General features: G+C 72.4%; 54 protein-coding genes (2 of these 54 running past the window's edge). 42 read left to right on the top strand and 12 right to left on the bottom strand.

The genetic code is table 11. The features are described from left to right. Positions 1-342 carry the 3' portion of an HU family DNA-binding protein gene (locus ACSLTV_RS20555; protein ID WP_432138928.1) on the top strand. The gene continues 312 nt to the left of window position 1, outside the view, so 342 of the gene's 654 nt are visible here — the last part of the coding sequence; its start codon lies off the left edge, out of view; the stop codon is at positions 340-342. A 97-nt stretch (positions 343-439) separates the two neighbouring features. On the opposite strand, the gene ACSLTV_RS20550 is transcribed toward ACSLTV_RS20555, so the two are convergent. After that, a complete protein-coding gene (locus ACSLTV_RS20550; protein WP_432138927.1) occupies positions 440-643 on the bottom strand; it encodes a hypothetical protein in 204 nt (67 codons plus the stop codon). A 10-nt stretch (positions 644-653) separates the two neighbouring features. After that, entirely contained in the window at positions 654-1,292 is a 639-nt protein-coding gene (cofC, locus tag ACSLTV_RS20545; protein WP_432138926.1) for a 2-phospho-L-lactate guanylyltransferase, read from the bottom strand. A gap of 218 nt (positions 1,293-1,510) precedes the next feature. Between cofC and ACSLTV_RS20540 the strand changes: the two genes are divergently transcribed. The 3 genes from ACSLTV_RS20540 to ACSLTV_RS20530 all read left to right on the top strand — a co-directional run bounded on the left by ACSLTV_RS20540 (position 1,511) and on the right by ACSLTV_RS20530 (position 4,520). Then, on the top strand, positions 1,511-2,275 hold the full coding sequence (locus tag ACSLTV_RS20540) for a lysophospholipid acyltransferase family protein (RefSeq protein WP_432138925.1): 765 nt from the start codon (positions 1,511-1,513) through the stop codon (positions 2,273-2,275). Continuing rightward, on the top strand, positions 2,272-3,282 hold the full coding sequence (locus ACSLTV_RS20535) for an NAD(P)H-dependent glycerol-3-phosphate dehydrogenase (protein WP_432138924.1): 1,011 nt from the start codon (positions 2,272-2,274) through the stop codon (positions 3,280-3,282). Before ACSLTV_RS20540 ends, ACSLTV_RS20535 begins: the two co-directional genes overlap by 4 nt. Before the next feature lie 80 nt (positions 3,283-3,362). Further along, the gene (locus tag ACSLTV_RS20530; protein WP_432138923.1) at positions 3,363-4,520 is read left to right on the top strand and encodes a D-alanine--D-alanine ligase family protein; all 1,158 of its coding nucleotides are present in this window, start codon (positions 3,363-3,365) and stop codon (positions 4,518-4,520) included. 39 nt (positions 4,521-4,559) lie between these two features. Here ACSLTV_RS20530 and ACSLTV_RS20525 read toward each other — a convergent pair whose 3' ends face one another. Both ACSLTV_RS20525 and ACSLTV_RS20520 read right to left on the bottom strand, forming a co-directional pair. Then, on the bottom strand, positions 4,560-5,051 hold the full coding sequence (locus ACSLTV_RS20525; protein WP_432138922.1) for a DUF3515 domain-containing protein: 492 nt from the start codon (positions 5,049-5,051) through the stop codon (positions 4,560-4,562). Positions 5,052-5,071: 20 nt separating this feature from the next. Beyond that, a complete protein-coding gene (locus ACSLTV_RS20520) occupies positions 5,072-5,305 on the bottom strand; it encodes an Lrp/AsnC family transcriptional regulator (protein WP_037677600.1) in 234 nt (77 codons plus the stop codon). Between the two features lie 200 nt (positions 5,306-5,505). Here ACSLTV_RS20520 and ACSLTV_RS20515 point away from each other — a divergent pair, with 200 nt between their 5' ends. Together ACSLTV_RS20515 and thiD are read left to right on the top strand one after the other, a co-directional pair. Beyond that, positions 5,506-6,471, top strand: a complete 966-nt coding sequence (locus tag ACSLTV_RS20515) for a thiamine-phosphate kinase (protein WP_432138921.1) — start codon at positions 5,506-5,508, stop codon at positions 6,469-6,471. Continuing rightward, positions 6,468-7,304: a bifunctional hydroxymethylpyrimidine kinase/phosphomethylpyrimidine kinase gene (gene thiD / locus ACSLTV_RS20510; protein ID WP_435612621.1), complete on the top strand. Its 837-nt coding sequence runs from the start codon at positions 6,468-6,470 to the stop codon at positions 7,302-7,304. The genes ACSLTV_RS20515 and thiD overlap by 4 nt, the downstream gene beginning before the upstream one ends. A 107-nt stretch (positions 7,305-7,411) precedes the next feature. On the opposite strand, the gene rpmB is transcribed toward thiD, so the two are convergent. Further along, the gene (gene rpmB, locus ACSLTV_RS20505; protein ID WP_003993230.1) at positions 7,412-7,597 is read right to left on the bottom strand and encodes a 50S ribosomal protein L28; all 186 of its coding nucleotides are present in this window, start codon (positions 7,595-7,597) and stop codon (positions 7,412-7,414) included. A gap of 279 nt (positions 7,598-7,876) precedes the next feature. On the opposite strand from rpmB, the gene ACSLTV_RS20500 reads away from it, so the two are divergent. After that, positions 7,877-9,823 (top strand): DAK2 domain-containing protein, encoded by a 1,947-nt coding sequence (locus tag ACSLTV_RS20500; RefSeq protein WP_435612620.1) that lies wholly within the window; start codon positions 7,877-7,879, stop codon positions 9,821-9,823. 33 nt (positions 9,824-9,856) lie between these two features. On the opposite strand, the gene ACSLTV_RS20495 is transcribed toward ACSLTV_RS20500, so the two are convergent. Both ACSLTV_RS20495 and ACSLTV_RS20490 read right to left on the bottom strand, forming a co-directional pair. Then, the gene (locus ACSLTV_RS20495) at positions 9,857-12,814 is read right to left on the bottom strand and encodes a tetratricopeptide repeat protein (RefSeq protein WP_432155503.1); all 2,958 of its coding nucleotides are present in this window, start codon (positions 12,812-12,814) and stop codon (positions 9,857-9,859) included. Then, a complete protein-coding gene (locus tag ACSLTV_RS20490) occupies positions 12,811-14,640 on the bottom strand; it encodes an HSP90 family protein (RefSeq protein ID WP_432155504.1) in 1,830 nt (609 codons plus the stop codon). The genes ACSLTV_RS20495 and ACSLTV_RS20490 overlap by 4 nt, the downstream gene beginning before the upstream one ends. Positions 14,641-14,803: 163 nt before the next feature. Here ACSLTV_RS20490 and recG point away from each other — a divergent pair, with 163 nt between their 5' ends. The 8 genes from recG (at position 14,804) to mutM (ending at position 22,246) form a co-directional block, all read left to right on the top strand. Next, complete coding sequence (gene recG / locus ACSLTV_RS20485; RefSeq protein ID WP_435612619.1) at positions 14,804-17,023, top strand: ATP-dependent DNA helicase RecG; 2,220 nt, start codon at positions 14,804-14,806, stop codon at positions 17,021-17,023. Between the two features lie 173 nt (positions 17,024-17,196). After that, a complete protein-coding gene (gene rsmD / locus ACSLTV_RS20480) occupies positions 17,197-17,781 on the top strand; it encodes a 16S rRNA (guanine(966)-N(2))-methyltransferase RsmD (RefSeq protein WP_432138915.1) in 585 nt (194 codons plus the stop codon). A 26-nt stretch (positions 17,782-17,807) separates the two neighbouring features. Continuing rightward, positions 17,808-18,287, top strand: a complete 480-nt coding sequence (gene coaD, locus ACSLTV_RS20475; RefSeq protein WP_432138944.1) for a pantetheine-phosphate adenylyltransferase — start codon at positions 17,808-17,810, stop codon at positions 18,285-18,287. A 57-nt stretch (positions 18,288-18,344) separates the two neighbouring features. Continuing rightward, positions 18,345-19,502: a cell division initiation protein gene (locus tag ACSLTV_RS20470; protein WP_432138914.1), complete on the top strand. Its 1,158-nt coding sequence runs from the start codon at positions 18,345-18,347 to the stop codon at positions 19,500-19,502. A 144-nt stretch (positions 19,503-19,646) separates the two neighbouring features. Further along, positions 19,647-20,294, top strand: coding sequence for a YceD family protein (locus ACSLTV_RS20465; RefSeq protein ID WP_432138913.1), 648 nt, complete (start codon positions 19,647-19,649; stop codon positions 20,292-20,294). Between the two features lie 2 nt (positions 20,295-20,296). Next, complete coding sequence (gene rpmF, locus ACSLTV_RS20460) at positions 20,297-20,470, top strand: 50S ribosomal protein L32 (RefSeq protein ID WP_003951102.1); 174 nt, start codon at positions 20,297-20,299, stop codon at positions 20,468-20,470. A gap of 7 nt (positions 20,471-20,477) precedes the next feature. Further along, positions 20,478-21,305 (top strand): ribonuclease III, encoded by an 828-nt coding sequence (gene rnc, locus ACSLTV_RS20455; protein ID WP_432138912.1) that lies wholly within the window; start codon positions 20,478-20,480, stop codon positions 21,303-21,305. Between the two features lie 80 nt (positions 21,306-21,385). Beyond that, on the top strand, positions 21,386-22,246 hold the full coding sequence (gene mutM, locus ACSLTV_RS20450; RefSeq protein WP_435612618.1) for a bifunctional DNA-formamidopyrimidine glycosylase/DNA-(apurinic or apyrimidinic site) lyase: 861 nt from the start codon (positions 21,386-21,388) through the stop codon (positions 22,244-22,246). On the opposite strand, the gene ACSLTV_RS20445 is transcribed toward mutM, so the two are convergent. After that, positions 22,219-22,656 (bottom strand): winged helix-turn-helix transcriptional regulator, encoded by a 438-nt coding sequence (locus tag ACSLTV_RS20445; RefSeq protein WP_432138910.1) that lies wholly within the window; start codon positions 22,654-22,656, stop codon positions 22,219-22,221. The two genes, mutM and ACSLTV_RS20445, sit on opposite strands and share 28 nt — an antisense overlap. 161 nt (positions 22,657-22,817) lie before the next feature. Between ACSLTV_RS20445 and ACSLTV_RS20440 the strand changes: the two genes are divergently transcribed. Continuing rightward, positions 22,818-23,408, top strand: a complete 591-nt coding sequence (locus tag ACSLTV_RS20440; RefSeq protein WP_435612617.1) for a flavodoxin family protein — start codon at positions 22,818-22,820, stop codon at positions 23,406-23,408. 69 nt (positions 23,409-23,477) lie between these two features. Here ACSLTV_RS20440 and ACSLTV_RS20435 read toward each other — a convergent pair whose 3' ends face one another. After that, positions 23,478-24,647 carry a CAP domain-containing protein gene (locus ACSLTV_RS20435; protein ID WP_435612626.1) on the bottom strand — a complete coding sequence of 390 codons (1,170 nt, stop codon included), beginning with the start codon at positions 24,645-24,647 and terminating at the stop codon, positions 23,478-23,480. Between the two features lie 166 nt (positions 24,648-24,813). Between ACSLTV_RS20435 and ACSLTV_RS20430 the strand changes: the two genes are divergently transcribed. The 4 genes from ACSLTV_RS20430 to ACSLTV_RS20415 all read left to right on the top strand — a co-directional run bounded on the left by ACSLTV_RS20430 (position 24,814) and on the right by ACSLTV_RS20415 (position 31,633). Beyond that, positions 24,814-25,095 carry an acylphosphatase gene (locus ACSLTV_RS20430; protein ID WP_432138908.1) on the top strand — a complete coding sequence of 94 codons (282 nt, stop codon included), beginning with the start codon at positions 24,814-24,816 and terminating at the stop codon, positions 25,093-25,095. A 379-nt stretch (positions 25,096-25,474) separates the two neighbouring features. Then, complete coding sequence (locus ACSLTV_RS20425; protein WP_031485142.1) at positions 25,475-25,678, top strand: hypothetical protein; 204 nt, start codon at positions 25,475-25,477, stop codon at positions 25,676-25,678. Positions 25,679-25,939: 261 nt separating this feature from the next. Further along, on the top strand, positions 25,940-29,986 hold the full coding sequence (locus ACSLTV_RS20420; protein ID WP_435612616.1) for an AAA family ATPase: 4,047 nt from the start codon (positions 25,940-25,942) through the stop codon (positions 29,984-29,986). Between the two features lie 228 nt (positions 29,987-30,214). After that, on the top strand, positions 30,215-31,633 hold the full coding sequence (locus ACSLTV_RS20415; protein WP_432138906.1) for a sugar porter family MFS transporter: 1,419 nt from the start codon (positions 30,215-30,217) through the stop codon (positions 31,631-31,633). An 81-nt stretch (positions 31,634-31,714) separates the two neighbouring features. On the opposite strand, the gene ACSLTV_RS20410 is transcribed toward ACSLTV_RS20415, so the two are convergent. Beyond that, on the bottom strand, positions 31,715-32,686 hold the full coding sequence (locus ACSLTV_RS20410) for an LLM class flavin-dependent oxidoreductase (RefSeq protein ID WP_435612615.1): 972 nt from the start codon (positions 32,684-32,686) through the stop codon (positions 31,715-31,717). Positions 32,687-32,974: 288 nt separating this feature from the next. Between ACSLTV_RS20410 and ftsY the strand changes: the two genes are divergently transcribed. Further along, positions 32,975-34,183: a signal recognition particle-docking protein FtsY gene (gene ftsY, locus ACSLTV_RS20405; protein WP_432138904.1), complete on the top strand. Its 1,209-nt coding sequence runs from the start codon at positions 32,975-32,977 to the stop codon at positions 34,181-34,183. A gap of 141 nt (positions 34,184-34,324) precedes the next feature. Here the strand turns inward: ftsY and ACSLTV_RS20400 are convergent, their stop codons facing one another. Next, entirely contained in the window at positions 34,325-34,981 is a 657-nt protein-coding gene (locus ACSLTV_RS20400; protein WP_435612614.1) for a bifunctional DNA primase/polymerase, read from the bottom strand. Positions 34,982-35,452: 471 nt separating this feature from the next. Between ACSLTV_RS20400 and nsdA the strand changes: the two genes are divergently transcribed. The 5 genes from nsdA to ffh all read left to right on the top strand — a co-directional run bounded on the left by nsdA (position 35,453) and on the right by ffh (position 43,071). After that, the gene (nsdA, locus tag ACSLTV_RS20395; protein WP_432138902.1) at positions 35,453-36,943 is read left to right on the top strand and encodes a transcriptional repressor NsdA; all 1,491 of its coding nucleotides are present in this window, start codon (positions 35,453-35,455) and stop codon (positions 36,941-36,943) included. Between the two features lie 351 nt (positions 36,944-37,294). After that, positions 37,295-38,593 (top strand): ammonium transporter, encoded by a 1,299-nt coding sequence (locus ACSLTV_RS20390; protein WP_432138901.1) that lies wholly within the window; start codon positions 37,295-37,297, stop codon positions 38,591-38,593. Further along, a complete protein-coding gene (locus ACSLTV_RS20385; RefSeq protein ID WP_003997576.1) occupies positions 38,590-38,928 on the top strand; it encodes a P-II family nitrogen regulator in 339 nt (112 codons plus the stop codon). Before ACSLTV_RS20390 ends, ACSLTV_RS20385 begins: the two co-directional genes overlap by 4 nt. A 26-nt stretch (positions 38,929-38,954) precedes the next feature. After that, on the top strand, positions 38,955-41,399 hold the full coding sequence (locus ACSLTV_RS20380; protein ID WP_435612613.1) for a [protein-PII] uridylyltransferase: 2,445 nt from the start codon (positions 38,955-38,957) through the stop codon (positions 41,397-41,399). A 121-nt stretch (positions 41,400-41,520) separates the two neighbouring features. Next, a complete protein-coding gene (gene ffh, locus ACSLTV_RS20375; RefSeq protein ID WP_435612612.1) occupies positions 41,521-43,071 on the top strand; it encodes a signal recognition particle protein in 1,551 nt (516 codons plus the stop codon). 97 nt (positions 43,072-43,168) lie between these two features. On the opposite strand, the gene ACSLTV_RS20370 is transcribed toward ffh, so the two are convergent. Next, complete coding sequence (locus tag ACSLTV_RS20370; protein ID WP_435612611.1) at positions 43,169-44,029, bottom strand: SAM-dependent methyltransferase; 861 nt, start codon at positions 44,027-44,029, stop codon at positions 43,169-43,171. A 601-nt stretch (positions 44,030-44,630) separates the two neighbouring features. Here ACSLTV_RS20370 and ACSLTV_RS20365 point away from each other — a divergent pair. The 16 genes from ACSLTV_RS20365 to whiG all read left to right on the top strand — a co-directional run. Next, entirely contained in the window at positions 44,631-45,227 is a 597-nt protein-coding gene (locus tag ACSLTV_RS20365; RefSeq protein ID WP_432138897.1) for a hypothetical protein, read from the top strand. Positions 45,228-45,588: 361 nt separating this feature from the next. Next, the gene (gene rpsP / locus ACSLTV_RS20360) at positions 45,589-46,008 is read left to right on the top strand and encodes a 30S ribosomal protein S16 (protein ID WP_432138896.1); all 420 of its coding nucleotides are present in this window, start codon (positions 45,589-45,591) and stop codon (positions 46,006-46,008) included. 2 nt (positions 46,009-46,010) lie between these two features. Beyond that, the gene (locus ACSLTV_RS20355) at positions 46,011-46,250 is read left to right on the top strand and encodes an RNA-binding protein (RefSeq protein WP_003973401.1); all 240 of its coding nucleotides are present in this window, start codon (positions 46,011-46,013) and stop codon (positions 46,248-46,250) included. Positions 46,251-46,338: 88 nt separating this feature from the next. Next, positions 46,339-46,884 carry a ribosome maturation factor RimM gene (gene rimM / locus ACSLTV_RS20350; RefSeq protein WP_432138895.1) on the top strand — a complete coding sequence of 182 codons (546 nt, stop codon included), beginning with the start codon at positions 46,339-46,341 and terminating at the stop codon, positions 46,882-46,884. Next, the gene (gene trmD, locus ACSLTV_RS20345) at positions 46,884-47,717 is read left to right on the top strand and encodes a tRNA (guanosine(37)-N1)-methyltransferase TrmD (protein WP_432138894.1); all 834 of its coding nucleotides are present in this window, start codon (positions 46,884-46,886) and stop codon (positions 47,715-47,717) included. The genes rimM and trmD overlap by 1 nt, the downstream gene beginning before the upstream one ends. A gap of 133 nt (positions 47,718-47,850) precedes the next feature. Then, on the top strand, positions 47,851-48,201 hold the full coding sequence (gene rplS / locus ACSLTV_RS20340) for a 50S ribosomal protein L19 (RefSeq protein ID WP_037886451.1): 351 nt from the start codon (positions 47,851-47,853) through the stop codon (positions 48,199-48,201). A gap of 45 nt (positions 48,202-48,246) precedes the next feature. Further along, entirely contained in the window at positions 48,247-48,939 is a 693-nt protein-coding gene (gene lepB, locus ACSLTV_RS20335) for a signal peptidase I (protein WP_432138893.1), read from the top strand. After that, complete coding sequence (gene lepB / locus ACSLTV_RS20330) at positions 48,932-50,023, top strand: signal peptidase I (RefSeq protein WP_432138892.1); 1,092 nt, start codon at positions 48,932-48,934, stop codon at positions 50,021-50,023. The genes lepB (ACSLTV_RS20335) and lepB (ACSLTV_RS20330) overlap by 8 nt, the downstream gene beginning before the upstream one ends. Then, positions 49,911-50,891, top strand: a complete 981-nt coding sequence (gene lepB, locus ACSLTV_RS20325) for a signal peptidase I (protein WP_432138891.1) — start codon at positions 49,911-49,913, stop codon at positions 50,889-50,891. The genes lepB (ACSLTV_RS20330) and lepB (ACSLTV_RS20325) overlap by 113 nt, the downstream gene beginning before the upstream one ends. 98 nt (positions 50,892-50,989) lie before the next feature. Next, the gene (gene lepB, locus ACSLTV_RS20320) at positions 50,990-51,754 is read left to right on the top strand and encodes a signal peptidase I (RefSeq protein WP_432138890.1); all 765 of its coding nucleotides are present in this window, start codon (positions 50,990-50,992) and stop codon (positions 51,752-51,754) included. 229 nt (positions 51,755-51,983) lie between these two features. Next, positions 51,984-52,502, top strand: coding sequence for an NUDIX hydrolase (locus ACSLTV_RS20315; protein ID WP_432138942.1), 519 nt, complete (start codon positions 51,984-51,986; stop codon positions 52,500-52,502). A 56-nt stretch (positions 52,503-52,558) separates the two neighbouring features. Further along, on the top strand, positions 52,559-52,867 hold the full coding sequence (locus ACSLTV_RS20310; protein ID WP_003965949.1) for a DUF2469 domain-containing protein: 309 nt from the start codon (positions 52,559-52,561) through the stop codon (positions 52,865-52,867). A gap of 88 nt (positions 52,868-52,955) precedes the next feature. Next, positions 52,956-53,357 carry a YraN family protein gene (locus ACSLTV_RS20305; protein WP_432138889.1) on the top strand — a complete coding sequence of 134 codons (402 nt, stop codon included), beginning with the start codon at positions 52,956-52,958 and terminating at the stop codon, positions 53,355-53,357. A gap of 1 nt (position 53,358) precedes the next feature. After that, positions 53,359-54,984, top strand: a complete 1,626-nt coding sequence (locus ACSLTV_RS20300; protein ID WP_435612610.1) for a YifB family Mg chelatase-like AAA ATPase — start codon at positions 53,359-53,361, stop codon at positions 54,982-54,984. After that, the gene (dprA, locus tag ACSLTV_RS20295) at positions 54,981-56,138 is read left to right on the top strand and encodes a DNA-processing protein DprA (RefSeq protein WP_435612609.1); all 1,158 of its coding nucleotides are present in this window, start codon (positions 54,981-54,983) and stop codon (positions 56,136-56,138) included. Before ACSLTV_RS20300 ends, dprA begins: the two co-directional genes overlap by 4 nt. A 254-nt stretch (positions 56,139-56,392) precedes the next feature. After that, positions 56,393-57,189 carry the 5' portion of an RNA polymerase sigma factor WhiG gene (whiG, locus tag ACSLTV_RS20290; RefSeq protein WP_432137922.1) on the top strand. Its footprint extends 46 nt past the window's final position, so only the first 797 of its 843 coding nucleotides appear in the window; it begins with the start codon at positions 56,393-56,395; its stop codon lies beyond the right edge, outside the window.

Here is a 57,189-nt window from a genome sequence, read left to right as displayed (position 1 = left end):
CCCAAGGGCAGCCTGACCGGTGGCGCCGCCGCGACGGTCAAGAAGGCCGCGGCGAAGAAGACCACCAAGGCGGCCGCGGCCAAGAAGGCGGCCCCCGCGAAGAAGGCCACCACCGCCGCGAAGAAGGCCACGGCCAAGAAGACGACGGCGAAGAAGACGACCGCCAAGAAGACCACGGCGGCCGCGAAGAAGGCCACGCCCGCGAAGAAGACCGCCACCACCGCCGCCGCGAAGAAGACCACGGCGAAGAAGGCGCCGGCGAAGAAGGCGACCGCCAAGAAGGCCCCCGCCAAGAAGTCGCCCGCCCGCAAGACCACCGCGAAGAAGGCCACCGCCCGCTAGCCGCAGGCAGCACCGAAGGGCATTCACGCGCCGGGCCGGACTCCCTCACGGAGCCCGGCCCGCGGCGTGTCCGGGTGTCGGACGAAACCCGCGGGACTCAGAACGTCTGGAGTGTCACCAGGGTGACGCGCCGGGCCGCGCCCTCGCCCGTCGTCTCGACGCGCACCCGCTGCCCCGGCCGCAGCAACCGCAGCCCGCCCGCGTCGAACGCCGGGGCGTCGAAGGGCACCGGCGTGCCGTCGTCGAGCAGCACCTGCCCGCTGCGGGTCTCGGGGTCGTACGTGTACGCGGTGGCCTGCATGTGCAGCAGCCTACTGCCCCGATATCAGCAACCGCGCGGCCGCCGCGGCCGTTCGGGGACCCACCCCCAGCGCCAGCGCCGCCCGCAGGTCGTCACCGGTGTCCACGTCCTGGCGCACCGAGTCCACCCCCGTGAGGCCGATTTCCCGGGCCCCGGAATCCCGGTGCCGGACACGGGAATCCCCGCCGAATGCGGGAAGTAATTCCCGTCCCGGAGACACCGCCAGAAATGTCGTTCCCACGCCGGCAGCATCGGCGAGAAAAGCGCGCGGGAATTCAGCGGCCGCACCGAGGACACGGGTCAATTCCGCGGACCGCAGCGCCGGAAGATCGGCGTTCAGGGCCGCGACCGGGCACCCGGGCCGCAGTGACCGCACCGCGGCGGCCCCGTGCGCCAGAGCGGCGTTCAGGCCGGCGCCCGGGGCGTCCGGCACGATCCGCGCGCCGAGCGCCGCGAGCTCCCGTCCGGCCAGCGGATCGTCCGTGACGACCGCCACATCCCGCACCGCCGGCGAGGCCAGCGCCGCGGCCACCGTGTCCAGGGCGAACGCCAGCGCCAGCCCCGGGCGCACCTGCTCGTCGGCCGTGTCCGCCAGCCTGCTCTTGGCCTGCGCCAAGGGCTTCAAAGGGATGACCAACGTCCAGTCCACCGGCGTACCGCCCCTCTCTCGTGGCGGCCATTGTCACTCGGCGCGGTCGTCCTCCCGGCGTCGGCGCGGGCGGTGAAGGGGCGCGCGAGGGCGGTACGGCGAGACCCGCGGGCGTACCGTGTTCTCGACAGACCGGCGGCCCGGGGCGACACTTGTGCGGCCCCCGGGCCGCGAGAAGTACCGGGTGGTCCTGGCAAGTCCTAGAGGAAGGTGTCCGCGTGCCCCGCCGAAAAATCGGCTTCTGGTACCGCTTCGCCGCGGTGATCTGCAAACCGCCGCTGGTGGTTCTGATCAAGCGGGACTGGCGTGGAATGGAGCACATTCCGGCCGAGGGCGGCTTCATCACCGCGGTGAACCACAATTCCCACGTCGACCCCTTCGCCTACGCGCACTACCAGTACAACACCGGTCGGGTGCCGCGCTTCCTGGCGAAGAGCGGGCTCTTCAAGAAGGGGTTCGTGGGCGCCGCCATGCGCGGCACCGGGCAGATCCCCGTCTACCGGGAGTCCACCGACGCGCTCAGCGCCTTCCGCGCCGCGATCGACGCCGTGGAACGCGGCGAGTGCGTCGCCTTCTACCCCGAGGGCACCCTCACCCGCGACCCGGACGGCTGGCCGATGACCGCCAAGACCGGCGCCGCACGCGTGGCGCTGCAGACCAAGTGCCCGGTCGTCCCGGTCGCCCAGTGGGGCTGCAACGAACTGCTGCCGCCCTACGCCAAGAAGCCCAGGCTGCTGCCGCGCAAGACCCACCGCGTCCTCGCCGGGCCGCCCGTGGACCTCTCGCGCTTCTACGACAAGGAGATGACCGCGGAACTCCTCAAGGAGGCCACCGAGGTCATCATGGCCGCCATCACCCGCCAGCTGGAGGAGATCCGCGGCGAGAAGGCGCCCGACACGCCCTACGACCCGCGCCGCGAGCGGATCGAGCAGCGTCGCCGGACCGCGGCGCAGACCGGACGCGAGGGGGAGAGCGGCACGTGAGCAAGACCGTCAGGGCGGCCGTCTTCGGCACCGGATCCTGGGGCACCGCCTTCGGCATGGTGCTCGCCGACGCGGGCTGCGAGGTCACGCTCTGGGCACGCCGCCCCGAGCTCGCCGACGCGGTCAACTCCACCCGGACCAACCCGGACTACCTGCCCGGTGTCGAACTCCCGGAGAACCTGCGGGCCACCGCCGACCCCGCCGAGGCCGCCCGCGACGCGGACTTCACCGTCCTCGCGATCCCCTCGCAGACCCTGCGCGCCAACCTCGCCGAGTGGACCCCGCTGCTCGCCCCGCACACCGTGCTGGTCTCCCTCATGAAGGGGGTCGAACTCGGCACCACCATGCGGATGAGCGAGGTCGTCGAGGACGTCGCCAAGGTCGGCCGGGACCGCGTCGCCGTGGTCACCGGGCCCAACCTCGCCCGCGAGATCGCCTCCCGGATGCCCGCGGCGTCGGTCGTCGCCTGCACCGACGAGGGCGTCGCCCAGCGCCTCCAGGCCGCCTGCCACACCCCGTACTTCCGCCCGTACACCAACACCGACGTGGTCGGCTGCGAACTGGGCGGAGCGGTCAAGAACGTCATCGGCCTGGCCGTGGGCATCGCCGACGGCATGGGGCTCGGCGACAACGCCAAGGGCTCGCTCATCACCCGCGGTCTCGCAGAGACCACCCGGCTCGGCCTCGCCATGGGCGCCGACCCGCTGACCTTCTCCGGCCTCGCGGGCCTGGGCGACCTGGTGGCCACCTGCTCCTCGCCGCTCTCGCGCAACCACACCTTCGGCACCAACCTCGGCAAGGGCATGACCCTGCAGGAGACCATCGCCGTCACCAAGCAGACCGCCGAGGGCGTCAAGTCCTGCGAGTCCGTGCTCGATCTGGCGCGCCGGCACGGCGTCGACATGCCCATCGCCGAGACGGTCGTCGGCATCGTCCACGAGGGCAAGCCGCCGGTGGTCGCGCTCAAGGAGCTGATGTCGCGCAGCGCCAAACCGGAACGACGCTGAGCGACGCCGTGGCGCGCCGGGCGACGCACCCCCCGGGGGCGCTGTATCGGCGCTCTACCACCGGGTACTCTCATCGCGATATGAGCACCGAGAACCTCCCCCAGAGCCCCGAGCAGCCGCCACGCAAGCCGCGCGTGGCCGTCGTGTCCGGCGGGCGCAGCTCCGAACACGGGATCTCCGTGGTCACCGCCGGCGCCGTCCTCAAGGCCATCGACCGGACCAAGTACGACGTCCTGCCGATCGGCATCACCCGGGACGGGCGCTGGGCCCTCATCGCCGACGAACCGGAGCGCATGGCGATCACCGACCGCCGTACGCCCGACATCGACCAGCTCGCCGACTCCCAGGAGGGCGGCGTGGTGCTCCCCGTCGACCCCGCCAACCGTGAAGTCGTCTACAGCGAGCCCGGATCGGTGCCCAAGGCGCTCGGTGAGGTCGACGTCGTCTTCCCGGTGCTGCACGGCCCCTACGGGGAGGACGGCACCCTGCAGGGCCTGCTGGAGCTCTCCGGCGTGCCGTACGTGGGCTCGGGCGTGCTCGCCTCGGCCGTCGGCCAGGACAAGGAGTACATGAAGCGGGTGTTCACCTCGTTCGGGCTCAAGGTCGGCCCGTACGTGGTGGTCCGTCCCCGCGAGTGGCGGCAGGACGAGTCCGCCGCCCGCAAGAAGATCGTCGACTTCGCCGGTGAGCACGGCTGGCCGCTGTTCGTGAAGCCCGCGCGCGCGGGCTCGTCGATCGGCATCACCAAGGTCGACGACCTGTCCGGCCTGGACGAGGCCATCGCCGAGGCCCAGCGCCACGACCCCAAGATCCTGGTCGAGGCGGCGCTGCGCGGCCGGGAGATCGAGTGCGGCGTCCTGGAGTTCGAGGACGGGCCGCGCGCCTCCCTGCCCGCGGAGATCCCGCCGCCGGACGCGCACGCGTACTACGACTTCGAGGCCAAGTACATCGACTCCACCCCCGGCATCGTCCCCGCCCCGCTCACCCCGGAGGAGACCGCCGAGGTCCAGCGGCTCGCCGTGGACGCCTTCGAGGCCGCCTCCTGCGAGGGCCTGGTCCGCGCGGACTTCTTCCTCACCGAGGACGGCGAGTTCGTGATCAACGAGATCAACACGATGCCCGGCTTCACGCCGATCTCCATGTACCCGCAGATGTGGCAGGCCAGCGGGATCTCCTACCCGGAACTGGTCGACCGGCTGATCGAGGCGGCGCTGCGCCGCTCCACGGGCCTGCGCTGACCCGGCCCGGGGGCGCGGGAGACCGCGCCCCCGCGGCGGTCAGTCGGCAACACCCTCCGGCACCGCCTTCCTGACGGCCGGTGCCAGATCCACCAGCGGCGCCATCCCCTGCGCCGTGCGCCCGGCAGGGATCGTCACCTCGACGTACGCCTTGCGCAACGCCGTCGTGAACCGGAACGACCCGTCGTCCCGCTCCTCCATGAGCCACCCCACCCCGTCCACCTCGACGGAGTCGGCCTCCGGGTCCGACATCTTCTCGGGTCGTTCGACACCGCAGCGCAGTATGATCGCCGGGTCCCCCCACCCCGCGGTCAGCGCGGAGGCGGGCTCGGGATCCCGGCGATCCTGGCCGTCCACCTTCGACGGCAGTTCCCCGTCCAGGTTCCGGCACAGCGCCGCGGCCCGGGCTCCCGGCGAGGGAACCGCCGGGGACGCGGTGCCGTCTGCTGAGGAGCAACCGGTCGCCGCGATCGACAGCGCGAGCACGAGCGGTCCGAGACGGAGGGCGTGCCGGTGACGGAAGGAGTTCACCGGCCAAGGGTAGACGGGGGCTACAGATGGACGACCGGGCAGGTCAGGGTTCGGGTGATCCCGTCCACCTGCTGGACCTTGGCGACCACCATCCGGCCGAGGTCGTCGACCGTGTCGGCCTGGGCCCGCACGATCACGTCGTAGGGCCCGGTCACGTCCTCGGCCTGGACGACACCGGGAATCTTGCTGATGGTCTCGGCGACGGTCGACGCCTTGCCGACCTCCGTCTGAATCAGGATGTACGCCTGTACCACGGAACCTCCAGGGCGGCCACGAGGATCATGTGGGGGAAAGGAACGCCACGGTATCGCGTCGCCGCTCGTCGCGGGGAGACCCGCGGGAGCCACGGCTCGCGCGCCGGGGTGCGGGCACGGCTGACGGTCACCTCGACCGTATCGAGGACACTGGTCCTGCGCGACCGGGCACGGACAGGGACAGAAGGGGCGTAAGGGCAATGAAGGGCACTGTTGGTGAGCTCGGGGAGTTCGGGCTCATCAGGGAGCTCACCTCCCGGCTCACCACCACCCCGGCGGTGCGGGTGGGCCCCGGCGACGACGCCGCCGTGGTGGCCGCGCCCGACCGCCGGGTCGTGGCCAGCACCGACATCCTCCTGGAGGGCCGGCACTTCCGGCGCGACTGGTCCACCGCCTACGACGTCGGCCGTAAGGCGGCCGCGCAGAACCTGGCCGACATCGCCGCCATGGGGGCCGTGCCGACCGCCCTGCTGCTCGGGCTGGTGGTCCCCGCCGAACTGCCGGTGACCTGGCCCAGCGAACTCATGGACGGACTGCGCGACGAGTGCCAGGTGGCCGGTGCCGCCGTGGTCGGCGGCGACGTCGTACGCGGGGACTCCATCATGGTGTCGATCACCGCGCTCGGTGATCTGCGCAACCAGGAGCCGGTCACCCGCGGCGGAGCCCAGCCCGGCGACCTGGTCGCCGTCACCGGCTGGCTGGGCTGGTCGGCGGCCGGGTACGCGGTGCTCTCCCGCGGCTTCCGCTCGCCGCGCGCCTTCGTCGAGGCCCACCGGCGCCCCGAACCGCCGTACCACGCGGGTCCGGCCGCCGCCGCGCTCGGCGCCACCGCCATGTGCGACGTCAGCGACGGGCTGATCGCCGACCTCGGGCACATCGCCGAGGCCAGCAAGGTGCGCATCGACATCCGGTCCGCCGCCGTCGACATCCCGACCCAGATGAACGACATCGGGCAGGCCGTCGGCGTCGACCCGATGCAGTGGGTGCTCAGCGGGGGAGAGGACCACGCCATCGTGGCGACCTTCCCGCCGGACGTGAAACTGCCCGCCCGGTGGAAGGTCATCGGCGAGGTCCTCAACCCGTCGGCGCTGCCCCAGGTGACCGTCGACGGCGCGCCCTGGACCAGCAAGGGCGGCTGGGACCACTTCGGGGACATCGAGTCGTGAACGCGCCGAGCGGGCCGACCGGTTCCGGCGCGCCGCCGAGGGCGCTGACGGTCGCGGGCTCCGACTCCGGCGGCGGGGCCGGGGTGCAGGCCGACCTGAAGACGATGCTGGCGCTCGGCGTGCACGGTATGAGTGTGATCACGGCGGTCACGGCGCAGAACTCGCTGGGAGTCCAGGGGGCTTGGGAACTGCCGGTGGCGGCCGTGCGGGCGCAGTACCGCAGCGTGGTGGACGACATCGGCGTCCAGGCGGTGAAGACCGGCATGCTGGCCTCCGCGGAACTCGTCGAAGCCGTGGCCGAGTTGCTGGTCGGCACCGACGCGCCCGCGGTGGTCGACCCGGTCGGCGTCTCCAAGCACGGCGATCCGCTGCTGGCCGCCTCCGCCCTGGACTCGGTCCGCACGAGGCTTCTGCCGGCCGCGACCGTGGCCACCCCCAACCTCGACGAGGTGGCCCAACTCACCGGGGTGCGGGTGGAGTCGGAAGGTGATCTGCGGCGGGCCGCCGCCGCCGTGCTGGCGTACGGACCCCGCTGGGTGGTGATCAAGGGCGGTCATCTTGCCGGAGAGGCCGTCGACCTGCTCACCGACGGCGACGAGGAGCACTGGCTGCGGGCGCCCCGGCACGACAACCGGCACACCCACGGCACGGGCTGCACCCTCGCCTCCGCCATCGCGTGCGGCCTTGCGCGGGGGTGGCCGGTGCCCGAGGCGGTGCGGACGGCCAAGGAGTACGTCACCGGAGCCATCGCCGCCGGGTTCGCGCTCGGCGGGGGCATCGGGCCGGTGGACCACGGGTGGCGGCTCGGGCGAGACGTGCGCCCGGTTCGCTGACCGCGCCGGGCTCCCGCTCCCGGACGAGGGCATGCGAAAAGCCGGTCCACACGAGGTGGACCGGCTCCGCGCAGCGAACCGGCTGTGGTTGCGCGCTTAGCTGAGCGTCAGCGCGAGACCTTGCCGGCCTTGATGCACGAGGTGCAGGCGTTCACGCGCTTCGGCGTCCCGCCGACCACGGTACGCACACGCTGGATGTTCGGGTTCCAGCGGCGGGACGTACGGCGGTGCGAGTGCGAGATGTTGTTGCCGAAGCCCGGCCCCTTGCCGCAGACGTCGCAGTTGGCAGCCACGGGTCACTCCAAAGACTTCAGATGCACTTACGGTTGATCCCGGCATGCCGGGATCGAGATCCTAGGATCCGAGATCTTGATTGGCGGTGCCAGGGGGAAAGCCCGATTTTGATCGGGCAACCGGAGCAGCATACAACGGCTGCTCCCGTAGAACGAAACTACCATGGCCGCCGCCGGGACCGCTCCCGGCCCCGGCCGCCCTCGCACGGCCCTCTTACCGGCGCACACCCGTTCACGGTCTACGCTGCGTCCCACGTCCAGCAGCTCAAGGAGGCGCAGGTGGCGCAGGTGCCGCAGACATTCTTCGATGCTCTCGCGGTACGCACCTGGTGCGGTCTCGCGCTCCGGGCGCTGGGACGCGCGCGTGAGGAGATCGACGCGATCAACGTGTACCCGGTGGCCGACGGGGACACCGGCACCAACCTCTACCTGACGGTCGAATCGGCGGCGGCCGCCGTCGAGGCGGTGTTCGCGGGGTACGCGGCCCGGGGCGTCCAGGCGGGCGGAGGGGCCGATGGGACTGACGGGGCCGATGAGGGTGACGGGGGCGACGGCGGCGGCGTTGCCGGGGCGACCGGTGGGCCCTCGCTCGCCGACGCCACGCACGCGATGGCGCACGGCGCGCTGATCGGGGCACGCGGGAACTCCGGCACGATCCTCGCCCAGCTGCTGAGGGGCATGGCCCAGGTGCTCGCCGGCGACGCCGACAGTCCGCACACGGACGGCCCGGGCCTGAGTCTCGCTCTGCGCCGCGCCGCCGACTCGGCCCGTCAGGCCGTGGCCCACCCCGTCGCCGGCACCGTCCTGTCGGTCGCCTCGGCGGCGGCCGAAGCCGCGGCCGAGGCAGTGGCCGAGGCAGTGGGCGGTTCGGGATCCGGAACGGTGTCGGGAGCGGAGCGCGACGCCGGCCGTGAGACGGCGGGCGAAGTGGCCGGGAAGTCGACGGGCCGCTCCGGGACGGCGGGGAGCGACTGCGGGGCCGTGGCCCGGGCCGCCTACCGGGGGGCGTGCCGGGCGCTCGCCGAGACGCCGTCCCAGCTGCCGGTCCTCGAACGGGCCGGCGTGGTCGACGCCGGCGGGCGGGGGCTGGTGGCGGTCCTCGGGGCCCTCGTGGAGACGTTCACGGGGGAGACACCCGGCCCGGTGGACACGGACGGCTCGGCCGGCTTCCGGCATCACCGCGACGGCGCACCCGGCGGCCACGCGCGCGTGGAGCCCACGGAACCGCCCGGCGACGCGCACGTGTGCGTGCCGCCGGGCGAGGAGCGGAACGTCGCGCCCGCGGACCACGCGGAGGACGACGGTCCCGCGTTCGAGGTGATCTACCTGCTGGAGGCCGACGACGCCGCCGTGGCACGCCTGCGGCAGAGGCTGGACACCCTCGGCGACTCCCTGGTCGTGGTCGGCGGCGACGGCCTGTGGAACGTTCACGTGCACGTCGACGACGCCGGTGCCGCCGTGGAGGCCGGTATCGAGGCCGGGCGGCCGTACCGGATCAGGATCACCCACTTCGGCGCGGGCGACGTGCACACCGCGCGAGGCGAGCGCCCGCCCCGTGAACGCGTCCAGCGCGCCGTCGTCGCCGTGGTGCCCGGCGAGGGCCTGGCCGGGCTGTGCGCCGAGGCCGGCGCGACCACCGTGCTGGCGCGCCCCGGGGAGCCGCCCGCCAGCGGCGAGCTCGTCGAGGCGGTACGGCGTGCCCACGCGCGCGAGGTCGTGCTGCTGCCCAACGACGCCGACCTGCGCCACACCGCCGCCGCGGCCGCCGAGCAGAGCCGCGCCGAGGGCATCCGTGTCGCCCTGATCCCCACCCGCTCCGCGGTCCAGGGCATCGCAGCGCTCGCCGTCCACGAACCCGGCCGGCGCTTCGACGAGGACGTCGTGGCGATGACCTCGGCGGCCGGCGCCACCCGCTACGCCGAGGTCACCGTCGCCGAGCGCCAGTCGTGGACCATGGCCGGCATCTGCCAGGCCGGCGACGTCCTCGGCCTCATCGACGGCGACGTCGCGGTGATCGGCGCGGACGTCACCGAGACCGCCCGCACCGTCCTCGACCGGATGCTCGCGGCGGGCGGCGAACTCGTCACCCTGGTGCTCGGCGACGAGGCCCCCGACGGCATCGCGGAGCACTTGCAGGCCCGGGTGCGCGAGGCCTACCTCGCCGTCGACACCGTGGTGTACCGGGGAGGCCGACAGGGCTCGCTGCTCCTCATCGGCGTGGAGTAGCGTCCCGACGCCCCCGTGCAGGAGAGGGCCCCGTCAGCCGGCCTCCGGTTCCTCCGCCGTGGCCAGCAGCTGCTCCGCCTCGGCCCGGCGGGCCCGCGCCGGCTCGTCGTCGCCGGCCGGGTCGCCGTACGCCGCCAGCACCGCACGCGCGCGTGCCGCCGCCCGGGCGGGCCGCCCGAGGTCGGTCTCCAGCCAGCCGGCGGCCAGGTCCGCGCCGGTACGGGCGTGCACGGCGGCGCCGGCGAGCGGGGCGAAGACGGCCACCGCCTGCGCCATCTGCGACAGCGCCGCCTCCAGCGTCGCCCGGATGGACTCGTCGTCGGCGTCCTCGGCGGCGGAGCGGGCCAGCAGATCGCCGAACTGGCGGTGCGTGTGGCCGAGCTCCACCACCAGTGCCGGCCGCGCCTCCTCGTCGTCCCCCACCGCCCCCAGCGCGTCGGCGCACTCGCTCACGGCGCTCTCCATCAGCTCGCGCGCGTCCCGAGCGCCGTCCACGCCGGTGCCCAGTGCCAGCCACGCGCGGGCGCGCAGGGCGCGCACCACGCCGTGCGTGTGGCCCAGGGAGCGCCACAGGTCGCCCGCGCGCCGGTAGGCCTGCTCCGCCTCGGCGGGCATCCCCGCCTGGCCGAGGGAGTCGGCGGCGAGATGCGCCAGGGTGGCGTGGTCGTGCTGCTCGGGCCAGCGCCGGGCGATGTCCGCGGCCCGCAGCCGGTGCTCGGCGGCGGCCCGGTGCTCACCGAGCTCGCTCAGACAGTCCCCGAGCCACCACCGGGTCTGCACGACCGCACCGTCGCCGTGGCCGGCCGGGTCCAGGTCCGCCAGCGCGGACTCCAGCACCTCCGCGGCCTCGGCCCACCGGCCCTGCCGGAGCAGGAACCCGCCGAGCTGGTGCCGCGCCCACGCGCCGAGCGTCGGGCCCTCGCCCGCCTCGTCGGCCCAGTGCGCCGCCTCCAGGGCGTGCTCGGCGGCCTCCGCCCACTCACCCCGGCCGCCGACCACCTCGGCGAGCTGCAGATGCAGCTGAGCCCGTCCGACCGGCTCCAGATGGGCTCCGCCGTGCGTCAGGGCCGACCGCAGCGCCCGCTCCGCCTCCGCCGGGTCGCCGAGCTGATGGGCGAGACCGGCCAGCCGGGCCTCGTACTCCACGGCGAACCAGGCCACCCCGGCCTCGGTGAACTCCCGCGCGGACCGCCGGAACAGCTCCGCCCCGGACTCCGGGTCGCCCGACCGCACGGCCAGCTCGGCGAGCATGGCATGCCCCTCCGCGACCCGGGTCGCCAGCAGGACATCGCCGTCGACGCGCCCCTCGACCAGTGCCAGCAGCTCCCGCACGGCGGCCTCGGCCGGCGCGCCGGTCCGGGCCCCGCCGACCGTCCCGGCCCCGTCGGCCTGCGCCTCGTGGACCCGGCGCATCAGGATCCGGGCCCGGCCGATCAGCACCCCCGCCGCCTGCCGTACCCCCGTCCCGCCCTCGGCGTACAGCGCGAGGACCGCGTCGTACGGTTCGGCGACCGCCCGCAGCGCGCCGGGCACGTCCCCGCCGAGAGCGCGGACGTACGCCGCACGCGTGCGTGCGGCCAGCGCCTCGCCGGGGTCGCCGGCCTCCGCGTACAGGGCGGCGGCACGCTCGAAGGCCTCGGCGCCCTGTGTGCCCAGCCCCATCGCCTCGTGGTCGGCGATCTCCGCGCGGTCCCGCGCGTCCAGCACCACCCCGGCGGCCCCTTCGGCCGCCCGGGCCACCGCCGCCCAGGCCTCCACGGCGTTCGGCCGCAACCCGTCGGACAGCGCACGCGCCCGGGCCAGCAGCTCGCCGAGTTCACCTCCCGGGTCGGGCGCCACCGCCACCACCGGCGCCGTCGGCGCGGCCACCGGCGGCCGCGCCGCGCGCACGCCCAGCGGCAGCCGCTCCACCAGGGGCCGGCGCGCCATGCGCGCGCGTGCCCGCTCCCCGACGTGCGGTGTGGCGTTGCGCGCGTCGAAGCTGGCGGCCAGCGCGGACGCCTCCACGCGCGCGTGCGCGGCGAGTTCCCCCGCCGTCCAGGCCCGCCCCGCCGGCCCCGGCACGCGCTGTCCGGCCAGACCCAGCGCGCACAGCCGGTCCATCAGCAGCACGACCACGCTCAGGAACTCCAGCTTGCTGCGCGGATGCCCGTCGTCCGTGAAGTACGCCGGCCGCTGGGCCAGCAGCTCCAGGGCCCGCGCCTCGTTGCCGGTCAGCGCGCAGAACTCGACGTGGTCCGCGTACGCGGCGCGCATGCTCTCCATGGGCCGCACCAGCCGGAAGCCGCGCAGATGGTGCGCGCGGGCCTCCTCCGTACGGCCCAGGCGCAACAGGGGCACCAGCGACGACGCGAGCGCCGTGTGCGGCTCGTGCGCGCACGTGTAGGTTCCGTCCAGCACCGGCCCCCACAGCTCCAGGGCCTCCTCGTCACGGCCCTGCTCCGCCCGCCACCAGCCCTGCCCGTGCAGCTCGCACGCCAGGCAGTCGGCCATCTCGTCCCGGTCCGCCGCCAGCCAGGCGGCGAACGCCCGTTCGGCCCGCACTGCGTCCCCGACGTGCGCGGCCACACCGAACTCGGCACCGCGCACCGCCCGTTCGGAGTGCCCGGCGAGCCGGTAGCGGTGCTCCATCTCGCCGAGCCACTTCTCCACCGACGCCAGCGGGACGTGCGGCTGGTCGAGCATGCCGGCCGTCATCCACTTGAACACCCAGTGCAGCGAGTGCGCCTCGTATGCGTCGAAGTCCTCCGGCCGTTCGTCCCACATGCGCAGCAGCCGCGCGAAGGGGACGAACATCTTGTCCTTCTCGGAGCTGTAGTTGTACACCTTCAGCTGGTGCCCGAGCGCCTCGATCACCGCCAGCGGGACGTCCAGCCGCTCGGCCGCCGCCAGCAACTCCTCCGCGCGCGCGTTGCGCGCGGGGCCCTCCGGCTGCTCGGAGTTCTCCGCCATCGCCCGGCGCAGCGAGTCGAAGTCGGTGATCTCGCTCATCCCGGTCCCTCCTCGCCATGGGTGGCCCACTCCAGCAGACCGATGAACGCCCGGTTGAGCAGCGCCGAGTCCGCCGGCCGCAGGGGCCGCTGGGCCATCAGCAGCGCCTGCCCGTACAGCGCCTCCGTGGCCGTTCCGGCCAGCTCCGGGTCCGCCACCGAACTGATCCGCCGCACCAGCGGGTTGAGGTGGTTGAGCACCAGACGGGCGCGTGGTGCCTCGCCCCGCAGTGAGCCGAGGATGCCCGCCCACAGGTCGTCCGCCCGCGCCTCGGCCTCGGCCCGGGCCTGCTCATGGCGGGCCGCCCGGTCGTCCAGGTGCAGCGCCGGCACCGACAGGGGATGGAAGGAACGCAGCACCACGTCGCAGCCCAGCGGATCCAGCCGGGCCCGCGCGGCCGCCAGGAACCCCGACAGCGCCAGCTCCCGCGAGGGCTCGACGGGGTCCAGGTGCGCCGTCACGGTCTCCGCGTCCAGCTCCGCGACCACCGTGCCCGGCCGCGCGTCCGGCAGCGCCTCGACCAGCTCGCCGTCGTACGTGTAGCCGCCGTTGACCACGCCGATGCCCTGCGCCGAGGCGATCGGCGCGACCTGCCGGTACTCCTCCACGGTGCGCGTGAAGTGCACCACCGGGTGGCGGCGCGCGAACTCCTCCAGGGACAGCCGGCCGTCCGTCGTCTCGAACGGCAGCCACGGGAGCATCGTGCGCAGCATCTCCGCGTCATGCCGCGCCAGCGACTTCACGCCCAGGTGGTGCACCGCCAGGAACGCCGCCAGCCGCTCCGGATCGCCCGCCGCCAGCCCGGTCAGCCAGCCCCGGATCCGCTCGCCCAGAGCCTCCCGCACGGCGGCCAGCGTCTCGTCCTCGTACAGCGCCTCCCGGGACGCCGTCGGCCGCAGGCTGTCGGTGTCCAGCACGCAGCGCACGAAGAACGCCCAGTCGGGCAGCAGCTGTTCGGCACGCTCGGTCAGCAGCATGCCCTTCAGGTGCACCCGGTGCCCGGCCCGCTGAGCCGGGCTGACCGCCGACGGCAGCACGTACGCCACCCCGCTGATCCCCGCCACCGGTACCGACAGGTCGATCGAGTCCAAGGGGGTGAAGCCGAACAACTCGTGGCAGTGCCGGGCCAGCGCCACCCGACGGCCCGCCGGCGACGGGTACGCCCGGTCCCAGGGGGCCGGCAGCTCGGTCACCGCCTCCCCGTCCACCCGCACGTCGTACGGCAGCAGCGACCCGAAGTCCCGTGCCAGCGCCCGTACCCGGTCGGGCGCCAGCCACTCCCCGGCGCCCGCCCGCGCCACCAGGTGCACGGTGGTGCCGGGTTCGGTCCGCGCCTCCTCCGGCAGCGTCCGCACGGTGTACGAACCGTCGTCGCGTGCCGTCCACTCCACGGGAGGCGCCCCCGGGGTGCGCGCGCTGCGGCTGACCACCCGGATCCGCTCGGCGACCACGAAACAGGCCAGCAGCCCGATCCCGAACTGCCCGAGGAAGTCCGAGCGCGCCTCCCGCAGTCCGTCGGCCCGCTTGGAACTGCGGCCGATCGTCGCCAGCAGGTCGTGCACATCGGCCTCGGTCAGCCCGACGCCGGAGTCCTCCACCCGCAGCGCACCGCCCTCGGCGGCCAGCCGGACCCTGGCCGGAGCGTCGGGTTCCGCCGCCCGCCGGGCGGTGATGGCGTCCACGGCGTTCTGCAGCAGTTCGCGCAGGTAGACCTTGGGGCTGGAGTAGAGGTGATGGGAGAGCAGGTCCACCAGACCGCGCAGGTCGACCTGGAACGTATGGGGTGAAGGAGCTGACTGGGATGACTGTGAGGTCTGGGAGTCCATCGTCGCTGCGCCGGTGGGGGGCTCGGGACGGCGCGGGGTCGGGCGGTCCCGTGTGGGGCGGTGGCCGCGGGATGGCTGGAGCGGGCCATCCTAAGTCCGGAGCGACGCGCCTGACCAGGTCCTTCGACGGGCGTCTACGGGAATGTCAGTGCCGTGGTGTGCAATGGATCTCGTGCCCGCACTGGAACAACCACTGAAGAACGTGCTCGGCGCCGCCACCGCGAAGGTGATGGCCGAGCACCTCGGCCTGCACACCGTCGGCGACCTCCTCCACCACTACCCGCGCAGGTACGAGGAGCGCGGCCAGCTCACCCACCTCGCCGACCTCCCCATGAACGAGCACGTCACCGTGGTCGCCCAGGTCGCCGACGCCCGCCTGCACACCTTCGCCTCGGCCAAGGCGCCCCGGGGCAAGGGGCAGCGGCTGGAAGTCACCATCACCGACGGCAGCGGCCGCCTCCAGCTGGTCTTCTTCGGCCACGGCGTGCACAAACCCCACAAGGAGCTCCTGCCGGGCACCCGCGCGATGTTCGCGGGCAAGGTCTCCGTCTTCAACCGCCGCCTCCAACTCGCCCACCCCGCCTACGAACTGCTGCGCTCGGACACCGAGGAGACCGTCGAGAGCTGGGCCGGAGCCCTCATCCCCCTCTACCCGGCCACCGCCAAACTGGAGTCCTGGAAGATCGCCAAGGCCGTGCAGACGGTCCTGCCCAGCGCTCAGGAGGCCCTCGACCCGCTGCCCGGCACCCTGCGCCAGGGCCGCGCTCTGCTCCCCCTGCCCGAGGCCCTGCTCAAGATCCACCGCCCGCACACCAAGGCCGACATCGCCGCCGCCCGGGACCGCCTCAAGTGGGACGAGGCCTTCGTCCTCCAGGTCGCCCTCGCCCGCCGCCGTCACACCGACGCCCAACTTCCGGCGCTGCCGCGGACTCCCCGGCACGACGGCCTCCTGGCCGCCTTCGACGACCGCCTCCCCTTCACCCTCACGGACGGCCAGCGCAAGGTCTCGAAGGAGATCTTCGACGACCTGGCGACGGAGCACCCGATGCACCGCCTGCTGCAGGGCGAGGTCGGATCGGGAAAGACGATGGTCGCCCTTCGCGCCATGCTCGCCGTCGTCGACGCGGGCGGGCAGGCCGCCATGCTGGCGCCCACCGAGGTGCTCGCCCAGCAGCACCACCGGTCGATCGTGGAGATGATGGGTGAGCTGGCCGAGGGCGGCATGCTCGGTGGCTCCGAGCACGCCACCAAGGTGGTCCTGCTCACCGGGTCCATGGGGGCCGCCGCCCGTCGGCAGGCCCTGCTCGACCTGGTGACCGGCGAGGCCGGCATCGTGATCGGCACCCACGCGCTGATCGAGGACAAGGTGCGCTTCCACGACCTGGGCCTGGTCGTCGTCGACGAACAGCACCGCTTCGGTGTGGAACAGCGCGACGCACTGCGCGGCAAGGCACACTCCCCCGACGGGGAGAAGCGTTCCCCACACCTGCTGGTCATGACCGCCACGCCCATCCCGCGCACCGTAGCCATGACCGTCTTCGGCGACCTGGAGACCTCGGTCCTCGACCAGCTCCCGGCCGGCCGCTCACCCATCGCCAGCCATGTCGTCCCGGCCGCCGACAAACCGCACTTCCTGACCCGCGCCTGGGAGCGGGTGCGCGAGGAGGTGTCGAAGGGACATCAGGCGTACGTGGTCTGCCCGCGCATCGGCGACGAGGAGGACGCCGCCGGGAAGGGCCGCAAGTCCGCCGAGGACGAGGCCGAGAAGCGTCCCCCGCTCGCCGTGCTGGACGTCGCCGCCCAGCTGGCCGCCGGCCCGCTGCGGGGGCTTCGCGTCGAGGTGCTGCACGGCCGTATGGCCCCCGACGACAAGGACGCCGTCATGCGCCGCTTCGCCGCCGGCGACACCGACGTCCTGGTCGCCACCACCGTCATCGAGGTCGGCGTCAACGTGCCCAACGCCACCGTCATGGTGATCATGGACGGCGATCGCTTCGGCGTCTCCCAGCTGCACCAGCTGCGCGGCCGCGTGGGCCGCGGCTCCGCTCCCGGCCTCTGCCTCCTGGTCACCGAGATGCCCGAGGCCAGTGCCGCCCGCCGGCGCCTGGACGCCGTGGCCGCCACCCTCGACGGCTTCGAACTCTCCCGCATCGACCTGGAACAGCGCCGTGAGGGGGACGTCCTCGGCCAGGCCCAGTCCGGCGCCCGTTCCTCCCTGCGGGTCCTCACCGTGATCGACGACGAGGAGATCATCGCGCAGGCGCGGGAGGAGGCGACGGCGGTGGTGGCCTCGGATCCGGAGCTGACCTCCCTCCCCGGACTGAGGACGGCCCTGGACGCCCTCCTGGACGAGGAGAGGGAGCAGTACCTGGAGAAGGGGTGAGGGGCGAAGAGCCGAAGGGCTGAAGGGAACGAAGCACTGAAGGCAACGAAGGGCTGAAAGGGAACCAAGGGCTGAAGGGACGAAGCGGGCTGCGCTGGGAGAAGAGGTGAAGGAGAAGGCGTGACGGGGGCTGCCACACTTAGTCCGTAACCACCCACGACCAAGGACCGCAGATGACCCGCGTGATCGCCGGAGCAGCCGGTGGACGTCGCCTGGCCGTCCCGCCCGGGACCGGAACCCGCCCCACCTCCGACCGGGCCCGCGAAGGTCTCTTCTCCACGTGGCAGTCGCTCCTGGGCGGCCCGCTGGACGGCGACCGCGTCCTGGACCTCTACGCCGGCTCGGGTGCCGTAGGCCTGGAAGCCCTCTCCCGGGGCGCGGGCCACACCCTCCTGGTCGAGGCCGACGCCAGAGCGGCCCGCGTCATCCGGGACAACGTGCGCGGCCTCGGCCTGCCCGGCGCCGAGGTGCGCCACGGCAAGGCGGAACAGATCATCAGGACGCCGCCCCCGCACCCCTACGACCTCGTCTTCCTGGACCCCCCATATGCGGTCACAGACGACGATCTTCGGGAGATCCTGCTCACACTCCGCTCGGAGGGCTGGCTCGATAAGCAAGCGCTCGTCACCGTGGAGCGCAGCACCAGAGGCGGCGAATTCGCCTGGCCGGACGGTTTCGAACCGCTTCGCTCCCGTCGCTACGGCGAGGGAACGTTTTGGTACGGTCGCGCCGCCTCTACGTGCGAAGACGCACGATGACCGGACCGGAGAGCGAGGGATCACAAGTGCGCCGCGCCGTCTGCCCCGGGTCGTTCGACCCGATCACCAACGGACACCTCGACATCATCTCCCGCGCCTCCCGCCTCTACGACGAGGTGTACGTCGCGGTGATGATCAACAAGTCCAAGAAGGGCCTGTTCGAGATCGACGAGCGGATCGACCTGATCCGCCGGGTCACCGCCGACTACGGCAATGTGCGGGTGGAGGCCTTCCACGGCCTCCTCGTCGACTTCTGCAAGGAGCGCGACATCCCGGCCATCGTCAAGGGCCTGCGCGCCGTCAGCGACTTCGACTACGAGCTGCAGATGGCCCAGATGAACAACGGCCTGTCCGGTGTGGAGACCCTGTTCGTCCCCACCAACCCCACCTACAGCTTCCTGTCCTCCTCCCTCGTCAAGGAGGTGGCGACCTGGGGCGGCGACGTCTCCCACCTCGTCCCGCCGGCCGTGCTGGAGGCCCTGAACGCTCGCCTGAACGCGGACTGATGGGGCTACAGTCGTCCCGACCGTCTCCAACACAGCTGTAGAGAGTGGCGACACACGGTGGACGTGCAGAACAAGCTCGACGAGATCGTCTCCGCGATCTCCAGTGCCCGGTCGATGCCGATGTCGGCCTCGTGCGTGGTCAACCGCGCCGAACTGCTCTCGAAGCTGGAGGAGGTGCGGGCGGCCCTCCCCGACTCCCTCGCCCAGGCCCGGGAGCTGATCGGCGACCGCGAGCAGATGGTCCAGCAGGCCCGCCACGAGGCCGAGCAGATCATCGCCGGCGCGCACGCCGAGCGCGGCTCCCTGATCTCCGACACCGAGATCGCCCGCCGCTCCCAGGCGGAGGCGGACCGCATCCTCGCCGAGGCCCGCAAGGAGGCCGAGGACATCCGCGCGGAGGCCGACGAGTACGTCGACTCCAAGCTGGCCAACTTCGAGGTGGTCCTCACCAAGACCCTCGGCTCGGTCGGCCGCGGCCGCGAGAAACTGCTGGGCACCGGCCCGGCCCCGGACGAGCAGGGGTACGTGGACCCCGCGGAGGACGACGCCCCCGAGCGCAGCCACGACCCGGAGACCCTGCGCCGCGACGCCGACAGCTACGTCGACGCCAAGCTGGGCGCCTTCGAGGCGGTGCTGGCCAAGACCCTGGAGGCGGTCGGCCGCGGCCGGCAGAAGCTGCACGGCCGGATCGCCACCGACGACCTCGGTGCCCTCGCCGACGACACCACGACCTTCCAGCACTCCTCCGACGCCGACTACCTCGCAGACCTGGCCGCCCTCGCCGAGCAGGACGCCCCGGCCGAGCAGCCTCATCAACAGCCCCAGCAGCCCGGCTACGAGCCGCAGCCCGCGTACTCTCCCGCCCCCGGCTACGCCCCGGCGGGCGGCGACCCCGTCCCGCAGCAGCCCGACCCCTACGGCGCGGGCCAGGACGCGTACGCCTACCAGCAGGACGCCTACGGGTACCAGCAGGCCGACCCGTACGCCGCCACCGGCTACTCCCGGACGGGGGGCGCCTACCAGGGCTACGACACCCAGCAGGGCGGCTACGACACCCAGCAGGGCGGCTACGACCCCGGCCAGGCGCAGCAGGGCTACCCGCAGCAGCCCCACGTCCCGGCCCAGTCCAACGCGCTCGACGAGACCAGCCTCTTCGACACCAGCATGATCAGCGCCGAGCAGCTGCGCGCGTACGAGCAGGAACGCGGGCTCTGACCACGGCTTCGGGGCCCAGGGGCCGGATTGGGCTGTGAGCGAAAGCTCCAGTATCCTGGCTCTTCGGTCGCGTGTATGACCGCGATCAGCGCTGCCCCAGGACACCGGGCAGCGCGTCCCCGAGCTCGGAAACCGAAAGCAGGAATGGCTCTGAACGCCCACCTCGACCACCGCAACCCCCTCGTGTTCGACACACACGAGCTGGGGCGGCGTCCTGGTGCGCTGCAGCGCCTGACCCGCACGGTCGACGCCCCCAAGGATCTCGGGATCCAGGACGTCGTCGGGGTGCCGGAAGGCGCCCCGGTGGAGCTCGAACTCCGCCTGGAGTCGGTCATGGAAGGGGTGCTCGTCACAGGCACCGCCCGTGCACGCGCCGAGGGGGAGTGCGTAAGGTGTCTGGAGCCGCTTCAGCTCGACGTGGAAGCGGACTTCCAGGAGATGTTCTCGTACCCTGACGCCGACGACCGGGGCCGCGTCCACCACGCGGAACCGGGCGACGACGCCGAGGACGACGAGGACAGGCTCTTCCTTGAGGACGGACTTTTCGACCTCGAACCTCTGCTGCGCGATGCGGTGGTGCTCGCACTGCCGATGCAGCCGGTGTGCCAGGAAGACTGCCCGGGACTGTGCTCCGAGTGCGGAGAGCGGCTCGCGGACGACCCGGACCACCACCATGACGCCGCCGACATCCGTTGGGCGGCATTGCAGGGACTCGCCGGTTCACTCAAGGACGGCGAGAAGGACGAGTTGAGCGACGCCGAAGCCGGTGTCGACGAGAAGCAGGAGAAGTAGCCGTGGCTGTTCCGAAGCGGAAGATGTCGCGCAGCAACACGCGCCACCGCCGGTCGCAGTGGAAGGCTGCGGTCCCCACCCTGGTTGCGTGCGAGCGCTGCCACGAGCCCAAGCAGCAGCACATCGCGTGCCCGTCTTGCGGCACCTACAACAAGCGCCAGGTCCTCGAGGTCTGAGCGGCTGGTGAGAGGCACTGTGTCTGACGCGAAGGGTAGTCCCCGCCAACGCGGGGGTGGTCCGCAGGCCTCGTCCCACACAGTTCTGGAAGGGCGGCTCGGCTACCAGGTCGAGTCCGCCCTTCTGGTGCGAGCCCTGACCCACCGTTCCTACGCGTACGAGAACGGCGGTCTGCCGACGAACGAGCGGCTGGAGTTCCTCGGTGACTCCGTCCTCGGCCTCGTCGTCACCGACACGCTGTACCGAACCCACCCCGACCTGCCCGAGGGCCAGCTGGCCAAGCTGCGGGCCGCGGTGGTCAACTCACGTGCGCTCGCGGAGGTCGGTCGTGGTCTCGACCTGGGTTCCTTCATCCGGCTCGGCCGCGGTGAAGAGGGCACGGGCGGCCGGGACAAGGCATCCATCCTCGCCGACACCCTGGAAGCGGTGATCGGCGCGGTCTATCTCGACCGGGGTCTCGACGCGGCCTCCGAACTGGTGCACCGCCTGTTCGACCCGTTGATCGAGAAGTCCTCGAACCTCGGTGCCGGCCTGGACTGGAAGACCAGCCTCCAGGAACTCACCGCGACCGAAGGGCTCGGCGTCCCCGAGTACCTGGTCACGGAGACCGGCCCGGACCACGAGAAGACCTTCACTGCTGCCGCCCGCGTCGGAGGCGTCTCGTACGGCACCGGCACCGGCCGCAGCAAGAAGGAGGCGGAGCAGCAGGCCGCCGAGTCGGCCTGGCGGTCCATCCGCGCGGCCGCGGACGAACGCGCCAAGCAGGCGGCCGAGGCGGTCGCCGAGGCGGTCCCGTCTCCCGAGGGCGCCGACGAGGCCCCCGCCTCCGCCTGACACCCACAGCAGCATCCCGAGCGCCCGCCCCCTGCCCGGGGCGGGCGCTCGGCTCGTACACCGGTCGTCCCGGGGGAGCCATGCCCGAATTGCCTGAGGTCGAGGTCGTGCGGCGCGGTCTGGAGCGGTGGGTCGCCCACCGGACCGTCGCCGACGCCGAGGTGCTGCACCCGCGCGCCGTACGCCGTCACCTGGCCGGCGCCGACGACTTCGCCCACCGACTCCGGGGACACCGCATCGGCACGCCCGGCCGGCGCGGCAAGTACCTGTGGCTGCCGCTGGAGGACACCGACCAGGCGGTCCTGGCCCACCTCGGGATGAGCGGACAACTGCTGGTGCAACCGCGGGAGGCGCCCGCCGAGAAGCACCTGCGGATCCGGGTGCGGTTCGCGGACCTGCAGGGCACCGAGCTGCGCTTCGTCGACCAGCGCACCTTCGGCGGACTGTCCCTGCACGACACCACGCCCGACGGGCTGCCCGACGTCATCGCGCACATCGCGCGCGACCCCCTCGACCCGCTCTTCGACGACGAGGCGTTCCACCGGGCGCTGCGCCGCAGGCGTACGACGATCAAGCGGGCCCTGCTGGACCAGTCACTCATCAGCGGCGTCGGCAACATCTACGCGGACGAGGCGCTGTGGCGCTCCCGCCTGCACTACGAGCGCCCCACCGCGACCCTCACCCGCGCGCGCACCGCGGAACTGCTCGGCCACGTCAGGGACGTGATGAACGACGCCCTGTCCGTCGGCGGCACCAGCTTCGACAGCCTGTACGTCAACGTCAACGGCGAGTCCGGCTACTTCGACCGGTCACTGGACGCCTACGGACGCGAGGGTCTGCCGTGCCGGCGCTGCGGTACGCCGATGCGCCGCCGGGCCTGGATGAACCGGTCGAGCCACTTCTGCCCGAAGTGTCAGCGGGCGCCGCGCGTGGCGTCGTAGCGCTCCCGGGCGGCGAGGACGTCGTCCATGCGGCCCTCCACCAGGTGGATCAGACCCAGCAGCCGCTCGGTGACCTCCCGGCCCAGCGGCGTCAGTTCGTAGTCGACGCGCGGCGGGTTGGTCGGCTGGGCCTCGCGGTGCACCAGGCCGTCGCGCTCCAGGGCCTGCAGCGTCTGGGAGAGCATCTTCTCGCTCACGCCGTCGACGCGGCGCCGCAGCTCGTTGAAGCGCAGCGCCCCCTCATGCAGCGCGCCGAGCGTCAGCCCGCCCCAGCGGCCGGTGACGTGCTCCAGCGTGCCGCGCGACGGGCAGGCCTTGGCGAACACGTTGTACGGCAGTTCCTGCTCCGGCGTGCGCTCCTGCTCGGGCGAGCCTTCCCGCTCCGGTGTGCGTTCCCGCGAGGTGGTCATGACGTCAGCGTACTCGACGGCAGCGCTAACTTTCGGGTTGCACTAACCAAAAGTTAGTGCTTTCCTTTTGCTCGTGCCGATGAGTCGCGGCCCCGCCGCGCCCCGCTCGTTCCGGCTGCCGTTTCCCCGTTCACTTCGCTGCCGCCCGAGGAGTACCCACCGTGAACACCCCTGTCGTCGCCATCGCCCACCACTCCGGCTTCGGCCACACCGCCGTCCTCGCCGAGGCCGTCCTCGCCGGAGCCCGGGACGCCGGTGCCGAGGTGCACATGATCAAGGTCGACGAGATCACCGAGGAGCAGTGGGAGCTGCTGGACCGCGCCGACGCGATCGTCTTCGGCTCGCCCACCTACATGGGCACCGCGTCCGGCGCCTTCCACGTCTTCGCCGAGGCCACCTCCAAGCGCTGGGCCACCCAGGCGTGGAAGGACAAGCTCGCCGCCGGCTTCACCAACTCCGCCTCCAAGAGCGGCGACAAGCTGCACACCCTGCAGTTCTTCCAGACGCTCGCCGCGCAGCTCGGCATGCACTGGGTCAACCTGGGGCTGCTGCCCGGCTGGAACAGCAGCACGGCCTCCGAGAACGACCTCAACCGCCTCGGCTTCTTCTCCGGCGCCGCGGCTCAGACCAACGCCGACGAGGGCCCGGAGGCCGTCCACAAGGCCGACGCCGCCACTGCCGAACACCTGGGCCGCCGGGTCACCGAGACGGCGAAGGTCCTCATCCTCGGCCGGGCGGCGACGGCGGCCTGACCACCCGGCGGGCCGCCGGACGGCGGTCCCGGTGACCTCGGCGATCGAGGACTTCGGAGCTCGAAGTCCTCAGTAGCCGAAGTCCTGGGTCCACCACGGCCCGCCCGAGCCGAAGTGGACGCCGACGCCGAGGGTCTTGAAGTCGCAGTTCAGGATGTTGGCGCGGTGGCCGGGGCTGTTCATCCAGGCCTCCATGACCGCGGCGGCGTCCGCCTGGCCGCGGGCGATGTTCTCGCCGCCCATGCCCGAGACGCCGGCCTTCTCGGCGCGGTCCCAGGGCGTGTTGCCGTCGGGGTCGGTGTGGTCGAAGAAGCCGCGCGCGGCCATGTCCTCGCTGAAGGCCTGGGCCAGCTGGGCGAGGGCGCTGTTCGCGGAGACCGCGCTGCAGCCGACCTTGGCCCGCTCCTCGTTCACGAGCCGCAGCACTTCGGCCGCCGCCTGGTCCTCCGCCGAGACGGCGAAAGCCGTGCCGGGCTGCGTCTGCGGAGCCTTGGTGGCCGTCCGGGAAGGCGTCGGCGTCGGGGTCGGCTTCGGTGCCGGGGGCTTCGTCGGGGTCAGCGACGGCTTCACCGAGACGGTCCCGCTCGGGGTCGCCGAGGCCGACGCCGACGCCGACGGTGAGGGCGAGGCCGACGGAGAGGCCGAACGGCCGGTGCCCGGGCCGGCGGTCCGCGTCGTCGTGGGGCGTTCGACGGAGCCGGAGGTGCCGCCCTGTTCCGAGGCCGAGTTCGACGGCGCGTCCCCGGCCCTGACCTCCTCGCCGGTGCTGGTACTGCCGCCGAGCCGGTAGTTGTCCAGGCCGGGCACCACACCGGTGGCGACGGCCACCGTACCCAGGGCGACCGCGGCGGAGACGCCGAGCAGGCCCGTCCTGACGGGGGTCGCCGTCTTCCTGCGGCGCCGGTGCCCGCCCGCCGGGCGGCCGTCGCCGTCGACGACGGGGAGCACGGCCGTCCGTGCGGTGTCCCGGCCGTCGTCCGGGAAGAAGGCGTTCCCGGCGGGGGCGGCGGGGGAGTCCTCGGTCGAGCCCTCGGTCGAGAAGAGGTACTGCTCGCTCCGGGCGTTGGCGTCGGCGTACGCCTGCTGGTGCGGATACGGTGCGACGCCCCTCGCGGTGTGCTCGCCTCCGTACGGCTCGCCGGCCGCGGGGGTCGGTATGAACGGGCCGTCCGGCCGGCCGGCGCCCGTGGCACGGTCCGTGGCGGCGCGGCCGGCGTCGGAGCGTCGGTGGCGTCCCATGTCCTGGCCTTCCTCGTCCTCGTCCTGGTGGTCGACGCGTCCCCCACGGTCAACGCGACTCACTCGAAGGAGTGAGTTTCATATGAGATGCATTGGGTGGGGACGGTACCGCATGGCACGAGGGGAGGAAGTGTCCCGAGGGACATCGGCCGGTTAGGTTGCAGCCATGAGCGAGGATGCACGGCTGGTCGCCTGGGTGCGCGGACATGTCCAAGGTGTGGGTTTCCGCTGGTTCACGCGGGCGAAAGCGCTTGAGATCGGCGGCCTGAGTGGTTTTGCTCTCAATTTGGCCGACGGGCGCGTCCAAGTGGTCGCCGAGGGTCCGCGAACCGGCTGCGAGGGTCTCCTGGAGTGGCTTCAGAGTGACGACACGCCCGGCCGCGTGGAGGGTGTCACAGAGATCTGGGACACACCTCGCGGCGGCTACGAGGGTTTCGCGATCCGCTGAGCCCGCCGCCGTCCCGGTCGGCCCGGAAGGGTGCGGACTATGCCAAGGGCAACCAGGCCGGGAGAAAGGAGCAGGTGGTTGCCGAGAAGAGCTTGCGGTGGCGCGCTCCGCACGCAAGGATGATCGCCACGCCCCGGGGGTCCCGCAGGAGTCGCAGCGTGCCGTGTCAGGCCGCGCGCAGCAGGGTTGCCCGCCAATACGGGGCGTGATCGTGTTGACCGTCAAACTTTTTGGTGAGACGCTGAAAGTACCCCGCGCACCCAGCTGTTTGGCATGGATGAACGGCAGCACGAACAAGATCCTGCCAAGCACCGCGGGTGCGAATCCCTCACGACCCACACCGCATCGGTCGGTCACTCATTGTGGAGGACCATCCATCATGGCAAAGGCGCTTCTCGGTTACGTCGGCGGCTCCGACCCGCGACTCCTCGCCGAGATGCGACGGCTCCAGCAGCGCGTCCAGGACCTGGAATCCGAACTCGTAAGGATCCAGGCCGAGAAGGACGCCCTTCAGGCTGCCGCTTCTCACGACAGGATCATGGAGAGCATCGACGCACACCAGGCGGAGCCTGCGCTCACCTGATCGCTGCACCGCTCCCCACAGCGCTCGCAGCGGCTGTGTCTGTCCGTATCAACCGCGTCGAACCGCTTGGCCGTCAGAGTTGCAAGGGACGCTTCGGCGTCCCTTCTTTCTTGCCCGCCTCCCCCGGTGCCCTGACCGGCGACCCGCCTCGTTGCCCCGCGCACCTTTCAGTCTCTTTAACGAGTGGTGTGCCCTGGACGTTCAAGGGTGAAACTACCGGTTCACGCCGTGAGACGACCCCGGGAGGTAAAGTCCGACGGCGTGCACCTCAAGGCCCTGACCCTCCGCGGCTTCAAGTCGTTCGCCTCGGCCACCACCCTCCGGTTCGAGCCGGGTATCACCTGCGTCGTCGGCCCGAACGGTTCGGGCAAGTCCAACGTCGTGGACGCGCTCAGCTGGGTCATGGGCGAGCAGGGCGCCAAGTCGCTGCGCGGCGGGAAGATGGAGGACGTCATCTTCGCCGGCACCACCGGCCGCCCGCCGCTGGGCCGCGCCGAGGTGTCCCTGACCATCGACAACTCCGACGGCGCGCTGCCCATCGAGTACGCCGAGGTCACCATCACGCGGATCATGTTCCGCAACGGCGGCAGCGAGTACCAGATCAACGGTGAGACCTGCCGGCTGCTCGACATCCAGGAACTGCTCAGCGACTCCGGCATCGGCCGCGAGATGCACGTCATCGTCGGCCAGGGGCAGCTCGACTCCGTCCTGCACGCGGACCCGATGGGCCGCCGCGCCTTCATCGAGGAGGCCGCCGGTGTGCTCAAGCACCGCAAGCGCAAGGAGAAGGCACTCCGCAAGCTCGACGCGATGCAGGCCAACCTCGCGCGCGTGCAGGACCTGACCGACGAACTGCGCCGGCAGCTCAAGCCGCTCGGCCGCCAGGCCGCCGTGGCGCGCCGGGCCGCCGTGATCCAGGCCGACCTGCGCGACGCCCGGCTGCGCCTGCTCGCCGACGATCTCGTACGCCTGCGGGAGGCGCTGCGGGCCGAGATCGCCGACGAGGCCGCGCTCAAGGAGCGCAAGGAGGCCGCCGAGGAGGAGCTGCGCAAGGCCCTGCGTCGGGAGGCCCTGCTGGAGGACCAGGTCCGCCGGCTCACCCCGCGCCTCCAGCGCGCCCAGCAGACCTGGTACGAGCTCTCCCAGCTCGCCGAACGCGTCCGGGGCACCATCTCGCTCGCCGACGCGCGCGTGAAGAGTGCCACCTCCGCGCCGCCCGACGAGCGGCGCGGGCGCGACCCCGAGGACCTGGAACGCGAGGCCGCCCGCGTCCGCGAGCAGGAGGCAGAACTGGAGGCCGCCCTGGAGGCGGCCCGGCGCGCCCTCGACGACACCGTGGCCCACCGCGCCGAACTGGAGCGCGAACTCGCCGCGGAGGAAAGGCGGTTGAGGGATGTCGCGCGCGCCATCGCCGACCGGCGCGAGGGACTGGCCCGGCTCAGCGGGCAGGTGAACGCGGCCCGCTCGCGCGCGGCCTCCGCGCAGGCCGAGATCGACCGGCTCGCCGCGGCGCGCGACGAGGCGCAGGAACGTGCCGTCGCCGCGCAGGAGGAGTACGAGGCGCTCAAGGCCGAGGTCGACGGCCTCGACGCCGACGACGCGGACCTCGCCGAACGGCACGACGCGGCCAAGCGGCGGCTCAGCGAGGCCGAGGCCGCCCTCACCGCCGCCCGCGAGGCGGCCGGCGCGGCGGAGCGCCGGCGTGCCGCCACCCAGGCCCGCCACGACACCCTTGCGCTGGGGCTGCGCCGCAAGGACGGAACGGGCGCGCTGCTCGCGGCGCGGGACCGGCTGACCGGCCTGCTGGGTCCGGCGGCCGAACTGCTCACGGTGACCCCGGGATACGAGGTCCCCCTCGCCGCCGCCTTCGGCGCCGCCGCCGACGCCGTCGCAGTCGCCACACCCGCCGGTGCCGCCGAGGCCCTCCGCCTCCTGCGCAAACAGGACGCGGGCCGGGCGACCCTCCTCCTGGCGGGCGCGCCGGAGGAGCCGGGGCAGAGCCCGGCGACCGCGGAACGCGAGTCGGCGAGGGGCGCCGGCGAACGCGTTCCGGCCGAGCCACCGGAGCCGACCGCCGCCGCCCCGCATGACTCGGCCGTCGCCGCCCGGCACCACTCGGCCCTCGCCACCGGGTCGACGAACCTCTCGCGAGACGGATCGGCCCCCGACCGAGACGGATCGGCCCCCGCCACCGCCGGGCCGCCCGGTGCCCGACCACCGGGGCGGGCCGCCGCGTCCGCCGTCGGCTCGGCCGGCATCGAGTCGCCGGGGTCGTCGGGCACCGCCATCGCCGGCTCGACCGGCGCCGAGTCGCCGAGGGCGTCGGCCGCGTCCGCCGCCGGCTCGCGCGCCATCGAGCCGCCGGGGTCGCCGGCCGCCTCCACCACCGGTTCGGCCGCCGCCGAGTCGCCGGGGCCGGTAGCCACTCCCACTGTCGGCCCGGCCGACCGCCCGCCCACCGGGGCCTCCTCCGCGGGCCCCGCCTCAGGCAGTCCTCGTACGTTCGCCGCCGGCCTGGTCCGGGGCCCTGCAGAGCTCATGCCCGCCGTGCGGCGGCTGCTGCGGGATGTCGTCGTGGTCGGGACGCTGGAGGAGGCCGAGGAGGTGGTCTACGCGGAGCCGTCGCTGACGGCGGTCACCGCGGACGGCGATCTGCTGGGTGCGCATGTCGCCCACGGCGGGTCGGCCGGGGCGCCCAGCCTGCTGGAGGTGCAGGCGTCCGTCGACGAGGCCGCCGCCGAGCTGGCCGAGCTGGCCGTACGGTGCGAGGAGCTGAGCGAGGCGCAGCGCGCGGAGGGGGAGCGGCGCGCCGAGGCCGCCGCGCTCGTGGAGGAGTTGACGGAGCGGCGCCGGGCCGCCGACCGGGAGAAGTCGGCGGTCGCGCAGCGGCTCGGGCGGCTCGCCGGACAGGCGCGCGGTGCGGCCGGCGAGGCCGAGCGGTCCGTCGCGGCCGCCGCACGGGCACAGGAAGCGCTCGACCGGGCTCTCGAAGAGGTCGAGGAACTCGCCGAACGGCTGGCCGTCGCCGAGGAGAGCGCCCCGGCGGGCGAGGGCGCGGAAGAGCCCGACACCTCGGCGCGGGACCGGCTCGCCGCCGACGGCGCCAACGCCCGGCAGACCGAGATGGAGGCGCGCCTGCAGGTCCGTACCCACGAGGAACGGGTCAAGGGGCTCGCCGGCCGCGCCGACTCGCTCGACCGGGCCGCGCGCGCGGAACGCGAGGCACGCGCGCGTGCCGAGCAGCGGCGGGCCCGGCTGCGCCACGAGGCCTCGGTGGCCGAGGCCGTGGCCTCCGGCTCCCGGCAGCTGCTGGCACACGTCGAGGTGTCACTGGAGCGTGCCGACCGGGAGCGGGGCGCCGCCGAGGCGGCCAAGGCACGCCACGAGCGGGAACTGGCCGCCGCCCGCACCGCGGGGCGCGACCTGAAGGCGGAGCTCGACAAGCTCACCGACTCCGTGCACCGCGGTGAGGTGCTCGGCGCCGAGAAGCGGCTGCGGATCGAGCAGCTGGAGACGAAGGCGCTGGAGGAACTGGGCGTGGAGCCCGCCGGGCTCGTCTCCGAGTACGGCCCGCACCAGCTGGTGCCGCCCTCCCTGCCGGCCGAGGGGGAACAGCTCCCCGAGGATCCGGAGCACCCGCGCAACCGGCCGAGGCCGTTCGTCCGGACCGAGCAGGAGAAGCGGCTGCGGTCGGCCGAACGGGCGTACCAGCAGCTCGGAAAGGTGAATCCGCTCGCTCTTGAGGAGTTCGCGGCCTTGGAGGAGCGCCATCAGTTCCTCAGCGAGCAGCTGGAGGACCTGAAGAAGACCCGCGCCGACCTGCTGCAGGTGGTGAAGGAGGTCGACGAACGGGTCGAGCAGGTCTTCACCGAGGCCTACCGGGACACCGCCCGTGAGTTCGAGGGCGTGTTCAGTCGGCTCTTCCCCGGGGGCGAGGGGCGGCTGGTCCTGACCGACCCGGACCACATGCTCACCACCGGAGTGGACGTCGAGGCGCGGCCGCCGGGCAAGAAGGTCAAGCGGCTCAGCCTGCTCTCGGGCGGCGAGCGGTCGCTGACGGCCGTGGCCCTGCTGGTGTCGATCTTCAAGGCCCGCCCCAGCCCGTTCTACGTCATGGACGAGGTCGAGGCCGCCCTCGACGACACCAACCTGCAGCGGCTGATCCGCATCATGGAGGAGCTGCAGGAGTCCTCGCAGCTGATCGTCATCACCCACCAGAAGCGGACCATGGAGGTCGCCGACGCGCTGTACGGCGTGTCCATGCAGGGTGACGGCGTGTCGAAGGTGATCAGTCAGCGCCTGCGCTGATCCTCACGCCTTCCCCTTCCCCTTCCCTCGTTCGTTCAAGTTTTGAACTCAAACGCCAGCTGTGATGCCATTTACGTCACATCTCTGAGCACTTGATTTCGGAACTTGAAGACATAGGCTCGGCCGCGTTGTATTTACCTTCAGTTGGTGGTCGGCGGTATGCCGTGCCCCACTGGGGGGACTCACCCCCACGCGCCGGCGGCGTTGCCGGTGGCCCGAGGAGTTCACGTGACCAGCACAGCGCAGTCAGCCAGGACAGCAGCCAGGGTGGCTCCGCCCGATCACCTCGGGCACGTCATCTTCATCGCGGCGGCGGCCGCGATGGGCGGCTTCCTCTTCGGTTACGACAGCGCCGTGATCAACGGCGCCGTCGAGGCGATCCGGGGCCGCTACGACATCGGTTCCGCCGCGCTGGCCCAGGTCATCGCCATCGCCCTGATCGGCTGCGCCATCGGCGCCGCGACCGCCGGCCGGATCGCCGACCGTATCGGCCGGATCCGCGTGATGCAGATCGCCGCCGTGCTGTTCGCGGTCAGCGCCGTCGGCTCCGCGCTCCCGTTCGCCCTGTGGGATCTCGCCCTGTGGCGCGTCGTCGGCGGCTTCGCCATCGGTATGGCCTCCGTCATCGGCCCGGCCTACATCGCCGAGGTCGCCCCGCCCGCCTACCGGGGCCGCCTCGGCTCCTTCCAGCAGGCTGCCATCGTCGTGGGCATCGCCATCTCGCAGCTGGTCAACTGGGGCCTGCTCAACGCCGCCGGCGGCGACCAGCGCGGCACCCTGATGGGCCTGGAGGCCTGGCAGGTCATGCTCGGCGTCATGGTGATCCCGGCCGTCCTCTACGGCCTGCTCTCCTTCGCCATCCCCGAGTCCCCCCGCTTCCTTCTCTCCGTCGGCCGGCGCGAGCGCGCACGCGAGATCCTCGCCGAGGTCGAGGGCGAGGACATCGACCTCGACGCGCGCGTCGCCGAGATCGAGCACGCGATGAAGAGCGAGCACAGGTCCACCTTCAAGGACCTGCTCGGCGGCACCTTCTTCTTCAAGCCGGTCGTCTGGGTCGGTATCGGCCTGTCGGTCTTCCAGCAGTTCGTCGGCATCAACGTCGCGTTCTACTACTCCTCGACGCTGTGGCAGTCGGTCGGCGTCGACCCGACGGACTCGTTCTTCTACTCCTTCACCACGTCGATCATCAACATCGTCGGCACCGTCGTCGCGATGATCTTCGTGGACCGCGTCGGCCGCCGCCCGCTCGCCATCATCGGCTCGGTCGGCATGGTGGCCGGCCTCGCCCTGGAGGCATGGGCCTTCTCCTTCGACCTGGTCGACGGCAAGCTCCCGGCCGCCCAGGGGTGGACCGCCCTGATCGCGGCCCACGTCTTCGTCCTCTTCTTCGCCCTGTCCTGGGGCGTGGTCGTCTGGGTCATGCTCGGCGAGATGTTCCCGAACCGGATCCGCGCCGCCGCCCTGGGCGTGGCCGCCGCCGCGCAGTGGATCGCCAACTGGGCCATCACCGCGAGCTTCCCCTCACTGGCCGACTGGAACCTCTCCACGACCTACGTGATCTACACGGTCTGCGCGGCGCTCTCCGTGCCGTTCGTCCTGAAGTTCGTCAAGGAGACCAAGGGCAAGACGCTGGAGGAGATGGGCTGACCACCCCCGTGAACTCGAGGATCCGGGCCCAGTCCCCGCTGCCCGCTCCTCGACACCCGTGAGGCGTACTGCCCCGGCCCGTCAGACCGAGAGCCGGGGCAGTACGCCCTCGCACAGCAGTCGCAGCCCGCGCCACCCCTCCTCCGGTGGCATCCCGCCCGCCAGCGGATGCAGCACACAGGTCTCCAGCCCCTCGGCCACGCACTCGTCCGGCGTGACGATCCGGTACACGCCCTCCCGCCGCAGCTCCTCGACCGTCGTCGCGGCCGACGTCACCGCCGACCGGACCCCACCGGACTGCCAGGAGGCGTACGTCCGCGCCTCGTACAGGAAGTGCCGCCCGTACCGCGCCCACGCGCGCTCCGGGTCCTCCGACAGGTGCAGCAGCGGTGTCCTGGGCGCCGGCATCATCGACCAGCCCTTGGTGCCGTACTCCGCCAGCCGCTCCTCGTAGTACGCCGCCAGCTCCGGCAGATGCGCGCTCGGGAAGAACGGCAGCCCCAGCCGCGCCGCCCGCCGCGCCGCCGCCCGCGACGAGCCGCCGACCAGCAACAAGGGGTGCGGACGGGTGTACGGCCGCGGGGTGACCCGTACCGTACGGCCCCGGTGGGTGAACTCCTCGCCGGTCCACGCCGCCAGCAAGGTCTCCAGCAGCTCGTCCTGCAGTCGCCCGCGCCGCCGCCAGTCCACCCCGGCCCGCGCGTACTCCTGCGGCCGGTACCCGATCCCCGCCACCGTCACCAGCCGCCCGCCGCTCAGCAGGTCCAGCACGGCGATGTCCTCCGCCAGCCGCAGCGGATCGTGCAGCGGTCCGATCGCCGCCGACACCGTGACCGACAGCCGCCGTGTCGCCCCCAGCACCGCGCCCGCGAAGACGAACGGGGAGGGGAGCCAGCCGTCCGCCACCCCGTGGTGCTCCTCGGTCTGCACGGTGCCGACCCCGCGCTCGTCGGCGTAGGCGGCCATCTCCAGCGCGGCGCGGTACCTCTCCCGCAGCTCGGCGGGGCCGGCCCCGGGTGCGACCAGGTTGAAGCGGACGACGGTGACGGGCATGCGGGTCCCCTTCCGGTGCGGTCCGCCGGGGACACTAACTGACGGGGCATCAGATGGCCAGGGGGTGGCGTTGGGCCCGGGAGCCCGGGCCGGCCGTGCCGTGAACGGCTCGCCGGGCATCGCGCCCGCCCCGGCGACGTGGCCGGCGCGGCCGCCCTTCCCGGTGCGGGCCGCTCGCCCGGGCCCGGACTCGTCGGCTGGGCCCGCCGCTCCCCGCCCTCGCCGCCCGCCGCCCGGCCGTGGCGTCCGACGGGCCCCTCGGGGTGGGGGATGGATACTGGACCCGTTATGGAAACCGTCATCCTTGCTGTCATCATCGCCGTGGTCGTGCTCGGCGTGATCGGCGGGCTCATCGTCGGCACACGGCGCCGGAAGCCGCTGCCGCCGCCGCCCCCGGCCGCCCCCGACATCACCGCGCCCCCGGCCGAGCCGCACGTCGGCGAAGAGGCCGAGACACCGCGCGACGAACCGCGCCGCACGATCGAGGAGGTGGACCTCCCGGGCGGCACCGCGCCGACCGAGGTCGAGGAACCACCCGCCGACCTCGTCGAGGCGCCCGCGATCGAGATCCCGGAGCCCACCGCCGGCCGACTGGTCCGCCTGCGCGCCCGGCTGTCCCGCTCCCAGAACGCCCTGGGCAAGGGCCTGCTCACCCTCCTGTCGCGCGAGCACCTCGACGACGACACCTGGGAGGAGATCGAGGACACGCTGCTCACCGCCGACGTCGGCGTCCAGCCCACCCAGGAGCTGGTCGAGGGCCTGCGCGAGCGCGTCAAGGTGCTCGGCACCCGCACGCCCCAGGAACTGCGCGGACTGCTGCGCGACGAACTGCTCAAGCTGGTCGGCACCGACGTCGACCGCACCGTGAAGACCGAGCCCGCCGACCGCAAGCCCGGCATCGTGATGGTCGTCGGCGTCAACGGCACCGGCAAGACCACCACCACCGGCAAGCTCGCCCGGGTCCTCGTCGCCGACGGCCGCACCGTCGTCCTCGGCGCCGCCGACACCTTCCGCGCCGCCGCCGCCGACCAGCTGCAGACCTGGGGCGAGCGGGTGGGCGCCTACACCGTGCGCGGTCCGGAGGCCGGTGACCCCGCCTCCGTCGCCTTCGACGCGGTGAAGGAGGGCAAGGAGATGGGGGTCGACGTGGTCCTCATCGACACCGCCGGCCGTCTGCACACCAAGACCGGCCTCATGGACGAACTCGGCAAGGTCAAGCGCGTCGTCGAGAAGCACGCCCCGCTCGACGAGGTGCTCCTCGTCCTCGACGCCACCACCGGCCAGAACGGCCTCGTCCAGGCCCGGGTCTTCGCCGAGGTCGTGGACATCACCGGCATCGTGCTGACCAAGCTGGACGGTACCGCCAAGGGCGGCATCGTCGTCGCGGTCCAGCGTGAGCTGGGCGTCCCGGTCAAGTTGATCGGGCTCGGCGAGGGCGCGGACGACCTCGCGCCGTTCGAGCCGGAGGCGTTCGTTGACGCCCTTATCGGGGAGTGACGCCGACCAGCCGCGAGAAGCCGTGCAGGGTCGCGTCGGCGACGGTCCCGCCGGCCGGGGACCGCGAGAAGCGCCCGCCCTCCGAGGTGCAGTCGGGGAGCGGGCGCTTCGCTTCGGGGCTTCGGAAGGGCCGACCGCCCGTCAGGCCCGCGACCGGTGCGCCACGTACGCCAGCGTGCCCAGCAGCAGCCGGGCCGCCGGTGGCCGGGCCGCGGTGTCCAGCTCCGGCTCCCGCAGCCAGCGCACCGGGCCGAGGCCGGCCCGGTCGGAGGGCGGCGCGGTGACGAACGTACCCGGCCCGAGACCGCGCAGGTCGAGTGCGGCCGGATCGTCCCAGCCCATGCGGTAGAGCAGCGCGGGCAGCTCGGCCGCGGCACCCGGTGCGACGAAGAACTGGGCCCGCCCCTCGGGCGTCACCGCGACCGGACCCGTCGGCAGCCCCATCCGCTCCAGCCGGGCCAGCGCCCGCCGGCCGGCCGGCTCGGCGACCTCGATCACGTCGAAGGCGCGCCCCACGGGCAGCATCGCCGACGCCCCCGGAAACCCACCCCAGACCTTGGTCACCTCGTCCAGCGTGGCGCCGGCCGGCAACTGCGGCGCGAAGTCCAGCGGGTGCGCGCCCGGCGCACGGCAGTCGCGGCGACCGCAGGAACACGCGCCGCCCGAGGCACGGGCGCCGGGCACCACCTCCCAGCCCCACAGCGCGGTGCACTCCGCGACGGCCGTGCACTCGGACGGACGGCCGCGCCTGCGCGCGCCGGAGCGGATCTCGCGAATGCCGCCGATCGTGAAGCCCATGCCCCCTCCAACGGGTCCGACGCACCGGTGGTTACGTAGCGGACGCGGAACGTGACGCTCTGTACTTATGCCTGTACTCATGCCTCCCGAGGCACCCCCGTATGACCAGCGCCTTGGAGCGTGCAGGGTGGTGTGCCGGGCGATGTGCGCCCCTGGGTGCTTCGCTCCGCTCACTCCCGGCCGGTCTGTGTCAAGTGAATCGCGTATCGGCCATCGTCAGTTCATTCGAAGGGGTGGCGAATGGTGGCGTTTCCGGGATCCACATGGCTGAGCCCGTGATCGTAGGACTACTTTGGGTGCACGAAGCCGCAAGGCACATGCACGTGTGGGTATGCCGGAGGCAAGTCGACACCCCGTTCGAAGGGTGAGAACCGGCGGACGAACGGCAGCGCCCACCGGCATTCTGATAAGGGTTGGCCCACTCAAAGGCCCGGCACGGCGCCGGGCGGTCTCAGGGATGGGGGCGTTCCAGTGAGCGGCAACGACGGTGGCGGGACGAACGCTGCGAGCGCGGACAAGCGCCCCAACGAACTCCTCACGTCGTGGTTCGTACGCAGCGGCTGGTCCAAGGGCGAACTGGCCCGCCAGGTCAACCGCCGCGCCCGCCAGCTGGGCGCCAACCACATCTCCACCGACACCTCGCGAGTCCGCCGCTGGCTGGACGGCGAGAACCCCCGCGAACCCATTCCGCGGATCCTGTCCGAACTGTTCTCCGAGCGGTTCGGCTGTGTGGTCTCCGTCGAGGACCTCGGTCTGCGCACCGCGCGGCAGGCACCCTCCGCGACCGGCGTCGACCTGCCCTGGACGGGCCCGCAGACAGTGGCCCTGCTCAGCGAGTTCTCGCGCAGCGACCTGATGCTGGCGCGGCGCGGCTTCCTCGGGAGCTCGCTGGCGCTGTCCGCGGGCCCGACCCTCATCGAACCGATGCAGCGCTGGCTGGTCCCCAGCCCGCCCGCCCCCCGCCAGGACCCCGACCGGCCACTGCCGAACAGCCGGGCGCGCGGCCGCCTCTCCAAGCCCGAACTGGACCTGCTGGAATCCACCACCGTGATGTTCCGGCAGTGGGACGCCCAGTGCGGCGGCGGCCTGCGCCGCAAGGCGGTCGTCGGCCAGCTGCACGAGGTCACCGACCTCCTCCAGGAACCCCACCCCGAGGCCACCGCGAAGAAGCTCTTCAAGGTGGCCGCCGAACTGGCCGAACTGGCCGGCTGGATGTCGTACGACATCGGGCTGCAGCCCACCGCGCAGAAGTACTTCGTCCTCGCCCTGCACGCCGCCAAGGAGGCCGGCGACCGGCCGCTCGGCTCGTACGTCCTGTCCAACATGAGCCGTCAGATGATCCACCTCGGCCGGCCCGAGGACGCCCTGGAACTCATCCACCTCGCCCAGTACGGCAGCCGCGACTGCGCCAGCCCCCGCACCCAGTCCATGCTGTATGCGATGGAGGCCCGCGCCTACGCCAACATGGGTCAGCCCGGACGCTGCAAGCGGGCCGTGCGGATGGCCGAGGACACCTTCGCCGACGCCGACGACTGGGACGAGCCCGAGCCCGACTGGATCCGCTTCTTCAACGAGGCCGAGCTGTACGGCGAGAACTCCCACTCCTACCGCGACCTCGCCTACGTGGCGGGCCGCAGCCCCACCTACGCCTCCCTCGCCGAACCCCTCATGCAGAAGGCCGTGCAGCTCTTCGCCGCGGAAGGCGGCGACTACCAGCGCTCCTACGCCCTCAACCTCATCGGCATGGCCACCGTCCACCTGCTGCGCCGCGACCCCGAACAGGGCGCCCAGTACGCCACCCAGGCCATGCATGCCGCCAAGAAGGTCCGCTCCGAGCGGGTGAACACCCGTATCCGCAAGACCGTCGACACCGCGGTCCGCGACTTCGGCGCCCTCGCCGAGATCGTCGACCTCACCGACACCCTCGCCGTCGAGCTGCCCGAGACCGCCGAAGCGGTCTGAGCCGCGGCGCCCCCCCATACACCGGCCGCGGCCGGCCCTCCCGAACTGCCCGACTCGGCTCCCCCCATGCCAGGTCATCGGAAGGCCGCCGCGGCCGGTTTTCCCTGCCCGCGACCGGGCCACTTCCCGAATGCGCGGGAAGGTTGCGCCACGATAACGATCCCGCGGCCCGGCATCTCCCACTTCACCGACGCGTAACACACCGGGCGCCTTCGTCACCCGTGCGAAACAACCAGGGGCTTCCACCGAAACCGCGCTGCGTCAATCTCTTGGCGCATAACCGGCCCACCCCCTCACTCCGCTCAGGCTTCGCCCGCACGGGGCCGTACTCACGACGAGGAGATACCGGCATTGAACGGCACAGATACCGGATTCGTATTGATCAGTGCAGCGCTCGTCATGGTGATGACGCCTGGGCTGGCCCTTTTCTACGGCGGCATGGTGCGCTCCAAGAGCGTCCTCAACATGCTGATGATGTCCTTCATCTCCCTCGGCATCGTCAGCGTGCTGTGGGTGCTGTACGGGCACTCGCTCGCCTTCAGCGGTGACACCGGCGGCTTCATCGGCAACCTGGACATGATCGGGCTGAAGGGCGTCAACGCCGACAGCGTGGTGGACAGCTTCGTCACCGACGCGAACGGCAAGGCGCACCAGATCTCCACCTTCGCCTTCTCGCTCTTCCAGATGCTCTTCGCCGTCATCACGGCGGCCCTGATCAGCGGCGCCCTCGCCGACCGCATCAAGTTCGGCGCCTGGATGGTCTTCATCGGCGTCTGGGTCACCGTGGTCTACTTCCCCGTCGCGCACTGGGTCTGGGGCGGCGGCTGGCTCGCCCAGCTCGACCCCGCCGTGATCGACTTCGCGGGTGGTACCGCCGTCCACATCAACGCCGGCATCGCCGGACTCGCCGCCGTCCTCGTCGTCGGCAAGCGCATCGGCTTCAAGAAGGACCCGATGCGACCGCACAGCCTCCCGCTGGTCCTGCTCGGCACCGCCCTGCTGTGGTTCGGCTGGTTCGGCTTCAACGCCGGCTCGGAACTCGGCGTCGACGGCATCACCGCCACCATGGCCATCAACACCCAGGTCGCCACGGGCGCCGCCATGCTCGGCTGGCTCGCCTACGAGCGCATCCGCCACGGCGCGTTCACCACCCTGGGCGCCTGCTCCGGTGCCGTCGCCGGCCTGGTCGCGATCACCCCCTCCGGCGGCAGCGTCAACGTCTTCGGCGCCCTGCTCATCGGTGTCGTCGCCGGCGTCCTGTGCTCCTGGGCCGTCAGCCTCAAGTACAAGCTCGGCTACGACGACTCCCTCGACGTCGTCGGCGTCCACCTGGTCGGCGGTGTCATCGGCACCCTGATGGTCGGCTTCCTCGCCATCGGCGGTGTCGGCGGCGGCAAGCAGTTCGTCTCCCAGGCCATCGGCGCCTTCTCCGTCATGGGCTACACCTTCGTCGTCACCTACGTCCTCGCCCTCGTCATCCAGAAGACGATCGGCTTCCGGGCCTCCGAGGACGACGAGGTCACCGGCCTCGACCAGACGGCCCACGCCGAGACCGCATACGACTTCAGCGGCGCCGCCGGCTCCCACATCGCCTCCGCCGCCCCCGCCCCCGCCGGCACCGCCGCCGCGAGCAAGAAGGTGGACGCATGAAGCTCATCACCGCCGTCGTCAAGCCCCACCGCCTGGACGAGATCAAGGAGGCCCTGCAGGCCTTCGGCGTCCACGGCCTGACGGTCACCGAGGCCAGCGGTTACGGTCGTCAGAGGGGACACACCGAGGTCTACCGCGGTGCCGAGTACACCGTCGACCTCGTCCCCAAGATCCGCATCGAGGTGCTGGCCGAGGACGACGACGCCGAGCAGCTGATCGACGTCATCGTCAAGGCCGCCCGCACCGGCAAGATCGGTGACGGCAAGGTCTGGTCCCTCCCGGTCGAGACGGCCGTACGGGTCCGCACCGGCGAGCGCGGCCCGGACGCGCTCTGACCGCAGAAACGAACAGGAGTCGCTGGGTGACGAGTACGGACGTGCGAAACGAAGCAGATGACTCGGGACCCAGCGGCTACGCGGCGGCCCGGCTGCGCCTCCTCACCGAGGGGGCGCGGTCCGGGCCGCCGCGCCGTTCGGCCCTGTCCGCACTGACCGACGACTGGCTCGGCGGCCTGTTCGCCGCGGCCGCGACGGACCAGCGCGGCGTCTCCCTGGTCGCCGTCGGCGGCTACGGCCGCGGCGAACTGTCCCCCCGCAGCGATCTCGACCTCCTCCTGCTGCACGACGGCGGCGACCCCAAGGCCGTCGCCGCCCTCGCCGACCGCCTCTGGTACCCGGTCTGGGACCTCGGCCTCGCCCTCGACCACTCCGTGCGCACCCCCGCCGAGGCCCGCAGGACCGCCGGGGAGGACCTCAAGGTCCAGCTCGGCCTGCTCGACGCCCGCCACCTCGCCGGCGATCTGGGCCTGACCGCCGGACTGCGCACCGCCGTCCTCGCCGACTGGCGCAACCAGGCCCCCAGGCGCCTGCCCGAGCTCCAGGAGCTCTGCGCCGAACGCGCCGAACGCCAGGGTGAGCTGCAGTACCTGCTGGAACCGGACCTGAAGGAGGCCCGGGGCGGACTGCGCGACGCCACCGCCCTGCGCGCCGTCGCCGCCTCCTGGCTCGCCGACGCCCCCCGCGAAGGCCTCGACGACGCCCGGCGCCGGCTGCTCGACGTCCGCGACGCCCTGCACCTCGCGACCGGGCGCGCCACCGACCGGCTCGCCCTGCAGGAACAGGACCAGGTCGCCGCCGAGCTGGGCCTGCTCGACGCCGACACCCTGCTCCGGCAGGTCTACGAGGCCGCGCGGGTCATCTCGTACGCCAGTGACGTCACCTGGCGCGAGGTGGGGCGCGTGCTGAGATCGCGCGCCGTGCGGCCCCGGCTGCGCGCCATGCTGGGCGGCGGGAAACCGACCGCCGAGCGCTCTCCACTGGCCGAGGGCGTCGTGGAGCAGGACGGCGAGGTTGTGCTCGCCCGTGCCGCGCGCCCCGAACGCGACCCCGTGCTCCCCCTGCGCGCCGCGGCCGCCGCCGCGCAGGCCGGCCTCCCGCTCTCCCTGCACGCCGTACGGCGCATGGCGGCCACCGTGCGCCCCCTGCCCGCCCCCTGGCCCGCCGAGGCCCGCGAACAACTCGTCACCCTGCTGGGCTCCGGCCGCCCCACGGTCGAGGTCTGGGAGGCGCTGGAGGCGGAGGGCCTGGTCACCCGCCTCCTGCCCGACTGGGAGCGGGTCCGCTGCCGCCCGCAGCGCAACGCCGTCCACGTCTGGACCGTCGACCGCCACCTCATCGAGACCGCCGTGCGCGCCTCCGAGTTCACCCGCCGGGTCAGCCGGCCCGACCTGCTCCTGGTCGCCGCCCTCCTGCACGACATCGGCAAAGGCTGGCCGGGCGACCACTCCGTCGCCGGCGAGATCATCGTCAAGGACGTCGCCGCGCGCATCGGCTTCGACCGCGCCGACGTCGCCGTCCTGTCGACGCTCGTACGCCACCACCTCCTGCTGATCGAGACGGCGACCCGGCGGGACCTGGAGGACCCGGCGACCGTGCGGCTGGTCGCCGATGCGGTCGGCACGCAGAGCACCCTGGAACTGCTGCACGCCCTCACCGAGGCCGACGCGCTGGCCACCGGCCCCGCGGCCTGGTCCTCCTGGCGCGGCTCCCTGGTGACCGACCTCGTCAAGCGGGTCGCCGCCGTCCTCGCCGGGGACGCGCCGCAGGAGCCGGAGGCCGCGGCGCCCACCGCCGAACAGGAACGGCTCGCCCTGGAGGCGGTCGCCACCGGCGGGCCGGTACTCGCGCTGCGGGCCCAGACCGAGCCGCCGGGGGAGGAGGCGACCGGGGAACCGGAGCCGCTCGGCGTCGAGCTGCTGATCGCTGTACCCGACCAGCCCGGGGTGCTGCCGGCGGTGGCGGGAGTCCTGGCCATGCACCGCCTGACGGTCCGCACGGCCGAGCTGCGCGCCCTGGCGCTGCCCGACGGCGTCGAGGGCTCGGTGCTGCTGCTGGACTGGCGGGTGGCGGCGGAGTACGGCTCCCTGCCCCAGGCCGCGCGCCTGCGCGCGGATCTCGTGCGCGCGCTGGACGGCTCCCTGGACATCGCCGGCCGGCTCGCCGAACGCGACGCCGCCTACCCCCGGCGCCGCGGCTGGACCGCGCCCCCGGCCCGTGTGACCGTCGCCCCGGCTGCCTCGCGCCACGCCACGGTCATCGAGGTCCGTGCCCAGGACGCGCCCGGGCTGCTGTTCCGCATCGGACGGGCGCTGGAGGACGCGGGGGTGCGGATGCGGAGTGCGCACGTGAGCACGCTGGGCGCGAACGCCGTCGACGCCTTCTACGTCACGGGAGCCGGCGGTGCCCCCCTGCCGAGCGAGGAGGCGGCCGCGGTGGCGGGGAAGCTGGAGACGACGCTGCGCGGGTGAACCGGGGCGACGGGCCGGGTCGGCGAGGTGTTGGACACGACCGTGACCCGGTTCTGTCGCTCCGGGATACCCTGGAGGGCGATTCCCGAAGCCGACCCCGACCCCGAGGACCGCGAGCGCCGTGTTCGATACTCTTTCCGATCGCCTCTCAGCGACTTTCAAGAACCTGCGCGGCAAAGGACGGCTCTCCGAGGCGGACATCGACGCCACCGCGCGCGAGATCCGCATCGCGCTCCTCGAAGCGGACGTGGCCCTGCCCGTGGTCCGCACGTTCATCAAGAACGTCAAGGAGCGCGCGCTCGGGGCCGAGGTCTCCAAGGCCCTGAATCCGGCGCAGCAGGTACTGAAGATCGTGAACGACGAACTCGTCACGATCCTCGGCGGCGAGACCCGCCGCCTCCGCTTCGCCAAGCAGCCGCCGACCGTCATCATGCTGGCCGGTCTGCAGGGCGCCGGTAAGACCACCCTCGCGGGCAAGCTGGGCCGGTGGCTGAAGGAGCAGGGGCACTCACCGCTGCTGGTCGCCTGTGACCTGCAGCGCCCGAACGCCGTGAACCAGCTCAGCGTGGTCGCCGAGCGCGCCGGTGTCGCCGTGTACGCGCCGCAGCCGGGCAACGGCGTCGGTGACCCGGTCCAGGTCGCCAAGGACTCCATCGACCACGCGAAGGCCAAGGTCCACGACATCGTGATCGTGGACACCGCGGGCCGGCTCGGCATCGACGCCGAGATGATGCAGCAGGCCGCCGACATCCGCGACGCGGTCAGCCCCGACGAGATCCTCTTCGTCGTCGACGCCATGATCGGCCAGGACGCCGTGAACACCGCCGAGGCGTTCCGGGACGGCGTCGGCTTCGACGGTGTGGTGCTGTCCAAGCTCGACGGTGACGCCCGCGGTGGTGCGGCGCTGTCGATCCGGCAGATCACCGGCGAGCCGATCATGTTCGCGTCGAACGGCGAGCAGCTGGACGACTTCGACGCGTTCCACCCCGACCGGATGGCCTCGCGCATCCTCGACATGGGTGACCTGCTCACCCTGATCGAGCAGGCGGAGAAGACGTTCAGCCAGGAAGAGGCCGCCAAGATGGCCTCCAAGCTGGCGTCGAAGAAGGGCCAGGACTTCACCCTGGACGACTTCCTGGCCCAGATGGAGCAGGTCAGGAAGATGGGCTCCATCTCGAAGCTCCTCGGGATGCTGCCCGGCATGGGGCAGATCAAGGACCAGATCAACAACCTCGACGAGCGGGACGTGGACCGCACCGCCGCGATCATCAAGTCGATGACGCCGGGGGAGCGCCAGGACCCGACGATCATCAACGGCTCGCGGCGGGCGCGTATCGCACGCGGTTCCGGCGTCGAGGTCAGCGCGGTGAAGAACCTGGTCGAGCGGTTCTTCGAGGCCCGCAAGATGATGTCCCGCATGGCCCAGGGCGGCGGAATGCCCGGCATGCCGGGGATGCCGGGCATGGGCGGTGGCCCGGGCCGCAGCAAGAAGCAGCCGAAGAAGGCCAAGGGCAAGCAGCGTTCCGGCAACCCGATGAAGCGCAGGCAGCAGGAGCAGGAGGAGGCCGCCCGGCGCGCGGCCGCCGCTCAGGGCGGGGGCGCCTTCGGGGTGCCGCAGCAGGGCGGGCAGGAGTTCGAGCTGCCGGACGAGTTCAAGAAGTTCATGGGCTGACCGGGCCGAAGGCTCCCGTCCGGGGGAGCCGCGTACACACCGTCGAGGGCGCCCTTCTCCGAGGGGCGCCCTCGACGCGTGCCGGGCGCGTCGCCGGTCAGGGCACGCGTGCGATGAGGTAGCGGAAGACGTTCGGCATCCACACCGTGCCGTCGGGTCGGCGGTGGGGGTGGAGCGCCTCGGTGAGTTCCTTGTCGACCTGGGCCGGGTCGGTGGCGGCGACGGCCGCGTCGAAGAGGCCGGTGGAGAGCAGCCCGCGGACCGCGCTGTCCGTGTCGGCGTAGCCGAAGGGGCAGGCGACCCGGCCGGAGCCGTCGGGCCGCAGGCCGGCCCGACGGGCGATGTCCTCCAGGTCGTCGCGCCGGCTGGTGTGCCGGGAGCCGGTGCCGCCCGGCAGGGGATCGGCCAGCTCGACGGCCACCCGCAGCACGGCCGAAGTGGCGCACCGTTCGGGCGGCCCCCACCCGGTGAGGACGACGGCCGTGCCGTGCTCGGCGAGCGGGAGGGCGGCGCTCAGGAGGCCCGCGAGCCGCTCGGGGTCCCCGCCGGCGCAGCCGACGGGGTCGAAGGCGGTGACGAGGTCGTACGGGGGTGTGCGCGGGCCGACGGCGTCCTGGGGCGGACCGTCGAGGAGGCGCGCGTCCACGCGCGCGTGCGGGCCCGGCGGTTCGGCCTGCAGTCGCTGCCGGGCGAGGGCGAGCCGCTCCGGGTGGGTGGTTTCGACGCCGGTGAGGGTGGCGCCCCGGGCGGCCGCCATCAGCAGCGCGAGTCCGGAACCGCAGCCCAGGCCCAGCAGCCGGGTGCCGGGGCCCACTTCCAGCCGTTCGTAGACGGCCTCGTAGAGCGGGACGAGCATGCGCTCCTGGATCTCTGACCAGTCACGCGCGCGTGCATCGCGGTCCACGCGGGGATGCGCTCCCGTGTGGGTCCGGTGCTGCCGCACGAGCGTAGGTGTCATGGATAAGCGCCCCAATCCGCCGAGAGTTCGAGAGAGTTCTCCACCGTGCCCGTCTGTCCTGGCCCCCGTGCAGTGCGCTCGCACTCCCCCCGTATGTCAGGTAACTCCCCGCCCGCGACCGCGTCCAGAGGTTGTGGAGCCCGGTTTGCGGGCGGGGGGCGCGCGTGGCGGGAATTCACGTTCCGGCAATGCGGGCCCGTACCATCGCGCCATGGCGCGGACACCCGTCGTCCCGGGGCGGCCGGCCGGAGGACCAGGCATTGTTCCGGCCACGGAGGACGGGTCGGTGCCCGGGACGAGGACGCACCGGGTAACGTCGCGGGCGTGGCGCGCGCTGAACGAGGCGTGGGGTGGGGCGTGAGAGCGGCCGGAACTCCCCTTGCGCCCCACCCACGCCTTCGCACCCCGGCGCGAGGAGACTGCGTACGCGCCGGTACGTACGGGTGTCTACGCACCAGCTTGGGATGAGCTGCGTGGCTTCTCCGCAGATCAGCGCACCCGCCCTCGTCGGGGGGCATCAGTGGCAACTGACGGGTACGTGCAAATTATTTGGGATGCCCCGGAATAGGAACACAGCGGCACCCCCGCTCGTTGTCATTACGTGAGCACGACACAGACACCACCTGTTCTCGCCGCAGAGCTGGCACAGGCGTGGGCCGACATTCAGCGGCACCACCCCGAACTGCCGGACCTTGCCGCGCCCGAATCCCTGATCGGGGAGTCGTCGTCCGCGTGCGGTCACGAGCTCTCCTTCGAGCGACTGCTCCATGAGGCGGTCCATGGCATCGCCGCCGCGCGCGGCGTGCGTGACACCTCCCGTGCCGGCCGATACCACAACCGCAGATTTCTCGCCATCGCCGAGGAACTGGGCTTGGACCACCCCGAGGAGCCGCACCCCAGCAGCGGCTTCTCCCTGGTCACGCTCAGTCCCGAGGCCAAGCGGCGCTACCGGCCGACCATCGAGCGCCTCCAGCGGGCCCTGAAGGCCCACATGGCGGCCACCTCCGCCGACACCACGCGCTCCTTCCGGGGCCCGGCCGCCCGCCACGGCTCCTCCGGTGGCGGCGTACGGGTCAAGGCGGTCTGCGACTGCGGACGCAACGTACGGGTCGTCCCGTCGGTGCTCGCCCAGGCGCCGATCGTGTGCGGCGGGTGCGGCAAGCCGTTCCGCATCCCCGAGGTGGTCGGCGCGGCCTAGACGCGCGTCGGATGTACCGGCATCTCGTGGCTGCCGGTGCGGCCGGACGACCCGGGGTGCCGTCGCCTCCCCACGGCGCGGCACCCCCCTCAGTCGTGCCCGACGCGGCCTTCCGGCCCTCTCCCGTCCTTCGGTCCCTCACCGGCCGTCCGCGGCCCTTCCCCTGTCCTCGCAGGGCCGTTCCGCGGACCCTCGGCCGGAAGCGGTCCGCGGGGTATGGCACAATGGCTAGCTGTACTCGACAGCCGCACAGGACCCCTCTCTCCTCCGGCTGACGCGTCCGTCGGGCACTCGGGTACCGCAACCCCACGCGGCAATCTCGCCGTGCCCAACCACGTCAAATCCAGGAGAACCCACTCCCGTGGCAGTCAAGATCAAGCTGAAGCGTCTGGGCAAGATCCGTTCGCCTCACTACCGCATCGTCGTCGCCGACTCCCGCACCCGCCGTGACGGCCGTGCGATCGAGGAGATCGGCAAGTACCACCCGACGTACAACCCGTCCGTCATGGAGGTCGACGCCGACCGCGTGGCGTACTGGCTCTCCGTCGGCGCCCAGCCGACCGAGCCCGTGCTCGCCATCCTGAAGAAGACCGGCGACTGGCAGAAGTTCAAGGGCGAGCCCGCCCCGGCGCCGCTGCTGACCGCCGAGCCCAAGAAGGCGCGCCCGTCGTTCGAGGCCCTGGGCGGCGACGACGAGGGCAAGGGTGAGGCGATCACCCAGAAGAAGAAGGCTGAGAAGAAGGACGAGGCCGCGGCTGCGTCCGAGTCGACCGAGGCCTGAGCATGCTCGAAGAGGCGCTTGAGCACCTCGTGAAGGGCATCGTCGACAACCCTGACGATGTGCAGGTCGCCTCGCGCAACCTGCGTCGCGGGCGTGTGCTGGAGGTCCGGGTCCACCCCGACGACCTCGGCAAGGTGATCGGCCGTAACGGCCGCACCGCACGCGCTCTGCGCACCGTCGTGGGCGCCATCGGCGGACGCGGTGTCCGGGTCGACCTCGTCGACGTGGACCACGTTCGCTGACGCTTCAAACAGCAACAGCGCCGGCTCGGGCCGGGGAGGGCCGTTGGGCCTCCCCGGCCCGTAGTCGTATGACAGGAGATTGGGACTCGTGCAGCTCGTAGTCGCCCGGATCGGCCGTGCCCACGGCATCAAGGGCGAGGTCACCGTGGAGGTCCGCACCGACGAGCCGGAACTCCGGCTGGCGCCCGGCGCCGTCCTCGCCACCGACCCCGCCGCCGTGGGGCCGCTCACCATCGCCGCCGGGCGGGTCCACAGCGGCCGCCTCCTGCTGCGGTTCGAAGGCGTCGCCGGCCGCACCGCCGCCGAGGCGCTGCGCAACACTCTCCTGATCGCCGAGGTCGACCCGGACGAGCTGCCCGAGGAGGAGGACGAGTACTACGACCACCAGCTGATCGACCTGGACGTCGTCACCGAGGACGGCACCGAGATCGGCCGGATCACCGAGATCTCCCACCTGCCCTCCCAGGACCTGTTCATCGTCGAACGGCCCGACGGCAGCGAGGTCATGATCCCCTTCGTCGAGCAGATCGTCACAGAGATCGACCTGGCCGAGCAGAAGGCGGTCGTCTCGCCGCCGCCCGGGCTGATCGACGACCGCGCGGAGATCGCCTCCTCCCGGGACGAGGAGTCCTGATGCGGCTCGACGTCGTCACCATCTTCCCGGAGTACCTGGAGCCGCTGAACGTCTCCCTGGTCGGCAAGGCACGCGCGCGTGGACAGCTCGACGTCCACGTGCACGACCTGCGCTCCTGGACCCACGACCGGCACAACACCGTCGACGACACGCCGTACGGCGGCGGCCCCGGCATGGTGATGATGACCGGGCCCTGGGGCGACGCCCTCGACTCGGTTCTCGCCGACGGCTACGAGACCGGCTCCCACGGTCCGGCCCTGATCGTCCCCACGCCCAGCGGCCGCCCCTTCACCCAGGAACTCGCCGTCGAGCTGTCCGGGCGGGACTGGCTGGTCTTCACCCCCGCCCGCTACGAGGGCATCGACCGGCGCGTCATCGACGAGTACGCCACCCGCATGCCCGTCTACGAGGTGTCCATCGGGGACTACGTCCTGGCCGGCGGCGAGGCGGCCGTCCTGGTGATCACCGAGGCCGTGGCCCGGCTGCTGCCCGGCGTCCTCGGCAACGCCGAGTCCCACCGCGACGACTCCTTCGCGCCCGGCGCCATGGCCAACCTCCTGGAAGGCCCCGTCTACACCAAACCGCCCCAGTGGCGCGGCCGGGAGATCCCCGAGGTGCTGCTCAGCGGCCACCACGGCAGGATCGCCCGCTGGCGCCGCGACGAGGCGCTGCGACGCACCACCAGCCACCGTCCCGACCTCATCGAGCGCTGCGACCCCAAGGCCTTCGACAAGAAGGACCGCGAGATGCTCTCCATCCTCGGCTGGGCACCGGACCCCGCAGGCGAAGCCCAGGGCCGATTTTGGCGCAGGGTCGACGGCGTGGAAGAATAGGCCGCTGCTGTGCGCCGTCCGGCGTGCGCCCCTGCCACAGGGGGACACGACGCCCGCCCCGACCGCACACTGCTTCGTGCACACACCTAGCTACCGCTGATGACCTGTGGCATCGGCGAAGAAAGCAGACGAAATGTCTCACCTGCTCGACTCCGTCGACTCCGCGTCGCTGCGCAGCGACATCCCGGCCTTCCGCCCGGGTGACACCGTCAACGTCCACGTCCGCGTCATCGAGGGCAACCGCTCTCGTGTGCAGCAGTTCAAGGGCGTGGTGATCCGTCGCCAGGGCGCCGGTGTCCGCGAGACCTTCACGGTCCGCAAGGTCTCGTTCTCCGTCGGCGTCGAGCGCACCTTCCCGGTGCACACCCCGATCGTCGAGAAGATCGAGCTCGTCACCAAGGGTGACGTCCGTCGCGCCAAGCTGTACTACCTGCGCGAGCTGCGCGGCAAGGCCGCGAAGATCAAGGAGAAGCGCGAGAACTGAGCGCCTCCCCGGCGTCACAGGCGGGCCGGATAGCATCTGGCCTCGATGGACACCGAAGCACAGCCGAGCGAGCGCGACCGCTCCTCCCGCCCTGGTGAGGGTACGGAGGAGCGGTCGCGCTCGTCGTTGGCGGCGCGGATCGCGGATCTCATCCCCGGCGGCCGGATCAGCCTCACCCTGCTGAGCTGCCTGGTCTTCCTGCTGCTCCTGGCCACCTTCGTGGTGCAGCCCTTCCAGATCCCCAGCGGGTCCATGGAGAACGCATTGAGGATCGGCGACCGCGTTCTCGTAAACAAGTTGGCGTACCGTTTCGGTGCCGAGCCACGACGCGGCGATGTCGTCGTGTTCGACGGCACGGGGTATTTCGGTGACGGTGACTACGTCAAACGCGTCGTGGGGGTCGGGGGAGACCACGTGGTCTGCTGCGACCAGGAGGGGAGGATCCAGGTGAACGGCCGGTCGGTCGACGAGTCGACCTTCCTGTACCCGGGTGACAGCCCGTCCGGCGTGCCCTTCGACGTGGCCGTGCCCGAGGGCACCCTGTTCCTCCTCGGGGACCACCGCGGCGCGTCCAGGGACTCCCGCGACCACCTCGGCTCGCCCGGCGGCGGCATGGTCCCCGTGGACGACGTGATCGGGCGCGTCGACTGGATCGTCTGGCCGTTCGGCCACCTCACCCGACTCCACCGGCCGAGCGCCTACGCGCGCGTGCCCGTCGCCGGCGGTGCGCATGGGTAGCCGCGGCAAGCCCCGAGGAGGCGCCGGCAGCCCCGCGGACAACCTCCTGCCCACCGGCACGCGGCGCGCCGCCGCCCCGTCGAGCGGACGCACCCGCGCGGAGCGGCGCAAACTGCAGCGCAAGGTGAAGCGCAAGCGCAGGCGCTCCGCCATCAGGGAGATTCCGCTCCTGGTCGGCGTCGCGGTTCTCATAGCGCTGGTCCTGAAGACCTTCCTCGTCCAGGCCTTCGTGATCCCGTCGGGCTCCATGGAGCAGACCATCCAGATCGGCGACCGGGTCCTGGTCGACAAGTTCACCCCGTGGTTCGGCTCCGAGCCCGAGCGTGGGGACGTCGTCGTGTTCAAGGACCCCGGCGGCTGGCTCAAGGACGAGCAGACCACCGCGAAGAAGGACGACCCGGTCGTCATCAAGCAGGTCAAGCAGGCCCTGACCTTCATCGGCCTGCTGCCGTCCGACGACGAGAAGGATCTCATCAAGCGGGTCGTCGGCGTGGGGGGCGACCATGTCAAGTGCTGTGACACGCAAGGGCGAATCACCGTCAACGGCGTTCCCCTGAACGAGGGGGATTACCTCTACCCGGGCAGCGCTCCCTCCGAGACCCCCTTCGACATCACCGTCCCCGAGGGACGGCTGTGGGTCATGGGCGACCACCGGGACAACTCCGCGGACTCCCGCAGCCACCAGGACGAGGACGGCGGCACGGTCTCCCTCGACCAGGTGGTGGGCCGTGCCATGGTCATCGCGTGGCCCATGGGCCACTGGAACAGTCTCAAGGAACCGCAAACCTTTTCCGCCGTGGCCGACTCGGCCGCCGTCGCTGCCCCGACCACCCCCGGGCGGTCGCTTAGGGTTGACCACGACCCGAACGGAACGATCCACCTCCCGACCCCTGCGGAACTCCCGCTCGTTATGGGAGTGGTGGGCCTGCGTCGCATCCGGGGCAGGCAGCGGCACAGAGTTAGGAGTTGGCGTGGGGGATGTGGCGGTTGGCGCACGATCCGGACACGACGGCGAGGAGCACCGCGGACACCCCGTGGAAGCGGCCGATCCGGCCGCGGACGACACAGTGACCTCCGGGAGTGAGCCCGGGGCCCCCGAGGACGAGCCCACGGCGGGCGCCTCGGCCGGACCCGGCGGACAGGGCCCCGGGGACTCGGCGCCCCAGGCGAAGAAGCCGCGCTCCTTCTGGAAGGAGCTGCCGATCCTGATCGGCATCGCGCTGGTCCTGGCGCTCCTGATCAAGACATTCCTGGTGCAGGCGTTCTCGATCCCGTCGGCCTCGATGAACGACACGCTGCTGGAGGGCGACCGCGTCCTCGTCGACAAGCTGACCCCGTGGTTCGGCTCCGAGCCAGAGCGGGGCGAGGTCGTCGTCTTCCACGACCCGGACAACTGGCTTGCCGGTGAGGAACCGCCGACGCCGAACGCCTTCCAGACCGCCCTCAGCTGGATCGGCCTGATGCCGTCGGCGGAGGAGAAGGACCTGATCAAACGGGTCATCGGCGTCGGCGGCGACACCGTCGAGTGCAAGGGCACCGGCCCGGTGAAGGTCAACGGCAAGCCCCTCGACGAGGAGTCTTACGTCTACCCGGGCAACACCCCCTGCACGGTCGACGACACCGGCGGCCAGTTCAAGGTGACCATCCCCGAGGGCTACATCTGGGTCATGGGCGACCACCGCCAGAACTCCCGGGACTCCCGCTACAACCAGGCCGACCGGCACCACGGCATGGTCCCCGTCGACGAGGTCGTCGGGCGCGCCATCGTGAAGGCCTGGCCGATCAACCGCTGGGGCACGCTCCCGGTGCCGGACACCTTCGACCAGAACTTCGGTACCTCGGCCGCGCCGTCCGCCGCGCTGACCGTGGCGCCGCAGAGCCTGGCACTCCTCGGTGCGGTACCGCTGGTCCTGTGGCGGCGCAGGCGCCCGGCGCCGGCCGAGACACGCTGAGCCGACGGCCCCCCGGGTAAACCCTTCCCCAAGCTTGTGACCGAGGCGCCGGGACGGGGGCTGCCCCCGTTCGGTACTGCCGGGTAGGGTGCGGACCCATGGGTGGTCAGAGCGGGACACGGACGGCTCCGCGCGGCGGCGGCAACGACCTGGTGGGCAGCCGGACCGGACAACGGCTGTCCGGGCTGGCGGTGGCACTGGGCCTGGTGCTGTTCCTCGGCGGGTTCGCATGGGCGGCCCTGGTCTACCGGCCGTACACCGTGCCCACCAACTCCATGACCCCCACCATCAAGGCGGGGGAGCGGGTCCTCGCCGAGCGGGTGGACGGTGACGAGGTCCGCCGCGGCGACGTCGTCGTCTTCACCGACGAGAACTGGGTCTCCAACGCGCCGGTCGTCAAGCGGGTCGTCGCCGTCGGTGGGGACACGGTCGCCTGCTGCACCGACGGCAAGCTGACCGTCAACGGCAAGAAGATCGACGAACCTTATCTGACCCCGGGCAGCCGGGCCGAGCTCACCGGTTTTCCGACCGTCACCGTCCCCGAGGGCCGGCTCTTCCTCCTCGGCGACGAGCGTGCCGGCTCCCTGGACTCCACCGCGCACATCACCGACGCGGCCAGCGGCACGGTCGCGCGCGGCGCGGTCACCGCCCGGGTGGACGCCGTGGTCTGGCCCATGGACGGCATGCTCAAGCGGCCGACCGGGTTCGAGGCACTCGGCGCGCTGTCCTCGCCCGGCCCCCTGCGCACCATCGTCGCGCTGATCGTCGCCGGCGCCGTGCTGGTGCTGGGCGGCGGCGCGTACGGCCCGGTCGCCAAGCTGCTGTCCCGGCGCGGACGGACGGAGCCTGCCGGTGCGCGCTGAGCCGGCGGAGGGGCCCGGAGCGGCCGGTGCGACGCGGACGGACGAGCCGGCCTGGAACGGGGAGCGACGGGCGCCGCTGGACGGGGCGGCCGGCGAAAGAGGACGGCGGGTCCCGCCGGAAGGGGCAGTGACTGCCCCGGTGGAGCCCGTCGCGGCTGAGACCGTGTACGCGGAGCGCGGCGACGCTGAGACGGTGTCCGCGGAGCCCGGGGATGCTGAGACCGCACACGTGGAGCGCGGTGACGTAGGGCCTGACGGGCTCGGTGACGGGTTGCGCAAGGTGGCCCGGGTGGTGCTGCTGGACCCCGAGGACCGCATCCTGCTGCTGCACGGCCACGAACCGGACGATCCGACCGACGACTGGTGGTTCACCCCCGGCGGCGGCCTGGAGGGCACGGAGAGTCGTGAAGAGGCCGCACTGAGGGAACTCGCGGAGGAGACGGGTATCACCGAGGTCGAACTGGGCCCGGTGCTGTGGCGGCGCCGCTGCTCGTTCCCGTTCGCGGGCCGCCGCTGGGACCAGGACGAGTGGTACTACCTGGCCCGTACCACGACGACGGCGACCCGCGCCGCGGCGCTCACCGAACTGGAGCGGCGCAGCGTGGCGGGGGCGAGGTGGTGGACCTGTGCGGAACTGACCGGGTCGCATGAGACGGTGTATCCGACCAGACTCGCCGAGCTGTTGCGCGGCCTGCTCGACGACGGTCCCCCGGCCAGGCCCGTGACCCTGGACACGGAAATCGTCTAGGGGCGCCCAGGACTGGCGCACAATGGGGGGATCGCACGGCTGAAGGGGAACATGCCATGAGCGCCGAGGACCTCGAGAAGTACGAGACCGAGATGGAGCTGAAGCTCTATCGGGAGTACCGCGATGTCGTCGGTCTGTTCAAGTACGTGATCGAGACCGAGCGGCGCTTCTATCTCACCAATGACTACGAGATGCAGGTCCACTCGGTCCAGGGTGAGGTGTTCTTCGAGGTGTCCATGGCGGACGCGTGGGTCTGGGACATGTACCGACCGGCTCGGTTCGTGAAGCAGGTGCGGGTCCTCACGTTCAAGGACGTGAACATCGAAGAGCTGAACAAGAGCGACCTGGAGCTGCCGGGCGGGTGAGTGGCGGGCGGTAGACACTCGGACGGGTGACGGAGTTTTCCACACCCACCGACTTGTCCACCAAGATCCACTCCCGGGCCGGATCCGGGTGATCGTCGGTGCCGGAGGTGGTGCCGACATGCACACGGACCTGGCCCGCAGGGCACTCGGCAGGTATGGCGAGGAACTGGCCGCGCGGCGGCTGGCCGACGCCGGGATGAGCGTGCTGCAGCGCAACTGGCGCTGTGGCCGCGACGGGGAGATCGACATCGTCGCCCGGGACGGCGACGTGCTGGTCATCTGCGAGGTGAAGACCCGCCGGGGCGGCGGATACGAGCATCCGATGGCCGCGGTCACGCCCGAGAAGGCCCGGCGGTTGCGGAGCCTCGCCGAGAAATGGCTGCACACCCACGGAGGAGCGCCACCGGGCGGCGTCCGCATCGACCTCGTCGGCGTCGTCCTGCCCGAGCGGGGCGCCCCGCTCGTCGAACATGCGCGGGGGGTGGCCTGACATGGGCTTCGCGCGTACCTGCTCGGTCACGCTGGTCGGCGTCGAGGGCGTCGTCGTCGAGGTCCAGGCCGACCTCGAACCCGGCGTCGCCGCCTTCACCCTCGTCGGCCTCCCCGACAAGAGCCTGACGGAGAGCCGGGACCGGGTCCGGGCCGCCGTGGTCAACTCGGGCGGCGAGTGGCCGCAGAAGAAGCTCACCGTCGGACTCAGCCCCGCCTCCGTGCCCAAGGCCGGCTCGGGGTTCGACCTCGCCGTGGCCTGCGCCGTGCTGGGCGCCGCCGAGCGGATCGACCCGCGGGTGCTCGCCGACATCGTGATGATCGGTGAGCTGGGCCTCGACGGCCGGGTGCGCCCGGTGCGGGGCATCCTGCCCGCGGTGCTGGCCGCGGCCGACGCCGGGTACGAACAGGTCGTCGTCCCCGAGTGCGCCGCCGCCGAGGCCTCGCTCGTACCGGGGGTGTCCGTGCTCGGCGTGCGCAGTCTGCGCCAGCTGATCGCGGTGCTCGCCGACGAACCCGTACCCGAGGAGGAGCCCGACGACAACGGCCGCCCCGACCCGCTGCTGACCGGCCTGCGAGTCCCCGGCACCGGCGCGGCCACCGGGCTGCACAGCGCCCGCGCCGCCCACCAGGACCCGGGACACGACCTGGCGGACGTCGTGGGCCAGATCCCGGCGCGGACAGCGGTCGAGGTGTCCGCGGCGGGCGGCCACCACCTCTTCCTGGAAGGCCCGCCCGGCGCCGGCAAGACCATGCTCGCGGAACGCCTGCCGACCGTGCTGCCCCCACTGACCAGGGAGGACTCGCTGGAAGTCACGGCGGTGCACTCGGTGGCCGGCCTGCTGCCGCCGGGCAAACCGCTGATCGGCGCTGCGCCCTACTGCGCCCCGCACCACTCGGCCACCATGCAGGCGCTCGTCGGCGGCGGCCCGGGCGTCGCCCGGCCGGGGGCCGTGTCCCTGGCTCACCGCGGGGTGCTCTTCCTGGACGAGGCGCCCGAGTTCAGCGGACAGACCCTGGACGCGCTCCGGCAGCCGCTGGAGGCGGGCCACGTGGTGATCGCCCGCAGCGCCGGGGTGGTGCGCTTCCCCGCCCGCTTCCTGATGGCCCTGGCGGCCAATCCCTGCCCGTGCGGCCGCTTCTCGCAGCGCGACACCCTCTGCGAGTGCCCGCCCTCCGCGATCCGTCGCTATCAGGCGCGGCTGTCCGGGCCCCTGCTCGACCGGGTGGACCTGCGCGTGGAGGTGGAACCGGTCAGCCGGTCCGAACTCGCCCACCGGGGCGCCGGAGGGGAGTCCACGGCGACCGTGGCCGCCCGGGTGCTGGCCGCCCGCGAGCGGGCCGCGCGACGGCTGGCCGGCACCCCGTGGCGTACCAACAGCGAGGTCCCGGGACGGGAACTGCGCAGCCGGTGGCACGCGGCAGGCGGCGCCATGGACGAGGCCGAGCGGAGCCTGGAGCGGGGCGTGCTCACCGTCCGGGGGCTCGACCGGGTGCTGCGCGTCGCCTGGACCATCGCCGACCTGGTCGGACACGACCGGCCCGACGCCACGGACGTCGCCCTGGCGCTGCACCTGCGCACCGGAGTGCCCCGCGGGGTGCCCATGGCCATCGGAGCCCTGCTGTGAGCGGCGGCGGACCGGGCGGCGAGCGGTGGGCGCGGATCTTCCTCGGACGGGTGATCGAGCCGGGGGACGAGGTGGGAGGGCGGTGGGTGCGGGAGGCGGGGGCCACGGAGGTCGTGCGCAGACTGCGGGGCGGCGGGGCCGCGCCGCCCGGGTTGAGTGAGAACCGCTGGGCCGGGCTGCGTGCCCGGGCCGAGCGGGCCGAGCCGGAGCGGGATCTGGCGGTCGCCGCGGCGGCGGGGGTGCGGTTCGTCGTCCCGGGCGACGTGGAGTGGCCGGGAACATTGGACGACCTCGGCGACGCCCGGCCGCTCGGACTGTGGATCCGGGGCAGGCCCAGCCTGCGGATGTGGACACTGCGGTCGGTCGCCGTGGTGGGAGCACGGGCCTGCACCGAGTACGGCGCCCACATGGCCGCCACCCTGTCCGCCGGACTCGCCGAGCGCGGCTGGGTCGTCGTCTCCGGCGGAGCCTACGGCGTCGACGGCGCCGCCCACCGCGGAGCACTCGGCGCCGGAGGCGCCACCGTCGCCGTCCTCGCCTGCGGAGTCGACCGGCCCTACCCGCGCGGCCACACTCAACTGATCAACCGGATCGCGGACCAGGGCCTGGTCGTCGGCGAGTTGCCGCCGGGCGACCACCCGACGCCGAGCCGGTTCATCCTGCGCAACCGGGTCATCGCCGCTCTGACCAGGGGAACCGTCGTCGTGGAGGCGGCCCACCGCAGCGGCTCCCTCGTCACCGCGCGGGCGGCGCAGCGCCTCGGCCGGCACACGATGGGGGTGCCGGGCCCGGCCACCAGCGCCCTCTCCGCCGGCGTGCACGAGCTTCTGCGCGGCGAGGCGGTGCTCGTGAACGACGCCGCAGAAGTGGTCGAACTCGTCGGGGACATGGGCGAGCTGGCCCCCGAGCGGCGCGGGCCCGTCCTCCCGCGCGACCTGCTGGCCCCCGGCGCCCGCCGGGTCCTGGCCGCGCTGCCCGCCCGCCGGGCCGCCGCCGTCGACGAGATCGCGCGCGGCGCGCAGACCGTCGAGGACGAGGCCGTCGCGAGACTGTACGAGCTGCGCGCACTGGGCTACGTCGAACGTCACGGCGACGGCTGGAAGTTGACACGCCAGGCGGTGCTCTCCGTCAGGATGGACCGGCGTCAGTGCTGACCCGTCCGGTTCGGCCGTCCGGGGGAACGCGGACCCCCTTGGGAATTCCCCCAGTTGACGCCTCCGGACGGTCGCGCGGATTTCCCCGGACCCCCGTGAGGACGCCTGGCGGAACGTATCTGCGCATGGGCTCCGTCCATCTCTTCGCACACCGCGACAGTCCAGTCACGCTACGCTCACGAGGATTCCGGCACAGACCGACCCCAGGCACCCCTACCTCTCGTACTTCACGGCAGAACGGCACAAGGCGACGAATGCCCCAGCACACCTCCGGGTCCGACCGGGCGGCGATCCCCCCAGCCGCCCGCGACGGTGGCAGCGTGCGGCCGCCCGCTCCCTCCACGCTCGACGAGCTGTGGCGGTCGTACAAGGCGACAGGGGACGAGCGGCTGCGGGAACAACTGATCCTGCACTACTCGCCGCTCGTGAAGTACGTGGCGGGGCGGGTCAGTGTCGGGCTGCCGCCCAATGTGGAGCAGGCCGACTTCGTCTCCTCGGGCGTGTTCGGGCTGATCGACGCGATCGAGAAGTTCGACATCGACCGGGAGATCAAGTTCGAGACCTACGCGATCACCCGGATCCGGGGCGCGATGATCGACGAGCTGCGCGCCCTGGACTGGATCCCGCGGTCGGTCCGGCAGAAGGCGCGCAACGTGGAGCGGGCGTACGCCACGCTGGAGGCGCGGCTGCGGCGCACCCCGAGCGAGGTCGAGGTGGCGGGCGAACTGGGCATCGGGGTGGACGAGCTGCACGCGGTGTTCAGCCAGCTGTCCCTGGCGAACGTGGTGGCGCTGGAGGAGCTGTTGCACGTCGGGGGTGAGAGCGGGGACGGACTCAGCTTCATGGACACGCTGGAGGACCCCGCCGCCGACAACCCCGTCGAGGTGGCCGAGGACCGCGAGCTGCGACGTTTCCTGGCCAGGGCGATCAATACGCTCCCCGACCGGGAGAAGACCGTCGTCACGCTCTACTACTACGAGGGACTCACACTCGCGGAGATCGGCAACGTGCTCGGGGTGACCGAGAGCAGGGTCAGCCAGATCCACACCAA

Origin of the sequence: Streptomyces sp. bgisy159 (assembly GCF_965341775.1) — a bacterium.
In the GTDB taxonomy this organism is placed as follows: Bacteria; Actinomycetota; Actinomycetes; order Streptomycetales; family Streptomycetaceae; genus Streptomyces.
This window is presented reverse-complemented; position numbering and strand designations above follow the sequence as displayed.

Coding starts and splice junctions, on each gene's coding strand:
- lepB (WP_432138893.1), top strand. CDS start 48,247: ATGGACACCGAAGCACAGCCGAGCGAGCGCGACCGCTCCTCCCGCCCT.
- ACSLTV_RS20300 (WP_435612610.1), top strand. CDS start 53,359: ATGGGCTTCGCGCGTACCTGCTCGGTCACGCTGGTCGGCGTCGAGGGC.
- lepB (WP_432138892.1), top strand. CDS start 48,932: ATGGGTAGCCGCGGCAAGCCCCGAGGAGGCGCCGGCAGCCCCGCGGAC.
- ACSLTV_RS20410 (WP_435612615.1), bottom strand. CDS start 32,686: ATGCCCGTCACCGTCGTCCGCTTCAACCTGGTCGCACCCGGGGCCGGC.
- recG (WP_435612619.1), top strand. CDS start 14,804: ATGGATCTCGTGCCCGCACTGGAACAACCACTGAAGAACGTGCTCGGC.
- trmD (WP_432138894.1), top strand. CDS start 46,884: ATGCGGCTCGACGTCGTCACCATCTTCCCGGAGTACCTGGAGCCGCTG.
- mutM (WP_435612618.1), top strand. CDS start 21,386: ATGCCCGAATTGCCTGAGGTCGAGGTCGTGCGGCGCGGTCTGGAGCGG.
- ACSLTV_RS20310 (WP_003965949.1), top strand. CDS start 52,559: ATGAGCGCCGAGGACCTCGAGAAGTACGAGACCGAGATGGAGCTGAAG.
- rplS (WP_037886451.1), top strand. CDS start 47,851: ATGTCTCACCTGCTCGACTCCGTCGACTCCGCGTCGCTGCGCAGCGAC.
- ACSLTV_RS20445 (WP_432138910.1), bottom strand. CDS start 22,656: ATGACCACCTCGCGGGAACGCACACCGGAGCGGGAAGGCTCGCCCGAG.
- ACSLTV_RS20490 (WP_432155504.1), bottom strand. CDS start 14,640: ATGGACTCCCAGACCTCACAGTCATCCCAGTCAGCTCCTTCACCCCAT.
- ACSLTV_RS20435 (WP_435612626.1), bottom strand. CDS start 24,647: ATGGGACGCCACCGACGCTCCGACGCCGGCCGCGCCGCCACGGACCGT.
- ACSLTV_RS20355 (WP_003973401.1), top strand. CDS start 46,011: ATGCTCGAAGAGGCGCTTGAGCACCTCGTGAAGGGCATCGTCGACAAC.
- ftsY (WP_432138904.1), top strand. CDS start 32,975: ATGGAAACCGTCATCCTTGCTGTCATCATCGCCGTGGTCGTGCTCGGC.
- ACSLTV_RS20400 (WP_435612614.1), bottom strand. CDS start 34,981: ATGGGCTTCACGATCGGCGGCATTCGCGAGATCCGCTCCGGCGCGCGC.
- ACSLTV_RS20430 (WP_432138908.1), top strand. CDS start 24,814: ATGAGCGAGGATGCACGGCTGGTCGCCTGGGTGCGCGGACATGTCCAA.
- ACSLTV_RS20465 (WP_432138913.1), top strand. CDS start 19,647: ATGGCTCTGAACGCCCACCTCGACCACCGCAACCCCCTCGTGTTCGAC.
- rsmD (WP_432138915.1), top strand. CDS start 17,197: ATGACCCGCGTGATCGCCGGAGCAGCCGGTGGACGTCGCCTGGCCGTC.
- ACSLTV_RS20370 (WP_435612611.1), bottom strand. CDS start 44,029: ATGACACCTACGCTCGTGCGGCAGCACCGGACCCACACGGGAGCGCAT.
- ACSLTV_RS20550 (WP_432138927.1), bottom strand. CDS start 643: ATGCAGGCCACCGCGTACACGTACGACCCCGAGACCCGCAGCGGGCAG.
- ACSLTV_RS20385 (WP_003997576.1), top strand. CDS start 38,590: ATGAAGCTCATCACCGCCGTCGTCAAGCCCCACCGCCTGGACGAGATC.
- ACSLTV_RS20425 (WP_031485142.1), top strand. CDS start 25,475: ATGGCAAAGGCGCTTCTCGGTTACGTCGGCGGCTCCGACCCGCGACTC.
- lepB (WP_432138890.1), top strand. CDS start 50,990: ATGGGTGGTCAGAGCGGGACACGGACGGCTCCGCGCGGCGGCGGCAAC.
- ACSLTV_RS20515 (WP_432138921.1), top strand. CDS start 5,506: ATGAAGGGCACTGTTGGTGAGCTCGGGGAGTTCGGGCTCATCAGGGAG.
- ACSLTV_RS20530 (WP_432138923.1), top strand. CDS start 3,363: ATGAGCACCGAGAACCTCCCCCAGAGCCCCGAGCAGCCGCCACGCAAG.
- ACSLTV_RS20495 (WP_432155503.1), bottom strand. CDS start 12,814: ATGAGCGAGATCACCGACTTCGACTCGCTGCGCCGGGCGATGGCGGAG.